Here is a 57,671-nt window from a genome sequence, read left to right as displayed (position 1 = left end):
CTTCTTTGCTGTGCAGGGCTAGCTCATTCTGCATCATCAGACCGGAAAGTGACAGGCCGGTTTCCTGACAGTGTCGTTGCAAATCGGCTGCAGATTTATACGGATACGGTACGTTTACCGGATTGTTATTCGGCAAACCAAAGTGTTCTTCATCAACGATAAATCCACCGCCGATGGAATAATACGTCTGGCTGTAAATGGCTTTTTCGCCTGCCAGCGCGGTAATACGCATCCCGTTCTCGTGCAGTGACAGATTATCTGTATGGAAATTCATGCACTTATCAACCGGGAATTCGACCTCATGTTGACCGTCTGCCAGCAGCAAACGTCCATGGGTATTCACATCCTGGATAAAGGCCGGGATAGCATCAATGTCTACGGTATCCGGCAGATTACCTGCCAGGCCCATAATAATCGCGATGTCGGTATGGTGTCCTTTCCCGGTCAGGGACAGAGAGCCATAGACATCAACCACTACGCGGGTTACGTCAGTCAATATTCCGCGTGCAATCAGGTCGTCCGTGAATTGTTTGCCTGCTTTCATTGGTCCCACAGTGTGGGAGCTGGAAGGGCCAATGCCGATTTTGAAGATATCGAATACGCTAATCATTAGGCGTCCATTGTGTAACGAGGTGCGCCGCCGGAAGGCGGCGCAGGGGATTAACTAAACAGCGAGTAGAAAATAGCGGAGATGGCAATCAGACCCATAATCACAACGAACACGTTGCTGATGTGGCCACTGTATTTACGCATTGCCGGTACTTTCTGAATCGCATACATCGGCATCAGGAACAGAATCATCGCGATGATTGGGCCACCCAGGGTCTCAATCATACCGAGGATGCTCGGGTTCAGCGTTGCCACAATCCAGGTGGTTACCAGCATGAACAGCGCAGTGATTTTGTTCAGTTTGTTGATTTCGATGGACTTGCCTTTGCTACGCAGAGACTTAATTACCATACCGTTGAAACCTTCACGCGCGCCCAGGTAGTGGCCGAGGAAGGATTTGGTGATAGCGATAATCGCGATGATCGGTGCCATCCAGGCAATGATCGGTGCGTTAAAGTGGTTCGCCAGATAAGACAGGATAGAGATGTTCTGCTCTTTTGCCGCAGCCAGATCCGCCGGAGTCAGGCTGAATACGCAGCTGAAGACGAAGAACATAACGGTCAGCACCATCATGATGTGAGCGAATGCCAGAATCTTGGAACATTTCTTCTCAGCTTCATCACCGTACTCTTCACGTTTCGCCACGGCGAAGGAGGAGATGATCGGTGAGTGGTTGAAGGAGAACACCATAACCGGGATGGCCAGCCACAGGGTCAACAACAGGCCGTTACCGGTGGTTGCTGCAGAGTCAAAAGACAGCGTTTCCAGAACTGCACCGCTCCACTGTGGGATCAGGTATAGCGCCAGCAGCATCAGTGCCGCAACAAACGGGAATACCAGGATGCTCATCGCTTTTACGATCATCTGCTCACCGAAGCGCACGATGGTCATCATGCCGACAATCAGAATCAGAGAGAGGATTGCACGCGGCGGCGGAGTAATCGCCAACTGGTGAGTCAGGAAGCTTTCAACGGTGTTGGTGATTGCCACGCTGTAAACCAGCAGAATTGGGTAGATAGCGAAGAAGTAGAGCAGAGTAATCAGTTTACCTGCGCCAACGCCAAAGTGCTCTTCTACAACTTCAGTGATGTCTTCACCCGGATTTTTACCGGACAACACGAAGCGGGTCAGACCACGGTGAGCAAAGAAGGTCATTGGGAAGGCAAGAATGGCCATGATGATCAGCGGGATCATACCGCCAACGCCTGCGTTAATTGGCAGGAATAATACGCCCGCGCCAATCGCCGTGCCGTAAAGGCCCAGCATCCACATGGTGTCTGTCTTGCGCCATGCGCTGCGGGTCTGGCCCGTAACGATAGTGCTGGTTTGCGTGTTTTCCATCTGTTTCTCCTGGAGGAAGCTTAAAAAGTCGGGTTTGGGTTCAATCCAATGAAAAAATACCCGACTGTAAAACGAAATTCGTTTAGCGATTTTTATATAATTTTTCGCCGTAATAATTTTCGGGCGGAAAGATACATTTAAGTAATGAATGTATCAGTGATCGCGATCTCAAATGCAATAATCCACCTTTTATGTGGATAAATTTGGACCATTAATCTGTTAAAAAATAGTCAAAGCGAATTTACGGGCGTGAAGGCTAACATTAACGACATATGGCATGAAAGGCAGGGTGCGAAGATACGAGGGTTGCGCTATAAAAACTGTTGTTTTTAGTGAATTCTGGCGACTAATTATAATTTGCGGCGATAAATCACGGTTTTCTTTGAAAGGTAATCGTTTGCTTTTTGGGTCTCTTCAGGCGAAAGATAATCGATATTTATGTTATGGCGTGAGCTATGTGACTGGTATCACTAAAAAAGCCGGGAGGCTGATGCGCCAAACCCGGCTTTGATATGGACAAAACTGTCACCGAGGTAGCATCAGCTACCTGGTTTTGAAGGTTATGCGCAGATCTCGTAACAAGGGATATACGCAGTGCCCGGCAACTTCATACGATGTTGTGCAACAAAGCCCTGCAGGAGATCGTCCATGCGGCGCATCATCTCAGGGTCCCCGTGGATTTTGTACGGGCCAAACTCTTCAATGGCGCGAATGCCGACTTCTTTCACGTTCCCCGCGACAATACCGGAGAACGCGCGACGCAGGTCTGCCGCCAGCACTTCAACAGGCTGGTCTGGATACAGTTTCAGATTCGCCATGTTTTCGTGGGACGGTTCGAACGGCATCTGCAAATCAGGCGCGATGCGAATTGACCAGTTAAAGCTGTAGGCATCACCGGTGTCCCGGCGGTTCTCTTTCACCAGCGGCATCGCTTTTTTCATCAGACGAGCGACTTCCGCTGCATCGTCAATGATAATGCGATAGTGACGGCGCGCCTCTTCTCCCAGCGTGTGCACGATAAACTCGTCCAGTACGCGGAAGTAATCTGCGCTCTCTTTTGGCCCGGTCAGGATCAATGGCAGAACCTGATCTTTGTTCGCCGGATTCATCAGTATACCCAGCAGGTACAGCAGCTCTTCTGCAGTTCCAACGCCGCCGGGGAAGATGATAATGCCGTGAGCGATACGGACGAACGCTTCCAGACGTTTTTCAATGTCCGGCATGATGATGAGCTCGTTAACCAGCGGGTTTGGTGGTTCTGCAGCGATAATTGACGGCTCGGTCATACCGATAAAGCGGCTGTCTTTGTAGCGCTGCTGAGCGTGGCCGACTGCGGCCCCTTTCATTGGCGCTTCCATCGCGCCCGGACCACACCCGGTGCAGATGTTCAGTTCACGCAGGCCTAACTGAGTGCCCACGCGACGCGCATATAGGTACTCGTTCTCGTTGATTGAGTGACCGCCCCAGCAGACGACCATGTTCGGCGCTTCACCGACGTGAAGTGCCCGGGCGTTACGCAGAATGGAGAAGACCAGGTTGGTGATGTGAACCGAGCTTTCGAGATCCAGATGCTGAAAACGACCTGCGTTATGGATCTGACCATTGACGAATAAAATGTCGCGCAGTACGGCAAACAGGTTGGCCTGCAGCGCGCGAATGATGCGCCCATCGACAAACGCGTCTTCAGGTGGGTTGATCAGTTCCAGCTTCACACCGCGTTCACGGCGCAGCACGTTAATGTCGAAACTTTCAAAACGAGACAGCAGCTCTTTGCTGTTGTCTGTCAAACTGCCGGAGTTCAGAACGGCAAGCGAACAGTTACGAAACAGTTGATACAGGTCGCTGCTGGCCGTGCGTTTAAGCATATCGACTTCCAGCTGCGACAACATGTCCATTGAGCCAAGCGGGCTAATATGTGTAATCAAGTAAACTCCTTACGGGACGAGAGATATCATCCTCTGTTGATTACAATAGCCCTGGCGTATGACCTTTCACAACCTTGCGTGCGGAATCCGACACGCAAAATTGAGAAAAAAGATTACTGACGCACCAGTCTGCCTGTTGCGGGGGTGAAATCTGTGTTGGTGCGCCATGGGTTGATATCGAGGCCGCCGCGTCGCGTGTAGCGTGCGTATACGCTCAGTTTCTCCGGCTGACAGAAACGCAGGAGGTCATTGAAAATGCGTTCCACACACTGCTCGTGAAATTCATTGTGGTGGCGGAAGGAGACCAGATAGCGCAGCAACTTTTCCCTGTCGATTTTGCGTCCACGATACTGAATTTGTATGGAACCCCAGTCAGGCTGGTGGGTGATCAGGCAGTTGGATTTCAGCAGATGACTGACTAGCGTCTCTTCTACTGCTTTGTCGCCGCTCACGGCGTTTTCCAGATAGTCGGTGCTGAACTGGTAGTTATCAATGACGATATCCTGATTGTCGATACAGGTGCCATTGAAGTGGGCTATCGGCTGCCCTTCCTGTTCATCAAGACGATAGAGCGCCACACTGACATCACCCTGCGCGCAGGCGCGTAGATCGTGCTCCAGTGTCTGACGGACGTGTTCCCATGAGTCAAAACGCGTCTGATTAAAACTGTTCAGATACAGCTTAAAGCTTTTTGATTCAATCAGATTAACGCTGGTGTAATCCAGCTCCACATGGCCGACCGCAACCTGCGGTAAGCCGTTGGCATTCAGCCATGACAGTTCATACAGCGTCCAGATATCCGCGCCGTGAAAAGGCAGATTATCGGCCTTTAGATCCAGCGGGTCGCGGTTCAGGCTGCGCGGAACACCCTGCAGCAGGCTGGCGTCGTAAATATCTCGGTAATCCGTTGATTTTCCGAGAGTCAGGCCGTCAAGCGCCCGATGATTTTCATAAGAAGACATGTTTCACCGTCATAAACCAGATACACTATGCGACAAGTGTATCCTGGCTTTTGTGAAGAGAGAAATCAGTGGACGAATTGACAGCACAGGCGTTGACAGCCTTTACGGCGCGTTATTGCGATGCATGGCATGAAAAAAACAGCAGCTGGCCGCTGAGTGACGAGTTGTATGGCGTACCGTCCCCGTGCATCATCTCCTCCACGAACGATGCGGTGTACTGGCAACCGCAGCCTTTTGTGGGCGAGCAGAATGTAAACGCGGTTGAACGCGCCTTTGATATTGTGGTACAACCCGCTGTTCATGCGTTTTATACCACCCAATTTGCCGGGGACATGCACGCACAATTTGCGGATGAGAAACTGACTCTTCTGCAAACCTGGTCTGAAGATGACTTCAGACGCGTACAGGAAAACCTGATTGGTCACCTGGTTACGCAAAAACGCCTTAAGCTCTCTCCTACGCTTTTTATTGCCACACTGGACAATGAACTTGATGTTATTTCAGTGTGCAACTTGTCTGGGGAAGTCTGTAAGGAAACGCTGGGAACCCGTAAACGAACGGTTCTGGCGGCTTCACTTGCGGAATTTCTTACTCAACTTAAGCCTGTTCTGTAATCCAGTTTGCCCCAGGGCGTGTGAGAGATCTCTTACAAACCCTGTAGGAGATTGCCAGGTGAACAGTAAAGACTTCATCGACCGATATAATATTAAATATTTATAATTCAACTAGTTAATGTTTTATTGTTAACTTTCATACGAAAATAATCATTAGGGTATGTCTGTAAGTGTCTTGTAAGACAATGCGAAACAGGCGATTCTATCTCTGTCGACAAGGAGTCGCGTAACGAAGTGAACATCAGGATGATGACACTTCGGCAGGACACACCAGGACGGTGCTGCAAGGACAGGTTTCAGGATGAAGCAAAGAGGAAAACGCGGGAAGCGTTAAAGGACACCTCCAGGATGGAGAACGAGAGCCGGTCAGGATGTTCGGCGGGTCAGGATGGCCAGGGACACTTCAGGATGAAGTTTTCACATCGGGGGCGGTGTGAGCAGGATGCAAATGTTCAGGATGAACGAGGTCGCAAGACCACAGGAAAAGTTGTCACGGATGAGCAGGGAGCACAAAAAGTAGCTGGAATGCTGCGAAACGAACCGGGAGCACTGTTTTTACAGTGCTCCCTTTTTTTTATTTCCCTTCGACTAGTGCTATTCTTCGCGCCAGATTTTTCATCATTGAGGTTAATTTCATGACGACTCATGACCGTGTGCGTGAGCAGTTGCATGCGCTTGAAGCACTGTTGCGTGAACATAATCACTGGCGGATGGATGCGCCAGAAGCGCATCTGTTTTCCAGCACGCAGCCTTTTTGTATGGATACCATGGAACCGGTTGAATGGCTGCAGTGGGTGTTGATTCCCCGCATGCATGCGCTGCTTGATAATGCGCAGCCACTTCCGGAAGCGTTCGCTATTGCGCCATATTATGAAATGGCGCTGGCAGCCGATCATCCGCAGCGCGATGTGATCCTGATCGCATTGCAGGATCTGGATGCGCTATTTACCCGTGATGACACCTGATGCTGGAAATTCTCTATCAAGACCAATGGCTGGTTGCAGTCAACAAACCTTCGGGCTGGCTGGTTCATCGTAGCTGGCTCGACCGCGATGAGAAAGTGGTGGTAATGCAAACAGTGCGTGACCAGATTGGTCAGCACGTTTTTACAGCCCACCGACTCGACAGACCGACATCCGGTGTGCTGTTGATGGGGCTGTCCAGCGAGGCCGGACGACGGCTGGCACAGCAGTTTGAGCAGCATCAAATCCAAAAACGCTACCATGCCATTGTGCGCGGCTGGCTGATGGACGACGCCATTCTGGATTATCCGTTGGTGGAAGAGCTGGACAAGATTGCCGATAAATTTGCCCGTGACGACAAAGGCCCACAGCCTGCGGTCACCCACTATCGCGGGCTGGCTACGGTAGAGATGCCCGTGGCAACCGGTCGCTATCCAACCACCCGTTACGGGCTGGTGGAGCTGGATCCTAAAACCGGCCGTAAACATCAGCTCAGACGTCACCTGGCGCATTTGCGTCATCCGATTATTGGCGATAGTAAGCACGGTGATTTGCGACAAAACCGCAGCGCCGCAGAGCATTTTGGCTGCCAGCGCCTGATGTTGCATGCCAGCCAGCTTGAACTTACGCACCCCTTCACCGGTGAACCACTGGTTATTCGTGCCGGGTTGGATAACGTCTGGATGCAGGCGCTATCACAGTTTGGCTGGCTCGGGCTTCTCCCTGAGAATGAAAGGGTTGAGTTCAGCGGGTTGTCAGGTCAGGATGAGCAGACAGATTATTAAGTCCCTGGAGATAAAGGTTATGGCGGAAATTGGTATTTTTGTCGGCACAATGTATGGAAACGCGCTGCTGGTTGCCGAAGAGGCCGAAGCTATCCTCGCAAATCAGGGGCATAAAGCCACGGTTTATGAAGATCCGGAACTGGCGGATTGGGAAAAGTACAAAGATAAGTACATCCTGGTCGTAACGTCGACGACGGGACAAGGCGATCTGCCGGACAGCATCGTGCCGCTGTTTCAGGGAATTAAAGACCAACTGGGTTATCAGCCCGACATCCACTACGGAATTATTGCACTCGGTGACAGTTCATATGCCAATTTCTGCGGCGGCGGTAAGCAGTTTGATGCGCTTTTGCAAGAACAGAGCGCCCAGCGTGTGGGTGAGATGTTGCTGATTGATGCCGGTGAACATCCGGAACCGGAAAGCGAATCCAATCCCTGGGTAGAACACTGGGCGACGCTCCTCAAATAGAATATTACCCAACAATCCGCACGGTTCGAATGATAAGCCGGGGAAGGCGTCGCCGCCGCCCGGCAATAAAACCCCTGCAAACGCCAATTTCGTGAAGCATCTTCCATTCCCTTAGGCTTATGCCATAAACAACCTCATTCACCTCCTGCAATGTTGTGTTTTTGCACGGTGAGGGACAGAGGCACTCCTTCATATACTTTTCCCGTCAGTTCCCGGAAAGGCAGCGAGTCAGAATAAAACGGCCCCGAGCTGTACCAAAACTGCCACACACTAACCTCTCATTCTGATCACCCTACAGGTGCTGTACAGAATGAACTGGCGAAAGCCAAGATTCAGGAGTGCAACAATGAGTTCATTAAGTCAGGCGGCGAGCAGCGCGGAAAAACGCACTAACGCTCGCTACTGGATAGTGGTGATGTTGTTTATCGTCACATCCTTCAACTACGGCGACCGCGCCACTTTATCCATTGCCGGTTCAGAAATGGCCAAAGACATTGGTCTGGATGCGGTCGGGATGGGATATGTATTTTCCGCTTTTTCATGGGCCTATGTTATCGGCCAGATCCCCGGCGGCTGGCTGCTTGACCGCTTTGGTTCAAAGCGCGTTTATTTCTGGTCCATCTTTATCTGGTCCATGTTTACCTTGCTGCAAGGCTTCGTCGATATCTTTAGCGGCTTCGGCATTATCGTTGCGCTGTTTACCCTGCGCTTCCTCGTGGGGCTAGCTGAAGCACCCTCGTTCCCTGGCAACAGTCGCATTGTGGCGGCGTGGTTTCCGGCGCAGGAAAGGGGCACGGCGGTCGCTATCTTTAACTCTGCGCAATACTTTGCCACCGTTATCTTCGCGCCAATTATGGGCTGGCTGACCCACGAAGTGGGCTGGTCGCACGTGTTCTTCTTTATGGGGGGACTCGGGATCATCATCAGCTTTGTCTGGCTGAAAGTGATTCACGAACCGAACCAGCATCCGGGTGTAAACCAAAAAGAGCTGGAGTACATTGCCGAAGGTGGGGCGCTGATCAACATGGATCAGGCGGCAGCTAAAGCTAAAGTTCCGTTCAGCGTGAAATGGGGGCAAATCAAACAGTTGTTGGGTTCCCGCATGATGATCGGTATCTACATCGGCCAGTACTGTATTAACGCGCTGACCTACTTCTTTATCACCTGGTTCCCGGTCTATCTGGTACAGGCGCGCGGTATGTCGATTCTGAAAGCGGGATTTGTCGCGTCGGTCCCGGCTATTTGCGGATTCGCAGGCGGTGTGCTCGGCGGCATTATTTCCGACTGGCTGATGCGTCGTACCGGTTCGCTGAATATCGCCCGTAAAACGCCAATCGTGTTGGGTATGTTGCTGTCAATGGTGATGGTGTTCTGTAACTACGTCAACGTTGAATGGATGATTATCGGCTTTATGGCGCTGGCCTTCTTCGGTAAAGGTATCGGTGCACTGGGCTGGGCGGTAATGGCAGACACGGCCCCCAAAGAGATTAGCGGCCTGAGCGGCGGTCTGTTCAACATGTTCGGTAATATCTCCGGCATCGTGACACCGATTGCTATCGGCTACATTGTGGGCACGACGGGGTCGTTTAATGGTGCCTTGATTTACGTTGGAGTGCATGCGCTGATTGCCGTAGTGAGCTATCTGGTGCTGGTTGGCGATATTAAACGTATCGAACTGAAACCTGTCGCAGGACAATGATGATGACAACACAATCGAGTCCCGTTATTACCGACATGAAGGTCATCCCGGTGGCTGGTCATGACAGCATGCTGCTCAATATTGGTGGCGCGCATAACGCCTGGTTTACCCGCAATCTCGTGGTCCTTACTGATAACGCCGGGCACACCGGTGTGGGGGAAGCGCCAGGCGGTGAAGTGATCTATCAAACGCTGGTGGACGCTATTCCGCAGGTGTTAGGCCAGGAAGTGGCCCGCCTGAATAAGGTGGTCCAGCAGGTGCATAAAGGCAATCAGGCTGCTGACTTTGATACCTTCGGCAATGGAGCCTGGACATTTGAGCTGCGCGTCAATGCTGTGGCGGCGCTGGAAGCCGCGCTGCTGGATCTGCTGGGCAAAACGCTGAATGTACCGGTCTGCGAGCTATTAGGTCCGGGTAAGCAGCGTGATGCAGTGACCGTGCTCGGTTATCTGTTCTATGTAGGTGATCGCACCAAAACCGATCTGCCGTATCTGGAAAGTACGCCGGGTAAACATGAGTGGTATCACTTACGTCACCAGCAAGCGATGACCAGCGACTCGGTGGTGCGTCTGGCGCAGGCGTCACAGGATCGTTATGGTTTTAAAGATTTCAAACTGAAGGGCGGTGTGCTGCCTGGTGAGCAAGAAATTGAAACCGCCCGTGCGCTGAAATCTTGCTTCCCGGATGCGCGTATTACGGTGGACCCTAACGGTGCCTGGTTGCTGGATGAAGCGATCTCCTTGTGCAAAGGGCTAAATGATGTACTGACTTACGCAGAAGATCCGTGTGGTGCTGAACAGGGATTTTCCGGGCGTGAAGTGATGGCCGAGTTCCGCCGCGCAACGGGATTACCGGTGGCGACCAACATGATTGCTACCAACTGGCGCGAAATGGGCCACGCGGTAATGCTGAATGCAGTCGATATTCCGCTGGCCGATCCGCACTTCTGGACGCTTTCTGGTGCAGTGCGCGTGGCACAGTTGTGCGATGACTGGGGCCTGACCTGGGGATGCCATTCCAATAACCACTTTGATATTTCGCTGGCAATGTTTACTCACGTCGGTGCCGCAGCGCCGGGTAATCCGACAGCCATCGACACGCACTGGATTTGGCAGGAGGGCGATTGCCGTCTGACGAAGAATCCGCTGGAAATAAAGAACGGAAAAATTGCGGTTCCAGATGCACCTGGTCTGGGTGTGGAACTGGACTGGGATCAGGTGCAGAAAGCGCATGAAGCCTATAAGGCATTGCCCGGCGGTGCGCGTAATGACGCAGGACCGATGCAGTATCTGATCCCCGGATGGACTTTTGACCGTAAACGTCCTGTTTTCGGCCGTCACTGATTTTGAATAAGGACACGATGATGAGCGTACAATTTTCTACCCCAGTAGTGACCTCTATGCAGGTGATCCCAGTTGCGGGCCACGACAGCATGCTGATGAACCTGAGCGGCGCACATGCTCCGTTCTTTACACGTAATATTGTGATTATCAAAGATAATTCTGGTAATGCCGGGGTGGGCGAAATTCCCGGCGGCGAGAAAATTCGTAAGACTCTGGAAGATGCGATTCCGCTGGTGGTGGGCAAAACGTTAGGTGAATACAAAAACGTACTGAATACGGTACGCAATACCTTTGCCGATCGGGATGCCGGTGGGCGCGGTTTGCAGACCTTCGATTTACGTACCACTATTCATGTGGTTACCGGGATCGAAGCGGCAATGTTGGATCTGTTAGGCCAGCACCTGGGGGTGAATGTCGCGTCTCTGCTGGGTGATGGTCAGCAGCGTAGTGAAGTGGAGATGTTGGGGTATCTGTTCTTCGTCGGCAACCGTAAAGCGACGCCGTTGCCGTATCAGAGTCAGCCGGATGAGAAGTGCGATTGGTATCGTCTGCGCCATGAAGAGGCCATGACCCCGGATGCGGTAGTGCGTCTGGCTGAAGCTGCGTATGAGAAATATGGTTTTAACGACTTTAAACTCAAAGGCGGCGTGCTGGCAGGGGAAGAGGAAGCGGAATCTATCGTCGCGTTGGCGAAGCGTTTCCCGCAGGCCCGCGTAACGCTCGATCCTAACGGCGCCTGGTCGTTGAATGAAGCGATCAAGATCGGTAAGTATCTGAAAGGATCACTGGCTTATGCTGAAGATCCATGTGGCGCGGAGCAGGGGTTCTCTGGGCGTGAAGTGATGGCGGAATTCCGCCGCGCGACTGGCCTGCCGACGGCGACCAATATGATCGCTACCGACTGGCGTCAGATGGGGCACACGCTGTCGTTGCAGTCTGTGGATATTCCGCTGGCTGACCCGCATTTCTGGACTATGCAGGGGTCTGTTCGCGTGGCGCAGATGTGTCATGAGTTTGGCCTCACCTGGGGTTCACACTCAAACAATCACTTTGATATTTCGCTGGCGATGTTCACTCATGTCGCGGCAGCAGCGCCGGGTAAAATTACGGCCATTGATACCCACTGGATCTGGCAGGAAGGTAACCAACGCCTGACCAAAGAACCGTTCGAAATTAAAGGCGGCATGGTACAGGTACCAGCGAAGCCGGGTCTGGGTGTAGAACTGGATATGGACCAGGTGATGAAAGCGCACGAGCTGTACCAGCAACATGGCCTGGGAGCGCGTGATGACGCGATGGGAATGCAGTACCTGATCCCGAACTGGACCTTTGATAATAAACGCCCATGCATGGTGCGCTAAACGTTATGCCGGTTCTGACAGGAACCGGCACATCTCCAGGTGTATGATTAACAGAATCAACATGCGTAAGGACGGCTTATGAAAATAGTAATTGCACCGGATTCTTATAAAGAGAGTTTGAGTGCGCTTGAGGTGGCAACGGCCATTGAGCAGGGTTTTCGTGAGATCTGGCCTGATGCGGATTATGTAAAGATACCGGTCGCTGATGGTGGTGAAGGAACGGTTGAGGCGATGGTTGCTGCTACGTCGGGCCACCTTGTGCATGTTGATGTTACTGGTCCATTGGGAAGTAAGGTACGGGCATTTTATGGGGTATCGGGAGATGAGCGCTCAGCGTTTATCGAGATGGCGGCCGCCAGTGGGTTAGAGCGAGTTCCGGCAGGTTTACGCGATCCGCTGAAAACCACCTCATGGGGAACCGGAGAGTTGATTCGCCATGCGCTGGATGCGGGGGTGGAGCATATCATCATCGGGATTGGCGGTAGCGCGACTAATGATGGTGGCGCCGGTATGGTGCAGGCTCTGGGCGCCAAATTGCTGGACGCGCAGAATAACCAGATTGCGCAAGGCGGAATCGGTCTGGAAGCGCTCACCAGGATAGATATTTCAGCGTTAGATAAGCGCCTTGTTACCTGTCGTATTGAAGTGGCCTGCGATGTAACGAATCCGCTGACCGGTAAAGAGGGCGCTTCTGCAGTATTTGGTCCGCAAAAAGGGGCAACGCCAGAGATGATTACCCGTCTGGATAATGCGCTCACGCACTATGCGCAACTGATTGCCCGCGATCTGGACGTTAACGTGTTGGATCTGGCCGGTGGTGGCGCTGCCGGCGGCATGGGGGCTGCACTGTATGCGTTTTGTGGTGCGCAGCTACGCCGTGGTATCGAGATCGTGACGGATGCGTTACACCTTGATGATTGCGTTGCGGATGCAGATTTAGTGGTGACCGGGGAAGGGCGTATTGACAGTCAGACGATCCATGGCAAAGTCCCGGTTGGCGTAGCGAACGTTGCAAAGCGATTTAATAAGCCCGTCATTGGTATTGCAGGCAGCCTGACGCCAGATGTTGGCGTGGTGCATGAGCATGGAATTGATGCCGTTTTTAGCGTGATTTATACCATTTGCACGCTGGATGAGGCGCTGGATAATGCGAGTGAAAATGTGCGGATGACGGCACGAAACGTGGCCGCAACGCTTAAAGCAGGGCAGCAATTACGTTAAATGAGAGTGGCTATAGGCCGGATAAGAGGCGTGAGCGTCCTTATCCGGCAATCAGACCTTTACCCCAACAGCTTCTTCGCTTCACGTGCCACGTTGTCCATCTCATCAAGAAGCTCTAAAAACTCTGGTTCCAGCTCTTCTTCTTTGGTCCCGCTACGTAACTGCTGCTCAATGAGCTGGCACAGGTTTTTCATGCGGGGAACCCCGCTGTAACCGCAGCTGCCGTGTAGTTTATGAATCAAATCCACCAACCCTTCAGGGTTTTCACCCACCAGTTGCTCTTCAATTCTGTTACGGACTTCAGGCAAGAAATCGATCAGCATTTGCAGCATATCCCGCGCCAGATCGTTTTTACCGGCAGCCTGTCTCAACGCCAGTTGCCAGTCGAGGGTCGTATTCGGGTTGACCACGGGTTCAGGGGGGGCCGCCACGATAGTCCGGGCTGATGTGCCGGCACCGGGCTTATAGCGCAACAGCAAGCTGTGCAATTTATCTTCTTCAATCGGCTTAGCCAGGTAGTCATTCATTCCGGCGCTGAGTAACTTCTCTTTTTGTCCCGCCATGGCATGCGCCGTTACCGCAATAACCGGTGTCTGCTGCTGGTGTGGAAGCTGATGGATCAGTTCGCAGGCACGAATACCGTCCATGTCCGGCATCTGAATATCCATCAGGATCAGATCAAATTGCATTTGTTTGGCTCTGTCCACCGCCTGATGCCCGCTGTCGCACAGCTCGACGTGCTGCACCTTATCTTCAAGCAATGCGCCGATAAGCTTCAGGTTCGCCGGGTTGTCGTCCACCGCCATCACGGTCATCGCAATCTTGCTTTCATCTGGCAACGGGAGTTCTGATCCTTGGTTCAGGTGGCAATACTCGGTTAACACAGGCAGCAATCGGGTTGAGGTGAGCGGTTTTAACAGACATGCCGCCGCGCCGCCTTGCTTTAATTTTTCAGCGTTAATCTGCGCATGACAAGGCAACGCCAGTAACAGGAAATCGGTCATCGCGGCTGCGCTTGCCAGCCGTTCATGCTGCATGGTGAGCGGCTCGCGGAAAGTGACGGGTACACCGAGTAGCAGGATATCGTAGTGTTCTGCCGGTAATGCAGAGAATGAAGGGCTGTAAATCACCTCCAGTGGCGTTTCACTCAAGATATCCAACGTGCATTGCGCGGCGGTAGCATTTGGTTCAACGTAAGCCAGTCGTTTACCTGCCAGACAGCGGGTGGTTGAACGTTCGCTGAGAACATTAGGATTGAGATCAAGACTGATATGGAACCAGAAGGTAGAACCGCGATTTGGTTGGCTATGAAACGAGATATCCCCCCCCATTTCATTGACCAGTTTTTGCGTGATCACAAGGCCAAGTCCGGTACCACCGTGACGGCGCGAAATGCTGGCATCAGCCTGACGGAAAGCCTGGAACAGACGTGACTGATCGCGCTCTGGAATACCAATACCGGTATCGCGGATTTGAACTTCAATCTGGACTTTGGTGTTACTGAGCGCGCGTTTTTCAACCAGAATGTCGATATTGCCGCTCTCAGTAAATTTGATGGCATTGCCGACCAGGTTGGTGATGACCTGTTGCAAACGCAGCGGGTCGCCAATCACATTGTCCGGAACATCATTTTTAATATTCAGTGTTAGCTCCAGCCCTTTGTCATGGGAGGAGTGCGCTAACAGCGTTACGACGTCATCCAGTGTGCTGCGCAGCGGAAACGGTATGCTTTCCAGAATCAGTTTACCCGCTTCCAGTTTAGAGAAGTCGAGCACATCATTGATGATAGCGAGCAGGTTGTTGGCAGAGCGTTCAATCGTATTCAGGTGATCACGCTGGGTGGTATTTAACTCGGTTTTTAGTGTCAGGCGTGTAAAGCCAATGACACCGTTTAGCGGTGTACGTAGCTCGTGAGACATGTTCGCCAGGAACTCTGATTTAATACGTGCAGCTTCCTGAGCGCGTTTCTTTGCCAGGTCCAGCTCAATGTTTTGGATCTCCATCTGCTCCAGCGTTTCGCGCAGATCTGACGTCGCCTGATCGATATTGTGCTGCATCTCTTCATGGTAGGCGGCGAGAGACATCGCCATCGAGTTGATGCCATTCTTCAGCATATCCAGTTCGCCCAACATGAAACCTTCCACGCGGCTATCGAGCTGACCTCTACGTATCCGGTCTACGGTATTCACCATGTTGCGAATTGGGCCGGTCACGTCACGCATCAGACGCCAGCCGAAAATTAACGCAATACCAATACAAAACAGCATCATGACGCTGGAGATAAAGATCTCTTTGTACTGCTGTAATCGCACGGACTTGAGGTCCAGCTCAAGCGCCACATATCCCAGCATATTTTTGGTGTTTTTCGCATCGCTAACGGCAGATTCATCCGGTGAATAGCTTTCCGATATAATAGGGGTACGCAGGATCATAATATCCCCGAGCCGGGTTACGCTCAGCTTTCGCGGAAACGGCGATCCGGTAGCCAATTGCATCTCTGACGGATCAAGATGAAAGTTGGAGGTGACGAACAGTCGGTTATTTTCGTCATAGACGGAAATTGCCCGCACAATATCGGAATGGCGACGATGCAACACGCTGATAAGCTGGCCGATGGATTCCCTGTTTTGCAAGTTCATGCCGTATTCGCTGGATACCGCGAGTGGTTCAATGATGCTGGCACCAGCATCTTCCAGTTGACGCTGCAAGTCGTTATAGCGATGCACAACAAAAAAGATACTGAGCAGCAAACCTATCAGGACGGTCGGGGCCAGGATCAGAATCATCATGCGTGCGCGCAGGCTGTAGTTGGTCATGGAGTTCCGTTATGGGACAATTAGGGTCACACTGTTAAATAGAGAAATATCTCGTCGATGGCGCAATTCTACTCTGCAAAACGACGCGTGACGACGCGTCAGATCATAACCGTTACCGTCAATGACCTTGATTCTTTTGGTCAGGGCGTTGCTCGTCATAACGGGAAAGCCCTGTTTATACCGGAATTGCTGCCCCAGGAAAGCGCAGACGTGGTGATTACTGAAGATAAAAAACAGTTTGCCCGTGCGCAAGTCAAACGTCGTTTAAACGACAGTTCGGAACGTGAAGTGCCACGTTGCCCACATTTTGGGGTCTGTGGTGGCTGTCAACAGCAGCATGCCAGCATCCCTTTGCAGCAGCGTAGCAAAAGTGCGGCGTTGTCGCGTTTAATGAAATGTGAGGTGACGGAAGTTATCGCCGATACCCCGTGGGGTTATCGGCGCCGCGCGCGTTTAAGTCTGAACTATCGCGCGAAAGAGCAGCAATTGCAGATGGGATTTCGCAAGTCCGGCTCCAGCGACATTATCGATGTGAAGCAATGCCCTATTTTGGTGCCCCAACTTGAGGCGCTGTTGCCTGAAATTCGGGCATGCCTGCAGAGTCTGCAGGGGTTGCGTCACTTGGGACATGTCGAATTGGTGCAGGCTGGAAGTGGAACCCTGATGATTTTGCGCCACACTGCGCCACTGAATACCGCGGATAAAGAAAAACTGGAATGTTTTTCGCATTCTCAGGGACTGTCTTTGTTTCTGGCTCCGCAAAGCGAGATACTGGAATCAAATTCAGAAGAATCGCCCTGGTATGATTCAAATGGACTACGTTTAACCTTTAGCCCGCGTGATTTTATCCAGGTCAATGAAGGGGTAAACCAAAAAATGGTTTCCTGTGCGCTGGAATGGCTGGATGTGCAGCCAGAGGATCGCGTGCTTGATTTGTTCTGTGGTATGGGGAATTTTACGTTGCCGTTGGCCGTGCGGGCAGCGAGCGTTGTGGGTGTTGAAGGTGTCCCTGCGCTGGTGGAAAAAGGCCGGGAAAATGCGCGGAATAACGGACTACACAATGTGACATTCTTTCATGAAAACCTTGAAGAAGATGTCACCGAACAACCATGGGCAAAAAACGGATTTGACAAAGTCTTGCTCGATCCTGCGCGTGCGGGGGCTGCCGGCGTGATGCAACATATTATAAAATTAAACCCTGTCCGCGTTGTTTATGTATCCTGTAATCCTGCTACGCTGGCTCGTGACAGCGAAGCGTTACTCAATGCAGGATATACCGTTCGGCGACTGGCGATGCTCGATATGTTCCCGCACACTGGACATCTGGAATCGATGGTCCTGTTTGAGCGTTTGTAATGAATTTTATACCCATTGGATTTCGGGTTGTAATGCAGCGTGAAAGAAAATGGGTACGGCTTGTCGACTTCGACAGGCCAGGCCCCTTAAGGAGAGGACGATGGTTGCGGTAAGAAGTGCACATATAAATAAAGCTGGTGAGTTTGATCCTAAGAAATGGATCGCGAGTCTGGGGATCTCCAGCCAGCAGTCGTGTGAACGCTTAGCCGAAACCTGGGCGTATTGCCTGCAGCAGACACAGGGGCATCCGGATGCGGATCTGCTGCTGTGGCGTGGCGTCGAAATGGTGGAAATACTCTCCATGTTGAGTATGGATATCGACACGCTGCGAGCGGCGATGCTGTTCCCTCTGGCGGATGCCAATGTGGTGAGTGAAGACATCCTGCGCGAGAGCGTAGGCACGTCAATCGTTAATCTTATCCATGGTGTGCGTGATATGGCGGCAATACGCCAGCTAAAAGCCACGCATACCGACTCCGTCTCTTCCGAGCAGGTTGATAACGTTCGTCGCATGCTGCTGGCAATGGTCGACGACTTCCGCTGTGTGGTCATCAAGCTGGCGGAACGGATTGCCCATCTGCGAGAAGTGAAAGACGCGCCGGAAGATGAACGCGTGCTGGCGGCAAAAGAGTGCACCAATATTTATGCTCCGCTGGCTAACCGATTAGGTATCGGGCAATTAAAATGGGAGCTGGAAGATTACTGCTTCCGCTACCTGCACCCAGCCGAATACAAACGCATTGCTAAACTACTGCATGAACGTCGTATCGACAGAGAACACTATATCGACGAGTTTGTTGGGCATCTGCGTTCAGAGATGAAAACCGAAGGTGTAAAAGCCGAGGTGTACGGGCGTCCTAAGCATATTTACAGTATCTGGCGCAAAATGCAGAAAAAGCAGTTGGCTTTTGACGAACTGTTCGATGTGCGCGCGGTGCGTATCGTGGCAGAGCGTTTACAGGATTGCTATGCCGCGCTGGGGATCGTGCACACTCACTATCGCCATCTGCCTGATGAGTTCGATGACTACGTCGCCAATCCAAAGCCTAACGGTTACCAGTCAATCCATACGGTTGTGCTGGGACCCGGCGGTAAAACCATTGAAATCCAGATCCGTACCAAACAGATGCACGAAGATGCCGAGCTGGGCGTTGCCGCGCACTGGAAGTACAAAGAAGGTACCGCTTCAGGCGCTGCGCGTTCTGGTCATGAAGATCGCATTGCGTGGCTGCGTAAACTGATAGCCTGGCAGGAAGAGATGGCTGATTCCGGTGAAATGCTGGATGAAGTGCGTAGCCAGGTCTTTGACGACAGAGTTTACGTCTTTACGCCAAAAGGCGATGTCGTGGACTTACCGGCGGGCTCGACGCCGCTCGATTTTGCTTATCACATCCACAGTGATGTGGGGCATCGTTGCATTGGCGCGAAAATTGGCGGTCGCATCGTACCGTTTACCTATCAGCTGCAGATGGGCGATCAAATTGAAATCATCACCCAGAAACAGCCAAACCCTAGCCGCGACTGGCTAAACCCTAACCTGGGCTACGTGACGACCAGCAGGGGGCGCTCTAAGATCCATGCCTGGTTCCGTAAACAGGACCGGGACAAGAATATTCTGGCTGGTCGTCAGATCCTCGATGATGAACTGGCGCACCTGGGTATTAGCCTGAAAGAGGCTGAAAAACACCTGCTTCCGCGTTACAGCTTTAATGAGCTGGAAGAGCTGCTGGCGGCGATCGGTGGCGGTGACATTCGCCTCAACCAGATGGTCAACTTCCTGCAAGCGCAGTTTAATAAACCAAGCGCTGCTGAACAGGATGCTGCTGCACTGAAACAACTTCAGCAGAAAACGCAGGCCCCGCAGACTCGCCGTAAAGACGATGGCCGTGTGGTGGTCGAAGGGGTTGGAAACCTGATGCACCATATCGCGCGCTGTTGCCAGCCTATCCCTGGCGATGAGATTGTCGGGTTTATCACCCAGGGACGTGGTATTTCCGTGCACCGGGCTGATTGTGAACAACTGACAGAGCTGCGCTCACATGCCCCGGAACGTATCGTTGATGCGGTTTGGGGTGAAAGCTACTCGGCAGGGTACTCGCTGGTCGTCCGTGTGCAGGCAAACGATCGGAGCGGCTTATTACGTGATATCACGACGATTCTTGCTAACGAGAAAGTAAACGTGCTGGGGGTCGCCAGCCGTAGTGATACCAAACAACAGTTGGCCACCATTGATATGACCATCGAAATCTACAACCTGCAGGTGCTCGGACGCGTGCTCGGCAAACTGAACCAGGTGCCGGATGTGATCGACGCGCGTCGCTTGCACGGTAATTAATTATTTTGTAGGCCGGATGATCTTGCAGGCCTGATAAAACGCGTTAGCGTTGCATCAGGCATTGCTATGTTGCCGGATGTCGGCTGTCGCCTTATCCGGCCTACCGTATTGAAATTTCAGGATTTTTACATGAATCAAATCGACCGACTGCTCGGTATTATGCAGCGCCTGCGCGACCCGGAAAACGGCTGTCCGTGGGATAAAGAGCAGACTTTCACTACTATTGCCCCTTACACCCTCGAAGAAACCTATGAAGTACTTGATGCAATTGCGCGCGAAGACTTCGACGATCTGCGTGGTGAACTGGGCGATCTGTTGTTCCAGGTGGTGTTTTACGCACAAATGGCGCAGGAAGAAGGGCGCTTCGATTTTAATGATATTTGCGCTGCAATTAGCGATAAGCTCGAACGTCGGCATCCGCATGTATTTGCCGATGCTTCCGCCAGCAACAGCACCGAGGTGTTAACCCGCTGGGAACAAATCAAAACCGAAGAACGTGCCGAGAAAGCACAGCATTCCGCGCTGGACGATATTCCCCGCAGTTTACCGGCGCTCATGCGCGCCCAGAAAATCCAGAAACGCTGCTCCAATGTTGGCTTTGACTGGAAGACATTAGGACCGGTGGTCGACAAAGTTTATGAAGAGATTGACGAAGTCATGTTCGAGGCGAAGCAGGCTGTCGTTGACCAGGCTAAACTGGAGGAGGAAATGGGCGACCTGCTGTTTGCCACGGTCAATATGGCCCGTCATTTAGGGACAAAAGCAGAGACGGCATTGCAGAAAGCGAATAAAAAATTCGAGCGCCGTTTTCGTGAGGTTGAGCGAATTGTAGCAGCCCGCGGTCTGGAAATGACGGGTGTTGATCTGGAAACAATGGAAGACGTCTGGCAACAGGTAAAACGGCAGGAAATTGATCTCTAAGGGATTTCGTCGGTCAAGGGCGATTTGTGTGATTTTTTAAATAACAAGCGATTGATTTACGTCAAAAACATTTACCCCAAAGGGGCTATTTTCTCACTCCCGATGTTAATGTGAGCCTGGTGAAGAGGAGGAATAATGAAAGTTTGTGGCGCTCGTCATGTTCGGGTATACTACTTTCCCGTCTTGGTAATTCCATCGTTTCACCCTAACTTCTCAGGTCCAGCATGACAACGAACTATATTTTTGTGACCGGCGGGGTCGTATCCTCTCTGGGAAAAGGCATTGCCGCAGCCTCCCTCGCAGCCATTCTTGAAGCCCGTGGCCTCAATGTGACCATGATGAAACTGGATCCGTACATCAACGTCGATCCAGGTACTATGAGCCCTATCCAACACGGGGAAGTGTTCGTTACCGAAGACGGCGCTGAAACCGACCTGGACCTGGGTCACTATGAGCGTTTCATCCGCACCAAAATGAGCCGCCGTAACAACTTCACCACCGGTCGTATCTACTCCGACGTTCTGCGTAAAGAGCGCCGTGGCGACTATCTGGGCGCTACTGTTCAGGTAATTCCGCACATCACGAATGCCATTAAAGAGCGCGTTCTGGAAGGCGGTGAAGGTCATGATGTTGTTCTGGTCGAAATCGGCGGAACCGTTGGGGATATCGAATCTCTGCCGTTCCTTGAAGCGATTCGCCAGATGGCTGTAGAAATTGGCCGTGAGCACACGCTGTTTATGCATCTGACGCTGGTTCCGTATATGGCGGCGGCAGGTGAAGTCAAAACCAAACCGACTCAGCATTCTGTAAAAGAGCTGCTTTCTATCGGCATTCAGCCAGATATCCTGATTTGCCGCTCCGATCGCGCAGTTCCGGCTAATGAACGTGCAAAAATTGCATTGTTCTGTAACGTTCCGGAAAAAGCGGTGATTTCTCTGAAAGATGTCGATTCCATCTATAAAATTCCGGGCCTGTTGAAATCTCAGGGCCTTGACGATTATATTTGTAAACGATTCAGCTTGAACTGTCCGGAAGCAAATCTGTCAGAATGGGAACAGGTTATCTACGAAGAAGCGAATCCGGCAGGCGAAGTGACTATTGGTATGGTCGGCAAGTACATTGAACTGCCGGATGCCTATAAGTCAGTTATCGAAGCGCTGAAGCACGGTGGCTTGAAGAATCGTGTCACCGTCAACATCAAGCTGATTGATTCGCAGGATGTTGAAACGCGTGGCGTTGAGATCCTGAAAGGTCTTGATGCCATCCTAATCCCAGGCGGCTTCGGCTACCGTGGTGTTGAAGGGAAAATCGCGACAGCGCGCTTTGCGCGTGAAAACAATATTCCTTATCTGGGCATTTGCCTGGGTATGCAGGTTGCGTTGATTGAGTTTGCTCGTAACGTCGTGGGAATGGACAACGCCAACTCCACAGAATTTGTGCCAGACTGTAAGTACCCAGTGGTGGCCCTGATTACTGAATGGCGTGATGAAGACGGCAACGTTGAAGTCCGTACCGAGAAGAGCGATCTGGGTGGCACAATGCGTCTTGGTGCGCAACAGTGTCAGCTGAGCGATGAGAGTCTGGTTCGTCAACTGTACGGTACGCCGACAATTGTTGAACGTCATCGCCACCGCTACGAAGTCAACAATATGCTGTTGAAACAGATTGAAGCTGCGGGTCTGCGTGTTGCAGGCCGTTCCGGTGATGATCAGTTGGTCGAGATCATTGAGGTACCGAATCATCCGTGGTTCGTGGCCTGTCAGTTCCACCCGGAATTTACTTCCACGCCACGTGATGGGCACCCACTGTTCGCCGGCTTTGTGAAAGCCGCCAGTGAACATCAGAAGCGTCAGGCGAAGTAAGAAGTAAAAAGTTAGAACGGCAATGCACCCATCAGGGTGCATTGTTTGTCTGGAGTTTTAGTTTAACTTGTACTGAGGAAAACCTAATGTCCAAAATCGTTAAAATCATCGGTCGTGAAATCATCGACTCCCGTGGTAACCCGACTGTTGAAGCCGAAGTACACCTGGAAGGTGGTTTCGTTGGTATGGCAGCAGCTCCGTCAGGTGCTTCTACTGGTTCCCGCGAAGCACTGGAACTGCGCGATGGCGACAAATCCCGTTTCATGGGTAAAGGCGTACTGAAAGCTGTTGCAGCTGTAAACGGCCCGATTGCTCAGGCTCTGCTGGGTAAAGATGCTAAAGATCAGGCTGGCATCGACAAGATCATGATCGATCTGGACGGTACTGAAAACAAATCCAACTTCGGTGCAAACGCCATCCTGGCTGTGTCCCTGGCGAACGCCAAAGCAGCAGCTGCTGCTAAAGGCCTGCCGCTGTATGCACATATCGCTGAACTGAACGGTACTCCGGGCAAATACTCTATGCCGGTTCCGATGATGAACATCATCAACGGTGGTGAGCACGCTGACAACAACGTCGACATCCAGGAATTCATGATTCAGCCTGTTGGCGCTAAAACCCTGAAAGAAGCTGTACGTATGGGTTCTGAAGTGTTCCACAACCTGGCTAAAGTTCTGAAAGCCAAAGGTATGAACACTGCTGTTGGTGACGAAGGTGGCTATGCGCCGAACCTGGGTTCCAACGCTGAAGCTCTGGCTGTAATCGCTGAAGCGGTTAAAGCAGCAGGCTACGAGCTGGGCAAAGACATCACTCTGGCGATGGACTGTGCAGCGTCTGAATTCTACAAAGACGGTAAATACGTTCTGGCTGGCGAAGGCAACAAAGCGTTCACCTCCGAAGAATTCACTCACTTCCTGGAAGAACTGACCAAACAGTACCCGATCGTCTCCATCGAAGATGGTCTGGACGAGTCTGACTGGGACGGTTTTGCATACCAGACAAAAGTACTGGGCGACAAAATCCAGCTGGTTGGTGACGATCTGTTCGTAACCAACACCAAGATCCTGAAAGAAGGCATCGAAAAAGGCATCGTTAACTCCATCCTGATCAAATTCAACCAGATCGGTTCTCTGACCGAAACTCTGGCTGCGATCAAAATGGCGAAAGATGCTGGCTACACTGCTGTCATCTCTCACCGTTCTGGCGAAACTGAAGATGCTACCATCGCTGACCTGGCTGTTGGTACCGCTGCAGGCCAGATCAAAACAGGTTCTATGAGCCGTTCTGACCGTGTTGCTAAGTACAACCAGCTGATTCGTATCGAAGAAGCTCTGGGTGAACACGCTCCGTACAACGGTCGTAAAGAGATCAAAGGTCAGGCTTAATCCTGTTCTTTCTCTGATTTAAAAATGCCAGCCTTCGGGCTGGCATTTTTTTGCCTATTTGAAATCAACGGCCATCTGTTCGGGAATAGTCAGCCCACGTGTCGTCTGCACACAGCGCTCAATGTAATCGGTAAAACGCGGCGGCTTCGGCATCCCCATGCTGAGCAGCTTATCATTGCTGAATCGCACGTTCAGCGTGGCAAACGCACCGTACAGACGCATGGCTTTAAGCATCAGTCGTTCGTTGCAGGGGCCAAAAATATTCTTCAGTTCACGGCGCATCTGGACCAGCGTTTCATAGCTGACCTGTGCATATTTATTGCCGACGGGAGCTTGTTCCAGCGCAGATGCCATCGCGCTATCAATATCTGCAAACCTCACGCTATTTTCTTCTCCTGCTGAGATGTGCACCACTTCACCGCGAGCGAGCGGACTGCTCAGCAACATCAGCAATGCATCGGCGCAGTAATCAACCGGGATCACGTCAATACGGTCTTCCATCGAACACATAAATTTTTGCAGCATCAGACCCATGCTGAATACCCAGAAAATACTGCTGGAGGGTTGGCAGCCATGATGAGTGTGGCCAACAACGATAGAAGGCCGCGCGATAACCAGTGGTAATGTTGGGCATTCCTGTTGCATCAGACGCTCTATTGTGGATTTAGAGTGCGTATATTCAACCAGGTGCTCAGCACGTTCGCGAAATTCTGCACTTTCTGCCACCAGTGAATCGGGTTCTGGGGAACATGACATCGCTGTACCAACATGAAGAAAACGCTGAAGACTGCCGACACAGGCCATTCTCCGGGCGAACTTCAGCGTTCCTTCGACATTTACTTTCCAGATAAGCGGATTGTTGCCAAATGAGGCGACGGCGGCGCAGTTGATGACATGAGTAACCTGGTCCAGACGCGGGTCGTTAAGAAACGCTTCGGGTTCTACCAAATCACCCAACAGAATATTCCGCGGGCTAAGTGCGGCCAGTTTTTTTTCTGCAATATTGAATTTTCGCAGATTTTCCTTTATCCGTTCCAGCGCAGATACATCATTATCGGCACGAACTAAAAGCAGCAGATTAAATCCATTTGTCTGATTCAGAATGTTTTCTAAAACGGCTCCGCCCAAAAAACCGGTTGCGCCAGTAATTAATAGTGTATTCATGAATGTAGTCTCATTAGGGAGGTGACTGGATTCTAGGCGCGGATAATTAAACGGAGATTAAATGGAAAATTAGCGTAACTTTAAGTTTCTTAAGCCTATTTTAATATAAAAAGATACCGCGGATCAAATTTGACTATACGTGATGATAATAAATTCATAATTTTATGTATCCGTTTGTACATGCTTGAAATATTTTACTTTTAAAATATTTATACTATTTTTATAAGGTTGTTATAAAAAATGTTTTGTTACATCAAAACGCTGCCTGAACAGCGATGAAATTAAATCACAGCTATTAGAACATTGCAGGCGTAAATACGAGATAATGTTTCATGATTTTTTAACTCAGGGGACAGCGCAGTCGGGGGCAAGACCTGAGCGTGCAAATCTGCAATAATACGCGTTCATAACCCTAAACAGAGATGACTATGCAGTACCCGATTAACGAGATGTTCCAGACCCTGCAAGGTGAGGGTTACTTTACCGGCGTCCCCGCCATTTTTATTCGTTTACAGGGATGCCCGGTTGGCTGTGCCTGGTGCGATACCAAACACACATGGGATAAGCTTGAGGATCGGGAAGTCTCCTTATATAGCATCCTGGCTAAGACCAAAGAGAGTGATAAATGGGGCGCGGCGAGCAGTGAAGATCTGCTGGCTGTTATTCAGCGTCAGGGCTATACCGCCCGACACGTGGTGATCACCGGCGGTGAACCCTGCATTCATGACCTGATGCCGCTGACCGATTTGCTCGAAAAGAACGGCTTTAGCTGCCAGATTGAGACCAGCGGGACACACGAAGTTCGCTGTACGCCGAATACCTGGGTGACGGTATCGCCGAAGGTGAATATGCGTGGCGGGTATGACGTACTGTCACAGGCGCTGGAGCGCGCCAATGAAATCAAGCATCCGGTGGGTCGCGTTCGCGATATTGAAGCGCTGGATGAACTGCTGGCCACGTTAACCGATGATAAACCACGAATTATTGCGCTGCAGCCAATCAGTCAGAAAGAAGATGCTACGCGTTTGTGTATTGATACCTGTATTGCGCGTAACTGGCGTTTGTCGATGCAAACGCATAAATACCTGAATATTGCCTGATATTTTGCCGGGTGGACATTTTCCGCCCGGCATGCACGCTATGCGTTCGACCAGCTTTGAATGGATTCGACGCTATCCAGATTGCCATGCAGCACTTCATACGATTTTTTCAAAATCACATCGGTGTGTTGAGTTAAATCCCGGAAAATCCCTCTATTCAATGCTTCATAGCGTCTGGCATTACTCTCAATCGGCATAAACACATCTTTCACCCGTACCATTTTTTCAATTGCGGTCTCATAGTCCGGATACAAGCCAAGCCCGACAGCCGTGTTGATTGCCGCGCCCAGGCTTGCACAACCGTTAATGGCATTACGTTTTGCCGGAAGGTTGAATACGTCAGCGAAGATTTGCATAAACAGATCGCTGTTTGAACCACCGCCGGTGATGATCACCTGTTTAGCAAAGTGGTTCATTTCAGTGCACATATTGTCGTAGTTGTTTTTCAGCGTCAGCGCAACGCTCTCCAGAATAGAACGGTAAATCCAGGCATAGTCCATGCTGGAATCAAAGCCTATCATGAGCCCTCGTTTAAACGGTTCCCAGGGATTTGTCAGCCAGTCGAGTACGGTCATCAGGCCATTACAACCTGGAGGGACATTGGCCGCTTTCTTGTTCAGCAAATCCTCTGGCGATAAATCCTGCGCTTTCGCATCCTGGAGCAGCGACTCCCCCAACATATCCCGCAGCCAACTAACCGTCCACATGCCCTTGCGAATGCCATAGCCTTCATAAAGCAGGGTTTCTGGAATAGAGGACATAATCGGCCAGTAAGCGAGTGGATCTTTGGGCAACGCTTTGCCGTTCATCATCAGGGCGATATAGGTTCCTAATGAGATCACTGCAGTTTCGTTATCCAGTAATCCTGCGCCCAGGGCTTCTACCGGCTTGTCGCTGGTGGTGCAAACGACCGGCAATCCCACCGGGAAGTGTGTTGCCTTTGCGGCTTCCTGGGTGAGGTGTCCGAGAACTGTTCCTGGCATCTGGATATCAAACAGCATCTTGCGCGGAATATTGAATTTCTTCATCACCTCAGCATCATCGCTCCATGCCCAGGTTTTGTAATCCACTGGCCACTGACCAAAGTAGTTAGCAATATTGTCTTTAAATTCGCCGGTTAAGCGATGTGACAGATAACCCGAAAACGAGGTGACGTAAGCTACATCAGCGTGGGTGTGTTCATAGGGACGAGTAACGCGTGCATCCTGCCAGCTAATCAGCGGGGCGGCGGGCGTACCGTCGGCTTTGAGCAATGCGCGACAACAGCGAATTGAACCTAGCCCAATGCCGACGATGTCTTTTTTGTCTCCGCTGAACTGGCTCATTAGGTCTTTGCCTGCAAAGCATAATGAGGTCCACAAATCATCATCAGGATGCTCTGCCGTATCGGCGTCCGGGGTGAGCATCGGTTGCAGGAGTCCTTTTCCTTCACAAACGACGTTACCATCCAGATCGTACATCACGACCTTAGTGCTCTGACTTCCACCATCAATTCCAATGATGTATTTTTTCGACATTGTGATTCTCCTTTAATTATCCATCTTCACTCGCCGGAGGTTTCTGCGGCCAGTGGTGTTATCTTTTCCGGTGTGGCGTTGGTGGTACGGATTTTGCGAGACAGTAGAAAGGTAAACAGGACAACCATGCATAGCGCCGCCAGTCCCATTAGCCACATGTTGCGGTAAGCTTCCGCTGGCGGAAGCGTGTCCTGCCAGTGACCGACGATTGGGTAGACAAAAACGTCGGGCAAAAAACCAATAACCGAACAGATCCCCACGGTGGTACCCATAATGTAAGACGGCGTTCTGGCTTCGCCTGGGCATGCCCAATACAACCCGCGTGAGGCGTAGCAGGTGAAGCCTAGTAGCAGAATCAAGCCAATTCCCATAACGACAGATTGCGGATTTGTGTTGGTTATTAGCAACGCAACCAGCGTTATGACTCCAACAATTGAGAGCAACTGAACCACGCGAGTTGGCGATTTGATTTTGCTGTAGGTCGTGATGATGCCGCCCAAAGGGCCGCAGATGGCGCGGAAAATTTTGTTAATCACAATGCCCATGTAGCTCGCGGCCACCAGAGACATACCGTACATTTCGGTCAGATAGTTAGTGGAGTAACTCAGGATGGCGTAGATCGTAAAGACGCCGAAAATGACCATGCTGCAATACCAGGTGGTACTGATACGCAGTACCGCGAGAACATCGCTGAGCTGGAAGGATTGCTTTTCTTCTTTCGCACTGTTGCTATGAACGTTACCGTCGCTCACGAAGAACCAGCACAAAATTCCCAGCAGGATGTAGATCACGCTGTAAATCAGAATTACGGCTTTCAGGCTATTGCTGTCGTCCGGTGCGAAGCGAGAAAAGACCCACATGGTAAAGACCGCCAGCGACATAACGCCGACGCCGCGCAGTCCTTCCATCCAGCCCATGATTTTCCCTTGTTCGCTGTGGTCACCAAGCAGCGATGCGGCTTTAATTGAAACCGACCACAGCATCAGAATCGTCGTAATAGCGAACGCGACTTGAATACAAAGCATGACCCATAATGGAGGATAGGTCATCATCAGTAGACCAAGCAGCCCGGTAATAATCATTGCTGAAGTAATCATTTTACGATGGGAAAATTTATCGGCAATAACTCCGCTGGGTGCATAAAGAACAATAGCGGCAATACCGAAAGTACTCATTATTAGTCCTATTTCGGTATTGCTAAATCCCATGAATTTTGCCATGGGGATTTGATAGATATAGCGTAAATAGGCAAGGTCAAAACTTACGCCACCGCTAAAACTAATAATAGCGAGAGTAATCCAACGGCGATATGATTGGTGTTGCATATCTAATTCCCATTTGTATAGACGAAAAAAAGAGAAAAGTAAGCCGCCTTTTCAGGAGGATTACTTTTCTCTGGTCTCTAGTAATTACAATTAGGAATATCATGGAAGCGGTATTTAGAGTGTGAGAATAATCACGCTTCTTGTTTTTCTTCACTATTAATAAATGAGTAAAGTATCTGTGATATTGATCACGTTAGATAATTTACTGCTGTGATAAAAATTTATTCCAGTTACCAGAGATAATGAGAAAGGTGACTTCCCTCTTGCAGGGGAAGTCACCTTTCTTTTTTTTTTGCCTAAAGGAATTTGGAGCTAACTATGTCGATTGAATCTCTCAACGCATTCTCAATGAATTTTTTCTCCCTGAAAGGGAAAACGGCAATTGTGACGGGGGGCAACAGTGGCCTGGGGCAGGCTTTCGCGATGGCGTTGGCAAAAGCCGGTGCTAACCTGTTTATCCCAAGCTTTGTAAAAGACAATGGTGAAACAAAGGAAATCATTGAGAAACAGGGTGTTGAAGTTGAGTTTATGCAGGTGGATATCACCGAGAAAGGTGCGCCGCAGAAGATTATCGCTGCCTGTTGTGAGCGCTTTGGCACTGTAGATATTCTGGTTAACAACGCCGGAATTTGTAAGCTGAATAAGGTTCTTGACTTCGGTCGTGCGGACTGGGATCCGATGATTGATGTCAACCTGACGGCGGCGTTTGAACTGAGTTACGAAGCGGCAAAAATTATGATTCCGCAAAATAGCGGTAAAATTATTAATATTTGTTCCCTGTTTTCTTATCTTGGTGGACAGTGGTCTCCGGCTTACTCAGCAACCAAACATGCGCTGGCTGGTTTTACTAAAGCATATTGTGATGAGCTTGGACAATATAATATTCAGGTTAACGGTATTGCGCCGGGGTATTATGCAACCGATATTACGCTGGCCACGCGCAGCAACCCAGAAACAAACCAGCGGGTACTGGACCACATTCCGGCCAATCGTTGGGGTGATACCCAGGACTTAATGGGCGCTGCAATATTCCTTGCCAGCCAGGCATCTAATTATGTTAACGGTCATTTACTGGTCGTCGATGGTGGTTATTTAGTTCGTTAGTATTTGTCTGGTGGTTTTTAACTTCATTATTCTGTTAATTATCAGGAAGGAATAGCTATGCCTTTATCTCGAGAAGCGATTATTGACCAGTTAAAAGAGATTATTGGGTCTGAGCGCGTAATTACCGATGAAACCGTATTAAAGAAAAATAGTATTGACCGTTTTCGTAAATATGCGGATATTCACGGCGTTTACACGCTGCCCATCCCGGCGGCCGTGGTTAAACTCGGTTCGACAGAACAGGTTTCCCGCGTTCTGGCATTCATGAATCAGCATAAAATCAATGGCGTACCGCGGACCGGCGCATCTGCGACGGAGGGCGGTCTGGAAACCGTTGTCAAAGACTCCGTGGTACTGGACGGTGCCGGGATGAACCAGATCCTGAGTATTGATATTGAGAATATGCAGGCGACGGCACAGTGTGGCGTTCCGCTAGAGATTCTGGAAAATGCGCTGCGTGAAAAGGGCTATACCACCGGACATTCGCCGCAGTCTAAGCCGTTGGCGCAGATGGGCGGTTTGGTTGCAACGCGTAGTATCGGACAGTTCTCCACGCTGTATGGCGCAATTGAAGATATGGTTGTTGGTCTGGAGGCTGTATTGCCAGACGGTACGGTGACTCGCATTAAGAACGTACCGCGCCGGGCTGCCGGGCCGGATATTCGCCACATCGCTATCGGCAACGAAGGCGCACTATGCTATATCACTGAAGTCACAGTGAAAATATTTAAGTTTACGCCGGAGAATAACCTTTTTTACGGCTACATTCTGGATGACATGAAAATCGGTTTCGACATCCTGCGAGAAGTGATGGTGGAAGGCTACCGTCCCTCCATTGCGCGTCTGTACGATGCGGAGGATGGCACCCAGCATTTCACCCATTTTGCCGACGGTAAATGTGTGTTGATCTTTATGGCTGAAGGCAATCCACGGCTGGCATATGCGACTGGCGAAGGTATTGCGGAGATCGTGGCGCGTTATCCACAATGTAAGCGTGTGGACAGCAAGCTTATCGAGAACTGGTTTAACCATCTGAACTGGGGCCCGGAAAAAGTGGCTGCCGAACGTGTGCAGATCCTGAAAACCGGCAATATGGGCTTTACGACGGAGGTCTCCGGTTGCTGGAGCTGCATCCATCAAATCTACGAAAACGTGATCAACCGTATCCGCGCCGAGTTCCCGCATGCGAATGACATTACCATGCTGGGTGGTCACTCATCCCACAGTTATATCAACGGTACCAACATGTACTTTGTGTATGACTACAACGTTATGGACTGCAGGCCGGAAGAGGAGATTGATAAGTACCACAACCCGCTCAACAAGATCATTTGCGAAGAGACGATCCGTCTTGGCGGCTCTATGGTGCATCACCACGGTATTGGTAAGCACCGCGTTCACTGGAGCAAACTGGAACACGGTAGCGCATGGCCGCTGCTGGAAGGTCTCAAACGCCAATTTGATCCAAACGGTATCATGAACGCGGGGACGATCTACCCGATTGAGAAATAAAGAATCAAGCGGCTTCTCGGCTGGGAAGTCGCTTCTTTACCGGACAATGAAGGGGTAGACATGAACACTTCACCGGTGCGAATGGACGATTTACCGCTAAACAGTTTCCACTGTCGTATTGCTGCATTGACCTTTGGTGCGCATCTGACTGATGGCTATGTTCTTGGCGTGATTGGCTACGCCATTATCCCGTTAACGCCGGCCATGCAGTTAACGCCCTTTATGGTGGGGATGATTGGTGGCTCAGCGTTGCTGGGGCTTTTTCTCGGTAGCCTGGTGTTAGGATGGGTGTCCGATCATATCGGTCGGCAGAAAATTTTCACTTTCAGCTTTGTATTGATAACCGCCGCCTCTTTTTTACAGTTTTTTGTGACAACACCAGAACAACTAATTGGTTTACGCATCCTGGTTGGTATTGGGCTGGGGGGCGATTATGCCGTGGGTCACACGTTGCTGGCCGAGTTCTCGCCGCGCCGTCATCGGGGGATTTTACTGGGGGCATTTAGCGTGGTATGGACCATCGGCTATGTACTGGCAAGCCTGGCGGGACACTATTTTATTCTGGAGAACCCAGATGCCTGGCGCTGGCTGCTGGCCTCGGCGGCGCTTCCCGCACTGCTGATTACGTTGTTACGCTGGGGGACGCCGGAGTCACCACGCTGGCTGATGCGTCAGGGACGCTTTGCTGAAGCCCACGCCGTGGTGCATCGCTATTTTGGCCCGGACGTTTTGCTTGGCGATGAGGTGGCTGTGGCCTCCCATAAACATATAAAAACGCTCTTTTCCACTCACTATTGGCGAAGAACCGTGTTTAACAGCGTGTTCTTTGTTTGTCTGGTGATCCCATGGTTTGTGATCTACACCTGGCTGCCGACTATTGCGCAGACTATTGGTCTGGAAGACGCGCTCACCACCAGTCTACTCCTGAATGCGCTGCTAATTGTTGGTGCATTATTGGGCCTGGTATTGACACATCTGCTGACGCATCGCCGGTTTCTGCTCGGCAGTTTTTTGCTGCTTGCTGTAACGCTTTTTGTGATGGCTTTTTTACCGCCCGGCAATCCTCTGACGCTGCTGTTTTTTGTCCTGTTCAGTACCACGATTTCTGCCGTCAGTAATTTAGTTGGGATCTTGCCTGCCGAAAGTTTCCCGACGGATATCCGCTCGCTGGGCGTTGGGTTTGCGACGGCGATGAGCCGACTTGGCGCGGCAATCAGCACGGGTCTGCTGCCATGGACGCTGGCGCAATGGGGAATGCAGGTCACGTTGCTGCTGTTGACGGGCGTATTACTGATTGGATTAGTGGTGACCTGGCTATGGGCACCGGAGACGAAGGCATTGCCGCTGGTGGCTGCCGGGAGCGTGGACAAAAAACAGGGAGGTGTAAATGAACATTCTGTTAGCGTTTAAAGCAGAACCGGATCCCGGCATGCTGGCCGAAAAAGACTGGCAGGCCGCAACGCAAGATTCCTGCGGCCCTGATACCGCGATGCTGCGCTGCTCTCCTGGTGCAGATGAACAGGCGGCTGCCGCATTGCTACTGGCTCAACGCGGTGGCGGCTGTGATATGACATTGACGGCTTTAAGCATTAGCGACGAGCGAGCGCTTCACTGGTTGCGCTATTTTGCTGCGCTGGGTTTTGATAAGTCGGTGTTGCTACAAACGACAGCGGATCTGCGTTTCGCTTCGGCGTTCATCGCCCGTCAGATTGCTGACTGGCAGCGCAATCACGACGCGGATTTGATTGTCACTGGTTGTCAGAGTAGTGAAGGGCAGAACGGGCAGACGCCGTTTCTGCTGGCTGAAATGCTGAGCTGGCCCTGTTTAACCCAAGTGGAGCGCTTTACGCTTGAGCCGCCTTTTATCGTTGTTGAACAGCGAACGGTAACCGGGCTTCGTCGCAGCCGGGTAAGGCTTCCGGCGGTGATTGCAGTCAGACAATGCGGGGAGGTTGCGCTTCCGGTTCCTGGGATGCGCCAGCGTCTGGCGGCGGCAAAAGCGGAGATTGTGCGCCAGTCAGTGTCCCGTGATGAAATCCCGAACGTTCAATGTCAGAAGCTGGCGCGGCCTGAGCAGCGGCGCAGCGCCACAATTATTGACGGTTCCTCGGCGCAGGTTAAAGCCCGGATATTGTGGAATGACTATTTGCGCCAGAGGATGCAGCCATGAAGATAGCGATTATCACAGAATCTCGCGAGTGTAATGCTATATCAGGCTGGCTTGCACAGAATGATCTGAATATGGCTGAGCTGGAGCGCTGGGTTATCGACCCCGTCCCAGATGTCGCGGAGCAGGTGCTGGATGTACTGGCAACGCAGTGGTCGCTGACGCCTGCTGATATCCTGATTTTTCCGGCTGGGCCACTTGGCGATGAGCTTGCCACGCGACTCGCATGGCGTCTGCAAGGCGGTTGCGTATGCCAGGTACAGACTCTGGATGCACAACAGGGTCTGGTGACGAAATCTCATTGGGGGAATGCGTTGACGGCAACGTTACACATCGCTGCGCATCCGTTGTGCCTGTCATTGGCGAGGCAACCTGAAGTTAGCGCAGTGGGCAAGACATTGCCCATGATGAGAGAGCATCAGATTGTGCCGATAGCCTCTCCGGACTGGCTGGATTGTGTAGAAAGCGCAAGCAGCGTCAGTACGCATCCTCTGTTGCAGGCCAGTCACGTGCTGGTGGTCGGGCAGGGGGGAAGCGATGTCGATGCCGATAAAATTACCGCGCTTGGTCAGGCGCTTGACGTCGAAGTGGGATACAGTCGTGCACGGGTGATGAACGGCGGCTTTGACGCTGAACGCGTGATGGGTATCTCCGGTCATTTAGTTTCGCCGGATGTCTGCATTGTTGCGGGGGCCTCTGGTGCAGCGGCGTTAATGGCCGGGGTTCGCCAGAGCCGGTTTGTCGTGGCGATAAATAATGACGCCAGTGCGCCTGTTTTCTCGCAGGCAGATGTTGGGATTGTGGATGACTGGCTGCCGGTGCTGGAGGCATTGGCAGCCTGGGCGGAAACTTAATTCAGCTTTTTGGCTAGCGTCCAGACGTCGGTGTTGGTGGTAGACAGTGCAGCCACACCGGCTTTCATCGCATTGCGGGCATCCTCTTCATCACACACCAGGCCTCCGGCAATCAGTGGCTGGTGTATTTTTTCCGTCACCCATCCCAGCACTTTCGGCATACAGCCAGGCAGGATCTCAATGCAGTCCGGGTTTGACTGAGCCACCTGTTTATCAATGTTGTGGAAAGAGATGGAGTCGACGATAAACAAGCGATGGATACAGAAAAAGCCTTCTGCTCGTGCCGCTTTCAGCATTGACGCTTTGGTACTGATGATGCCGTCCGCCTCAGTGACCAGCTTCAGAAATTGAATCACCACCTCTTTATTGGACGCGCCTTCCAGCAGATCTACGTGGATAAACGCGTATTTTCCTGCATTTTTTATTTTCTTCACGATGTTGCTGATGGTGCAGATATTGCCGTACAAAACAGAGATGAACTGGCATTCAGAGTCGATGGCTAATTGCAGACTGGCGTTATCTTTTACGGCGGCAATTACCGGATTCTGGCGGAGCAGGTGTAACAGGGGCATAAATTATCCTTATAAATTAGCCAAATCGATAGGTGATGCCAAATCCCGATGCTGGATAGCGCCACTGTTGCAGCGTTTTTTCATCACATAGCAGTCGGCAGGTGCCACACTCCAGGCAGCCGTGAAAGTCGATCTGCAATTCGCCTTGCTGTGTGCGGGAAAATAGCCCGGCAGGACAAGCTTTGATCAACAGTTCTGCCATTTTGCTGTCAACAACGGCAGCAGGAACGATATGTGAAATGTCGGCGGGACGCCAGAGGTTGCGGGCTACAGACATCGTAAGCTCCTGATAATATCACCTGCCCGATGGCGCAGGCCGTGACGACGAAACTGACGCCAGACGACCTGACGCAACGGCGCTACCGGATGACCACCCTGATGCCAGATCTCGCGGGAAATATCCTCCATCAGCGCGGGCCACTGATGATACCATCCGGGACGCTGGAGCAGCGCCGGAACATGCTGGTAGCGTTGCAGAACCTCCCACAGCAGGCTGCACTGAATGTCCTGATGGTAAGTCGGAAACAGGTTTTGCGGTTCGCTTTTCCGGCAGGCGTTAATCAATGTCTGGGCCGCAGCCTGAGCGCCAATAAGCGCCATATCCATGCCGCGTATGGAGAAACCGGTATTAACACAGCTACGTAACGCATCGCCCACCAGCAGCCAACCTTCTCCGGCGTATTGCACGGGCAGACTGTGCAAACCGCCTTCGGGGACCAGATGTGCGCCATACTCCAGCGTTTCGCAGCCCCTGAGCAGCGGGTGTAGCGCCGGATGCGTCTTGAGCCGTTCCAGTAAAATGCCTGCCGGAAGGTCGCTTTGCGCAACAGAAGAAAGCGGGCAAACGATACCTAAAGAGAGCGTTTCCTGGTTAGTATAAAGAAATGCTCCACCGGGCAGTTTGCCGCAAATCTCTCCGCTGAACAGCATTGCGGCACCTTCGTCTTTGGATAAGCGGAAACGCTCTTCAAGCAGTGATTTATCCAGCGCCAGTGTTTCTTTAATTCCCAACGCCATGGCATTTGCTGAAGGGCGAGGCAGAAAACCATAACGTTCTGCCAGCACGCTGTTCGCCCCCTCAGCCAGCACCACATAGCGGGCGCGTAGCGTCTCGTTATCGGCAATGACGCCGCATATTCTTCCCTCTTCAATATGGAGAGCTTCAACCGTAACACCGCAGATAAACTGTACGCCTTCGGCTTCAGCCTGCGCGACAAACCACGGATCGAAGCGGGCGCGCAGCAGGCTCCATGAGTCTCCATCCGGCCGCAGGCTGGAGTATGTGGTGGCACCATCATGGGTTAATAGCGTGAGGTTTTCCTGGGTAATGCGGCGTTCAAGTGGCGCAGATTGTTGGAAGCGGGGAAGGAGTTCACCGAGTGCGTGGCAGTACAGACGCCCGCCGGAAAGATTTTTACTGCCGGGAAGTTCACCGCGCTCAAGCAGCAGAACTGAAAGCCCGGCACGTGCGCAACGTAAAGCACAAGCGGTGCCTGCTATCCCTGCACCGATGATAATAATGTCGAAATCGTCAACCATGTTGTGCTCCAGATATCCAGAGCACATAACCCTAACAGAATGTTAGTTAAGGAATATTGACCGCTGACACAGACGATAAAATCACTCTCCGCGATACACGCAGCCTGCTGTGCAGGTCTCTTTAATCATCACCGCGCTCAGCAGCGGGACAACCGGTTTTACCTGATCCCAAATCCATTTTGCCAGCACTTCACTGGTAGGGTTCTCAAGGCCCGGAATATCATTCAGGTAGTAGTGATCAAGCCTGTCGTAAGTCGGCTTAAATGCGGCTTTCAGTTCGGCAAAGTCCATGATCCAGCCGGTATGGGGATCGACTTCACCGGTGATTTCAAGACGCACCATAAATGAGTGTCCGTGCAGGCGGCCACATTTATGTCCTTGCGGTACATGTGGAAGATGGTGTGCGGCTTCGAAGATGAAATCTTTAAACAGTGTGGTGGACATCATGAACTCTCAAGTAATGCGGAAAAAACCGCCGCATAGTACCGGAAAGCACATTTTTTATCATTAACTAAAACGGCCATTCCAGAGGTCAGTAGGGAAAGTGACCGGTGATGTGATTTTTATTCTTATATTTCAATTTGTTATGTAATCGTTTTTATCGTTAAGAACGACAACTAAAACAGGTTAGTCCATTTGGTTATTTATTATTTCCATCCCTTCTTTAATTGTTATTAGCCCCACCGTTAACCTTATCTTCAGTTTGGCTTTTCTTATTAAATTCAGCTTTGCTACTGGAATGTAATGACGCATGACAACACAGGCCTCACCTTCAAATTTGCTTCCGCTGAACCCGGAGCAACTGGCGCGCCTTACGGCGGCCACGACCGATCTTACTCCCACACAGCTTGCGTGGGTGTCTGGCTATTTCTGGGGCGTGCTAAATCAGCAGCCGGGAGCAAATGCTGCAGCGCCTGCGCCTGCTGCTGAAATGCCAGGGATTACACTCATCTCTGCTTCGCAAACCGGCAATGCACGTCGCGTGGCGGAAGCCTTACGCGACGATCTGATTGCTGCTCAGCTCAATGTCACCCTGATCAATGCTGGCGATTATAAATTTAAAAGCATTGCCAACGAGAAATTGCTGGTCGTGGTGGCCTCGACGCAGGGAGAAGGTGAACCGGCGGAAGAAGCGGTGGCGTTGCATAAATACTTGTTCTCTAAAAAAGCGCCAAAGCTTGAAAACACGGCCTTTGCTGTATTTGGCCTTGGCGATACGTCTTACGAATTTTTCTGCCAGTCAGGTAAAGACTTTGATGCGAAACTGGCAGAGTTGGGTGGCGAACGCCTGCTCGATCGCGTGGATGCGGATGTCGAATATCAGGCCGCAGCCGCCCAGTGGCGTGCCCGCCTGGTTGATGTACTGAAGGCGCGTGCGCCTGTTGCGCCGTCTGCACACGCGGCAGCGAGCGGTGCGGTTAACGAGGTGCACACCAGCCCTTACACCAAAGAAGCACCGCTGAGTGCAACACTTGCAGTGAACCAGAAAATTACCGGTCGCGACTCTGAAAAAGATGTACGCCATATCGAAATTGATTTGGGTGATTCTGGCCTGCGCTATCAGCCAGGCGACGCACTGGGTGTCTGGTATCAGAACGATCCGGCCCTGGTCAAAGAAATTGTGGAACTGCTGTGGCTGAAAGGCGATGAACCGGTCACGGTTGACGGGAAATTATTGCCGCTTACCGAAGCGCTACAGTGGCACTTCGAGCTGACGGTGAACACTGCCAATATCGTAGAGAATTACGCCACTTTAACGCGTAGTGAAACGTTACTGCCGCTGGTGGGGGATAAAGCGCAGTTGCAACACTATGCGACTACCACCCCTATTGTCGATATGCTGCGTTTCTCCCCGGCACAACTCGATGCCGACGCGTTAATTGGCTTGCTGCGTCCGCTGACCCCACGGTTGTACTCCATTGCCTCATCCCAGGCTGAAGTGGAAAGCGAAGTCCATATCACCGTTGGTGCCGTGCGTTTTGAGGTTGAAGGCCGTGCGCGTGCAGGCGGGGCCTCCGGCTTCCTTGCCGATCGCGTTGAGGAAGAGGGCGAAGTGCGTGTGTTCATTGAGCATAACGACAACTTCCGCCTGCCAGAAAATCCGCAAACACCGGTAATTATGATCGGGCCGGGAACGGGGATTGCGCCGTTCCGCGCCTTTATGCAGCAACGTGCGGCAGACGGTGCAGAAGGGAAAAACTGGCTGTTCTTTGGTAATCCGCACTTTACTGAAGATTTCCTGTATCAGGTGGAATGGCAGCGCTACGTCAAAGAAGGCGTACTCAGCCGTATCGACCTTGCCTGGTCCCGTGATCAAAAAGATAAAGTCTACGTACAAGATAAACTGCGCCAACAGGGCGCAGAACTGTGGCGCTGGATTAATGACGGTGCGCACATTTATGTCTGCGGCGACGCCAATCGCATGGCGAAAGACGTTGAGCAGGCTTTGCTGGAAGTGATTGCCGAATTCGGCGGTATGGACGTCGAAACGGCGGACGAATTTTTAAGTGAGCTGCGCGTAGAGCGCCGTTATCAGCGAGATGTCTACTAATGAGCGAAAAACATCCTGGCCCACTGGTGGTCGAAGGCAAACTGACGGACGCAGAGCGCATGAAGGTAGAGAGCAACTACCTGCGCGGTACCATTGCCGAAGATTTGAATGATGGCCTCACCGGCGGTTTTAAAGGTGATAACTTTCTGCTGATCCGTTTTCACGGTATGTACCAGCAGGACGACCGCGATATTCGCGCCGAACGTGCCGAACAGAAGCTGGAGCCGCGTCATGCGATGCTGCTGCGCTGCCGCCTGCCGGGGGGAGTCATCACCACCAAACAATGGCAGGCGATTGATAAATTCGCCCACGACAACACGATTTACGGCAGTATTCGTCTGACGAACCGCCAGACGTTTCAGTTTCACGGTATTCTGAAGAAGAACGTAAAACCGGTGCACCAGATGCTGCATTCAGTGGGGCTGGACGCGCTGGCAACCGCCAACGATATGAACCGTAACGTGTTGTGTACCTCCAATCCGTATGAGTCCGAATTGCACGCGGAAGCTTACGAGTGGGCGAAGAAGATCTCTGAACACCTTCTACCGCGCACCCGTGCGTATGCCGAGATTTGGCTGGATCAGGAAAAAGTCGCGACGACGGATGAAGAGCCGATCCTCGGCCAGACCTATCTGCCCCGTAAGTTTAAAACGACGGTGGTGATCCCGCCGCAGAACGACATCGATCTGCATGCCAACGACATGAACTTCGTAGCGATTGCCGAAAACGGCAAGCTGGTGGGCTTTAACTTGCTGGTGGGCGGTGGCTTGTCTATTGAACACGGTAACAAGAAAACCTACGCGCGCACCGCAAGTGAATTTGGTTATCTGCCGCTGGAACACACGCTGGCCGTTGCGGAAGCGGTGGTGACCACGCAGCGCGACTGGGGTAATCGTACTGACCGCAAAAACGCTAAAACCAAATACACGCTGGAGCGGGTTGGTGTCGAGACGTTTAAAGAGGAAGTTGAACGTCGTGCGGGGATCAAATTCGAGCCGATTCGTCCGTATGAGTTTACCGGTCGTGGCGACAGGATTGGTTGGGTGAAAGGGATTGACAATAAATGGCACCTGACGCTGTTTATTGAAAACGGTCGTATTCTGGATTATCCGGGGCGCCCGTTGAAAACAGGCTTGCTGGAGATCGCGAAGATCCACAAAGGCGAGTTCCGTATCACGGCCAACCAGAACCTGATCATTGCCGGTGTCCCGGAGAGTGATAAAGCGAAGATTGAGAAGATTGCGCAGAAAAGCGGCCTGATGAATGTGGTGACCCCGCAGCGTGAAAACTCAATGGCCTGTGTATCGTTCCCGACCTGTCCGTTGGCAATGGCCGAGGCAGAACGATTCCTGCCAACGTTTATCGACAACATTGATACGTTGATGGCGAAGCATGATTTGAGTGATGAAAACATTGTCATGCGGGTCACGGGCTGCCCGAACGGCTGTGGTCGTGCCATGCTGGCGGAAGTGGGGCTGGTGGGTAAAGCGCCTGGGCGCTATAACCTGCATCTGGGCGGAAACCGTATCGGGACGCGCATTCCACGGATGTTCAAAGAAAATATCACCGAGCCGGAAATTCTGGCTTCGCTGGATGAACTGATTGGGCGCTGGGCGAAAGAACGCGAAGCGGGTGAAGGCTTCGGTGACTTTACAGTGCGTGCGGGCATTATTCGCCCGGTGCTCGATCCCGCCCGGGATTTCTGGGAATAAACGAGGTAACTATGTCCGTACTCGATCTAAACGCACTGAACGCACTGCCAAAAGTTGAGCGTGTTATGGCACTGGCAGAAACCAACAGCCAACTGGAAAAGCTGAGTGCGGAAGAACGCGTGGCGTGGGCGCTGGAAAACCTGCCCGGCGAATATGTGCTTTCATCAAGCTTTGGTATTCAGGCGGCGGTCAGTCTGCATCTGGTGAGTCAGATCCGTCCGGATATTCCGGTGATCCTCACTGATACCGGTTATCTGTTCCCGGAAACCTACCAGTTTATTGACGAGTTAACGGACAAGCTCAAACTCAATCTGCAGGTCTACCGGGCAAAAGAGAGTGCCGCCTGGCAGGAAGCGCGCTACGGAAAATTGTGGGAGCAGGGCGTTGAAGGCATTGAAAAATACAATGACATCAACAAAGTCGAACCGATGAATCGGGCACTGCAAGAACTGAATGCACAAACCTGGTTTGCCGGTCTGCGCCGCGAGCAGTCCGGTAGCCGTGCACATTTACCGGTATTGGCTATTCAGCGCGGCGTCTTTAAAGTGCTGCCGATTATCGACTGGGACAACCGTACGGTTTACCAGTACCTGCAAAAACACGGTCTGAAGTATCATCCGTTGTGGGATCAAGGCTACCTGTCAGTTGGTGATACCCACACGACGCGTAAATGGGAGCCAGGCATGGCAGAAGAAGAGACGCGCTTCTTCGGGCTGAAGCGTGAGTGCGGATTGCACGAGGGGTAATGAGCGACAATGCCCAGCAAGCATCGGAATGCTACCGGGCATTGTACTTGAGTATTAACCTGCTTTCGCCAGCTCTTTGACCAGTGGCAGCATAATGCGTACGACATCGCGGCTGCGGTGTTCAATCCGCCCTGGAAGCGCTTTATCGATATGCTGCAGGTTGTCCAGACGCACGTCGTGCCAGCTGTTACCAGCGGGGAAAGAGGCAGTTTTGGCACGTTGCTGATAACCGTCTTTTTTACCCAGGTTCCAGTTGGTTGCTTCCACCGAAAGTACGGCGATTCCCGCTTTGTCGAAGACTTCGGCATCGTTACAACATCCGGTTCCTTTCGGATAGCCTTTATTCAGGCCAGGGTTGGTACTGGCGACGATACCGCGGCTGTGTGCAATTGCCAGCGCCCGGTCGCGCGTCAGTTTTCGTACGGCTTCCGGGGTTCTTTTCCCACTATTGAAGTAGAGCTTATCCCCGACGATCAGGTTATCGAGGTTGATAACCAGCAGCGTATTTTTCTTCTCTGCTGCACTCATGCGTTTAAGGATATTTTCTGCGCCAAGTTTGCCTTCTTCCTCGCCGCTGGTGGCGATAAACCGAATGCCGTACTGCGTCGGCACATTTTTCAGTTTTTCAGCCAGCTCCAGCATTACGCCCAGACCGGCGGCATTATCGTCGATACCCTGCAGCGTTAATCCGCCCAGATTGGCATCGGAATCGGCATCGCTCTGCGCGGCGTAAGTGTCGAGATGCGCCATGATGATAATCTGCTGCGGCGCTTTGCCTTCATGCGCTGCAATGACGGTGCTGCCTGTAACGTTATGCCAGTTCTTACGGTTGTCTTTGGCGGTATAAATATAACGGCTATTAAACGTCCGAATATCACTGCGATAGCCCATCTGCTGAAATTGCTGACGTAAATAATCGGCAGATAGCATTTCTGCCGGAGAGCCCGTCACGCGGCCAGGAAAAAATGTTGCGATATATCGGGCCTGAGTATTTGCCATATCTCCGGGCTTCGAAGAGGTTGCCTGTGCGGGAAGGATAAAGCACGCGCCGAACGCCATGGCTGCAAGAATGTGGCGCGATGCGAGAAACATAATGAGTCCTTAAATACCAAGCAGAAATTTTCAGCCGCTAGTATGAAACCGTGATCGAGGTAAAACAATTTCATTTGCTCCTAAATGCCCGAAATCCGGCGGCTTAAGCACTTTTTGATATTTGCTTTTCCAGATCGTTATTCCTTTGAGGAACTACTCATTCCAATTCGTAATTTCATTCGCTCTCTTGCCCTCCCTATAGTCAGGTTATCTGAACTTCGTTAGCAAAATAACGGCAATACATAGGAACGGTTATGGATCAAAAACGACTTACCCACCTGCGGCAACTGGAAGCGGAGAGCATCCATATCATTCGTGAGGTGGCCGCCGAGTTTTCGAATCCGGTGATGATGTATTCCATCGGCAAAGATTCCAGCGTAATGCTGCATCTGGCGCGCAAAGCGTTTTATCCTGGTTCACTGCCGTTTCCTCTGCTGCACGTTGATACCGGCTGGAAATTCAGCGAGATGTATGAGTTTCGTGACCGAACAGCAAAAGCCTACGGCTGCGAACTGCTGGTGCATAAAAACCCGGAAGGGGTGGCGATGGGCATAAACCCATTTGTCCATGGTAGCGCCAAGCACACCGATATTATGAAAACCGAAGGGTTGAAGCAGGCGCTGAACAAATACGGTTTTGACGCAGCATTCGGCGGCGCACGCCGTGATGAAGAGAAATCGCGCGCGAAAGAGCGTATCTATTCCTTCCGCGATCGTTTTCATCGTTGGGACCCGAAAAACCAGCGTCCGGAGCTGTGGCACAACTATAACGGCCAGATTAATAAAGGCGAAAGCATTCGCGTATTTCCGCTCTCTAACTGGACGGAACAGGATATCTGGCAGTACATCTGGCTGGAGAATATCGACATTGTTCCGCTGTACCTTGCCGCAGAGCGTCCGGTGCTTGAGCGCGACGGCATGTTGATGATGATTGATGACGACAGGATCGATCTGCAGCCTGGTGAAGTGATCAAAAAACGTATGGTGCGTTTCCGTACTCTCGGCTGCTGGCCACTCACTGGCGCGGTGGAGTCGGACGCGCAGACGCTACCGGAAATCATCGAAGAGATGCTGGTCTCAACCACCAGTGAACGTCAGGGGCGCGTGATTGACCGCGACCAGGCGGGCTCCATGGAGCTGAAGAAACGTCAGGGGTATTTCTAAGGAGCCGCCATGAACACGACACTTGCACAACAAATTGCTAATGAAGGCGGCGTTGAAGCCTGGATGATCGCCCAACAACACAAAAGCCTGCTGCGTTTTTTAACCTGCGGTAGCGTGGATGACGGGAAAAGCACCCTGATTGGGCGTCTGTTGCATGATACCCGGCAGATCTACGAAGATCAGCTCTCATCGCTGCACAATGATAGTAAACGTCATGGCACGCAGGGTGAGAAGCTCGATCTGGCGCTGTTGGTTGATGGCTTGCAGGCCGAGCGCGAACAGGGCATCACTATTGACGTGGCCTACCGTTATTTCTCCACCGAAAAACGCAAATTTATCATTGCGGATACTCCCGGTCATGAGCAGTACACACGCAATATGGCAACCGGTGCGTCGACCTGCGATCTGGCGATCCTGCTTATCGATGCACGTAAAGGCGTGTTGGATCAGACCCGCCGCCACAGCTTTATTTCTACGCTGTTGGGAATAAAACATCTGATTGTTGCGATTAACAAAATGGATCTGGTGGATTTTAGCGAAGAGACATTTAACCGGATTCGTGAAGATTATCTGACCTTTGCAGAGCAGTTGCCGGGCAACCTGGATATCCGTTTTGTACCGCTTTCAGCACTGGAAGGTGACAACGTGGCGTCACAAAGTTTCAGCATGCCGTGGTACAGCGGTCCGACGCTGCTGGAAGTGCTTGAAACCGTTGAAATCCAGCGTGTTGTCGATACTCAGCCGATGCGATTCCCGGTGCAGTATGTGAACCGCCCAAACCTTGATTTTCGTGGTTATGCCGGAACACTGGCCTCCGGTAGCGTGAAGGTGGGACAACGCGTCAAAGTGTTGCCGTCTGGCGTTGAGTCGACCGTTGCCCGGATTGTCACGTTTGATGGCGACTTGCAGGAAGCGCATGCCGGTGAAGCCATTACCCTTGTGCTAAAAGATGAGATCGATATCAGCCGTGGTGACCTGCTGCTTGATGCCCAGGAAACGCTGCCAGCGGTGCAAAGCGCTGCCGTTGATGTGGTGTGGATGGCGGAGCAGGCACTGTCGCCAGGGCAGAGCTATGACATCAAAGTCGCGGGCAAGAAGACGCGTGCGCGTGTTGATAGCGTAGCGTATCAGGTTGATATCAATAACCTGACCCAGCGTGAAGTCGAAGCCTTACCGCTGAACGGTATTGGCCTGGTTAATTTGACGTTTGATGAACCGCTGGTGCTGGATACCTATCAGCATAATCCGGTCACGGGCGGCCTGATTATCATTGACCGTCTGACGAATGTCACCGTCGGGGCTGGACTGGTACGCGAGCCGATCGTCCAGGAGCAGGCCACGGTATCCCAGTTCAGCGCGTTTGAACTGGAGCTCAATGCGCTGGTACGTCGTCACTTCCCACACTGGGGTGCACGCGATCTGCTGGGAGGAAAATAATGGCGCTGCATGACGAAAACGTCGTCTGGCATGCCCATCCTGTTACGCCGCAACAGCGGGAGCAACACCACGGCCATCGTGGTGTTGTGCTGTGGTTTACCGGACTCTCTGGTTCGGGTAAATCCACGGTAGCGGGAGCGCTGGAAGAAGCGCTGCACAAGCAGGGGGTGAGCACTTATCTGCTGGATGGCGATAACGTGCGCCACGGTCTGTGCAGCGATCTCGGATTTAGCGATGCCGATCGTAAGGAGAATATTCGCCGGGTTGGGGAAGTGGCTAACTTGATGGTGGATGCGGGGCTGGTGGTACTGACTGCTTTTATTTCCCCTCATCGTGCTGAACGACAGATGGTTCGCGAACGTGTGGGTCATGGGCGTTTTATAGAGGTGTTTGTCGATACGCCGCTGGCAACCTGTGAATCACGTGATCCAAAAGGGCTGTATAAAAAAGCGCGGGCGGGTGAGTTGCGTAATTTTACTGGAATTGACTCGGTATACGAAGCGCCTGAATCGCCAGAGATTCATCTGAATGGTGAACAATTAGTAACAAATTTGGTCTCTCAATTATTAGACCTGCTGAGGCAGGAAGATATTATCAGATCCTGAGACACCACCGGACTCCTCGCGGTTTTAAAACAGGTATGCCCGGTCAGTCATGGTCACAGGATTAGATATGCGCAACAGCCATAACATTACTATTACAGAGTCAGAGACTTTCGCCGCCGGCGACGAAACCACCTGGTCACTACCGGGTGCCGTTGTCGGTTTTGCTGCGTGGTTGCTGGCGCTGGGGTTCCCGTGCCTGATGTATGGTCCTAATACGCTGTTTTTCTTCCTCTATACCTGGCCTTTTTTCCTCGCGTTGCTGCCTGTCGCCATTGTGGCGGGTATTGCCCTGCATTCGCTTATGAAGGGACGGCTGCTGCTAAGCGTTACGTTTACCCTGCTGGTGGTTGGGACGATGTTTGGCGCATTGTTCCTGTGGCTGCTGGGCTAGCTTCGCTTCCCTTTTTTCATGGCGAGTGGTGCTGCATACCGGCAGCTCTAATTCAAACCGTAACCAACAATGAGATTATGTTCTCCTTACACGGGGTATACGTAACAACGGGCAAATGTGGTACATTTGCCCGCGTTGTCGCGGCATTCCCGCCCGCAGACGTAAAATCGTCGACGGAAGTTATGGGATGTTAATGCCGTTTTTCAGGGGGCAGGATGGGTAAACTAACGCTGCTGTTGCTGGCTTTATTGGTCTGGCTACAGTATTCGCTGTGGTTCGGTAAGAACGGCATACATGACTATAGTCGCGTCAACGATGATGTTGCTGCGCAGCAAGCTACAAACGCGAAACTTAAAGCGCGTAACGATCAGCTCTTTGCAGAAATTGACGATCTCAATGGCGGTCAGGAAGCTATCGAGGAACGCGCACGCAACGAACTCAGCATGACTAAGCCGGGCGAAACGTTTTATCGCCTGGTCCCTGACGCGTCTAAACGCGCACAGACCGCAGGGCAAAACAATCGATAAACCATCCAGGGATTTAACATGGCAGCCACTTTATTGGACGTTTGCGCCGTGGTGCCGGCTGCCGGATTTGGCCGCCGAATGCAGACGGAGTGTCCTAAGCAGTACCTCTCAATTGGCAATAAAACCATCCTTGAACACTCGGTTGATGCGCTACTGGCGCATCCCCGGGTGACGCGTGTCGTCATTGCTATCAGTCCCGGCGACAACCGCTTTGCCCAACTTCCACTTGCAGCGCATCCGCAAATTACCATGGTGGATGGCGGCGATGAGCGTGCCGATTCTGTCCTTGCTGGTTTGCAAGCTGCTGGGGACGCTCAGTGGGTACTGGTGCATGATGCCGCGCGGCCATGTCTGCATCAGGATGATTTAGCCCGCTTACTGGCAATAAGTGAAACCAGCCGTATCGGCGGTATCCTGGCGGCTCCCGTGCGCGACACCATGAAACGTGCGGAGCCTGGTAAGACCGAGATTGCTCATACGGTCGAACGCACCGATTTATGGCATGCGTTGACACCGCAGTATTTCCCACGCGAGCTGTTACACGATTGCCTGACTCGAGCGTTAAACGAAGGCGCAACCATTACGGATGAGGCTTCGGCACTGGAATATTGCGGTTTTCATCCGCTGCTGGTTGAAGGACGCGCTGACAACATTAAAGTCACCCGTCCGGAAGATCTGGCGCTGGCGGAATTTTATCTGACCCGAACAACCCCTACACAGCATCATTCATGATGTACCGAGGCGGCCAACATATAGGCGGCTTGAAGAATGATGTGTCTATCAGGAGAATGCATAATGCGAATTGGACACGGTTTTGACGTACATGCCTTTGGAGGCGTTGGCCCAATTATCATTGGTGGTGTGCGCATCCCGTATGAAAAAGGACTGCTGGCGCATTCTGATGGCGATGTGGCATTACATGCGCTAACCGATGCCCTGCTGGGTGCAGCGGCGTTGGGTGATATTGGAAAACTTTTCCCGGATACCGATGCAGCGTTCAAAGGTGCCGATAGCCGCGAGTTATTGCGTGAGGCCTGGCGGCGTATTCAGGCTAAAGGTTATACGCTTGGTAATGTGGATGTCACTATTATTGCTCAGGCGCCGAAGATGCTGCCGCACATTCCGCAAATGCGGGTGTTTATTGCCGAGGATCTCGGCTGCCATATGGATGATGTTAACGTGAAAGCGACCACCACGGAAAAACTCGGTTTTACCGGGCGTGGGGAAGGGATTGCCTGTGAAGCGGTGGCGTTACTCATTAAGGCAACGAAATGACTGCGTTTGAAAATCTGACCTATCTCCATGGTAAACCACTCGGCCACGGAGTTCTGAAAGCAAATCCGGAAGACTTTGTCGTCGTCGAAGATTTAGGCTTCGAACCGGATGGCGAAGGCGAGCACGTTCTGGTGCGTATTCTGAAGAACGGTTGTAACACCCGTTTTGTGGCTGACGCGCTGGCCAAATTCCTTAAAATCCACGCCCGCGAAGTCAGCTTTGCCGGACAGAAAGATAAGCATGCTGTCACCGAGCAGTGGCTGTGCGCGCGCGTGCCGGGCAATGCAATGCCCGATTTAAGCAAATTTGAGCTTGAAGGTTGTAAAGTGCTGGAGTACGCCCGCCACAAGCGTAAGCTGCGTTTAGGCGCCCTGAAAGGCAACGCTTTTACGCTGGTGTTGCGTGAAGTGAGCGAGCGTGATGATGTTGAAGCGCGTTTACAGGCGATTAGCAAGCGCGGCGTCCCGAACTATTTCGGTGCCCAACGTTTTGGTATCGGTGGCAGCAACCTGCAAGGTGCGCTGCGCTGGGCACAAAGCGATGCGCCGGTGCGCGATCGCAATAAACGCAGTTTTTGGTTGTCGGCAGCCCGTAGCGCGTTGTTTAATCAGATAGTCAATGAACGCTTGAAAAAAACAGACTTTAATCAAGTTGTTGACGGCGATGCGCTACAATTGTCGGGACGCGGAAGCTGGTTTGTCGCCACACAGGACGAACAGACCGAATTACAGCGTCGTGTTGATGAAAAAGAATTGATGGTAACAGCGGCACTACCGGGCTGCGGTGAGTGGGGAACTCAGCGCGATGCTCTGGCGTTTGAAGAGGCTGCTATTGCTGACGAAACCGCACTACAGTCTCTGTTAATGCGTGAGAGAGTTGAGGTATCGCGTCGCGCTATGTTGCTGTATCCACAACAATTAAGCTGGAACTGGTGGGATGACGTAACCGTTGAGTTGCGCTTCTGGCTACCGGCAGGTAGCTTCGCCACCAGTGTTGTAAGGGAACTTATTAACACAATGGGTGATTATGCGTATATTGCTGAGTAACGATGATGGGGTCCACGCACCCGGTATACAAACGCTGGCGAAAGCGCTGCGTGAGTTTGCTGACGTACAGGTGGTTGCCCCGGATCGTAACCGCAGTGGCGCGTCTAACTCGCTGACGCTGGAATCCTCGCTTCGCACTTTCACCTTTGATAATGGCGATATCGCCGTGCAAATGGGGACGCCCACCGATTGCGTCTACCTTGGTGTGAACGCATTAATGCGTCCGCGCCCGGACATTGTCGTTTCCGGGATTAATGCGGGTCCGAACCTGGGGGATGATGTCATTTACTCCGGTACCGTGGCGGCAGCAATGGAAGGTCGTCATCTCGGATTCCCTGCGCTGGCGGTCTCACTTGATGGTCATAAACACTACGATACCGCTGCGGCGATAACCTGCCGGATTTTACGCGCGTTAAGCCGCGAACCGCTGCGCACCGGACGCATTCTGAATATCAACGTACCGGACTTGCCACTGGATCAGATTAAAGGTATTCGGGTCACCCGCTGCGGCAGCCGTCATCCGGCGGATCAGGTGATCCCACAGCAGGACCCGCGTGGTAATACGCTGTACTGGATCGGGCCGCCGGGCGAAAAGTGCGATGCCGGTCCGGATACGGATTTTGCTGCCGTTGATGAAGGTTATGTTTCTGTCACGCCGCTGCATGTTGATTTAACCGCATACGGTGCGCATGAGGTTGTTTCTGACTGGTTAGACAGCGTGGGAGTCGACACGCAATGGTAAGCAGACGCGTACACACTCTCCTTGAACAATTACGTGCGCAGGGCATCAGAGATGAGCATGTCCTCGATGCGCTCGCCGCCGTGCCGCGTGAAAAGTTCGTTGATGAGGCGTTTGAACATAAGGCCTGGGATAATATCGCCCTGCCGATTGGCCAGGGGCAGACCATCTCACAGCCCTATATGGTAGCTCGCATGACCGAGCTGCTGGAGCTCACGCCGCAATCGCGGGTACTGGAAATTGGTACCGGCTCTGGCTACCAGACGGCGATCCTGGCACATCTGGTGCATCACGTGTGCTCTGTTGAGCGCATTAAAGGTTTGCAATGGCAGGCGCGTCGTCGCCTGAAACAGCTTGATTTACATAATGTTTCGACCCGTCATGGTGATGGATGGCAAGGCTGGCAGGCGCGAGCGCCGTTTGACGCTATCATTGTGACGGCAGCGCCGCCTGAGATCCCAACGGCATTGATGATGCAGTTGGATGAAGGCGGCATTCTCGTCTTGCCCGTGGGCGATGAGCACCAGTTTTTGAAACGGGTTCGTCGTCGGGGAGGCGAATTTATTATCGACACCGTGGAGGCCGTACGCTTTGTTCCCTTAGTCAAAGGGGAGTTAGCGTAGCTAACGCTGCTGAATACCTGGAGTTTTCCTGGATATTCCTGAAGTAGTAAGCGTATCGTGGTCACGTTTTCCAGTGTCCAGTCCGATGCCTTGCACGGTGATTACGTCACTGGGTATTAACCAAATTTTCCTGGGGGATAAATGAGCGCGGGAAGCCACAAATTTACCGTTCGCCGTATTGCGGCATTGTCACTGGTTTCGTTATGGCTGGCAGGTTGTTCAAACACCTCGAATCCACCAGCGCCGGTCAGCTCTGTTGGCGGCAATGCATCATCGAACACCAGCTCCGGCATGCTGATCACGCCTCCACCAAAAATGGGATCAACGGCGACAGTACAACAAACGCCACAGATCCAACCGGTGCAACGCCCGGCGACTCAGCCAACACAGGTTCAACCGGTTGCAGAACAGCCTGTCCAGATGGAAAACGGGCGGATTGTGTACAATCGTCAGTATGGGAATATTCCGAAAGGTAGCTATACGGGTGGCAGTACCTATACTGTTAAGAAAGGCGACACGCTTTTCTATATTGCCTGGATTACCGGGAACGATTTCCGTGACCTCGCACAACGCAATAACGTTCCGGCCCCGTATGGCCTGAATGTCGGACAAACTCTGCAAGTGGGCAACGCGTCGGGTGCGCCGATTACCGGTGGTAATGCCATCACCCAGGCGGATGCAGCACAGCAAGGAGTTGTGACCAACCCTGCACAAAATTCCACCGTTGCTGTTGCTTCGAAACCAACAATTACGTATTCTGAAGATTCAGGTGAACAAAGTGCTAACAAAATGTTGCCGAACAACAAGCCTGCTGGGACCGTCGTCACAGCGCCTGTAACGGCTCCGGCAGTTAGCGCAACCGAATCGACTGCAAGCTCCACGTCAACCAGTGCGCCAATCTCTACCTGGCGCTGGCCGACTGACGGCAAAGTGATCGAAAACTTCGCGGCTACCGAAGGTGGCAATAAAGGGATCGACATTGCAGGCAGCAAAGGACAGGCTATTGTCGCGACCGCAGATGGACGCGTCGTGTATGCCGGTAACGCGCTGCGTGGTTACGGTAATCTTATTATCATCAAACACAACGATGATTACCTGAGTGCCTACGCCCATAACGATACAATGCTGGTCCGGGAACAACAAGAAATCAAGGCGGGGCAGAAGATAGCTACCATGGGTAGCACCGGAACCAGTTCTACACGCTTGCATTTTGAAATTCGTTACAAGGGGAAATCCGTAAACCCGCTGCGCTATTTACCGCAGCGATAATTCGGCGGAACCAGGCTTTCACGTGCTAGTTCCGTTTAGGGATCACGGGTAGGAGCCACCTTATGAGTCAGAATACGCTGAAAGTTCATGATTTAAATGAAGATGCGGAATTTGATGAGAACGGAGTAGAGGCTTTTGATGAGAAAGCCTTGAGTGAAGAGGAACCCAGTGATAACGACCTGGCTGAAGAAGAGCTGTTATCGCAGGGGGCCACACAGCGTGTGTTGGACGCGACTCAGCTTTACCTTGGTGAGATTGGTTATTCGCCACTGTTAACAGCCGAAGAAGAGGTTTATTTTGCGCGTCGCGCACTGCGTGGAGATGTCGCTTCTCGCCGCCGCATGATTGAAAGTAACCTGCGTCTGGTGGTGAAAATTGCCCGTCGTTATGGCAATCGTGGTCTGGCGTTGCTGGATCTGATTGAAGAGGGCAATCTGGGGCTTATCCGTGCCGTCGAGAAGTTTGACCCGGAACGCGGGTTCCGCTTCTCAACATACGCAACCTGGTGGATCCGCCAGACGATCGAACGGGCGATTATGAACCAAACCCGTACGATCCGACTGCCGATCCACATTGTAAAAGAGCTGAACGTCTATCTGCGTACCGCGCGTGAGTTGTCGCATAAACTGGACCACGAACCGAGCGCAGAAGAGATTGCTGAACAACTGGATAAACCGGTTGATGACGTCAGCCGTATGCTCCGACTCAACGAGCGCATTACCTCGGTAGACACCCCGCTGGGTGGCGATTCCGAAAAAGCGTTGCTGGATATTCTGGCCGATGAAAAGGAAAATGGTCCGGAAGACACCACGCAAGACGATGATATGAAACAGAGCATCGTCAAATGGCTGTTCGAACTGAACGCCAAACAGCGTGAGGTGCTGGCACGTCGTTTTGGTCTGCTGGGATACGAAGCTGCGACACTGGAAGATGTGGGCCGTGAAATTGGCCTGACCCGTGAACGTGTTCGCCAGATTCAGGTTGAAGGCCTGCGTCGTCTGCGTGAAATCCTGCAGACGCAGGGGCTGAATATCGAAGCGCTGTTCCGCGAGTAAGCACAAGTTCTATCAAGAAAGGCCAGTCTTATTGGGACTGGCCTTTTTCTTTAGCGGATATGCAGGTCGGGTAAGGCGTAGCTGCCATCCGGCACAACGAGCATTACACCAGACTCTTCAACCGATAAATCCACTCCAGCGCCTGACGCGGCGTTAGTGAATCCGGGTCGAGGTTTTCCAACGCTTCAACGGCGGGAGAGGTTTCCTCCGGCGCAGAAAGTAACGACATCTGCGTACCATCAACCTGAGTTGCCGCTGCGTTTGGCGTAATGCTTTCCAGCTCGCGCAGTTTTTGCCGTGCGCGTTTGATAACCTCTTTCGGCACGCCAGCCAGTGCCGCGACCGCCAGACCATAGCTCTTACTCGCCGCGCCATCCTGTACGCTGTGCATAAAGGCGATGGTATCGCCGTGCTCTAACGCATCCAGATGTACGTTCGCTACGCCTTCCATTTTTTCCGGTAATTGAGTCAGCTCGAAGTAGTGGGTAGCAAACAGCGTGAGTGCTTTGATTCTATTCGCCAGATTTTCAGCGCAAGCCCAGGCCAGAGATAAACCGTCATAGGTAGAGGTTCCGCGTCCAATCTCATCCATTAGCACCAGGCTGTTCTCAGTGGCATTATGCAGAATATTGGCAGTCTCGGTCATTTCTACCATGAAGGTTGAACGACCGGATGCGAGGTCATCCGCTGCACCAACACGGGTAAAGATACGGTCGATTGGACCTATCTCTACCTTCTGTGCTGGAACATAGCTGCCGATGTAGGCCAGCAACGCAATCAGCGCAGTCTGGCGCATATAGGTGCTTTTACCGCCCATATTTGGCCCGGTGATAATCAGCATCCGCCGCTGCGGGGAAAGGCTCAGTGGGTTGGCGATAAACGGCTCACTCAGCACCTGTTCCACCACCGGATGGCGCCCCTCTGCAATACGGATACCGGGCTTGTCGCTGAATGTCGGGCAGGTATAGTTCAGGGTATAAGCGCGTTCGGCCAGGTTGACCAGCACGTCCAGTTCTGCCAGTGCGCTGGCGCTCTGCTGTAAATCTGCCAGATGCGGCAACAGCATGTCGAACAGCTCGTCATACAGCTGTTTTTCCAGTGCCAGCGCTTTACCTTTTGAGGTCAGAACTTTGTCTTCGTACTCTTTCAGCTCAGGGATAATGTAGCGCTCGGCATTTTTCAGCGTCTGACGGCGCACATAGTTAATCGGCGCCAGATGGCTCTGCCCACGGCTGATCTGAATGTAGTAACCGTGGACGGCGTTAAATCCAACTTTCAATGTGTCCAGGCCGGTGCGCTCACGCTCGCGGATCTCCAGTCTGTCCAGATAATCAGTTGCGCCATCAGCCAGCGCTCGCCATTCGTCCAGCTCTTCGTTATAGCCCGGTGCGATAACGCCACCATCGCGTACCAGCACTGGCGGAGCATCAACCACGGCACGCTCCAGCAGCTCACGCAGTTCCGTGAACTCGCCCATTTTTTCGCGCAGCATCTGTACGGGAGCGCTGTTTACGCTTTCCAGTTGAGCGCGCAGTTCCGGTAATTGCTGGAAGGCGTGACGCATACGCGCCAGATCGCGTGGACGCGCGGTACGCAGTGCCAGGCGCGCCAGAATACGTTCCAGATCGCCCACCTGACGTAACACCGGCTGTAACTCTCCGGTCGCATCCTGCAGTGCACCGATCGTCTGCTGGCGCTCGATCAGTATCTGCGTATCGCGGACTGGCATATGAAGCCAGCGTTTGAGCATACGGCTACCCATTGGCGTCACGGTGCAATCGAGCACCGATGCCAGCGTGTTTTCTACGCCACCGGCCAGGTTCTGGGTAATTTCCAGATTGCGACGCGTGGCGGCATCCATAATGATGCTGTCCTGCTGGCGTTCCATGGTGATGGAGCGAATATGTGGCAGTGAGGTGCGCTGGGTATCTTTTACATATTGCAGCAGGCAGCCGGCAGCGCATAATCCACGTGGCGCGTTTTCTACACCAAAGCCGATCAGATCCCGTGTGCCAAACTGCAGGTTTAACTGCTGGCGGGCGGTATCAATTTCAAACTCCCACAGCGGACGACGACGCAGGCCACGACGGCCCTCGATCAGCGATGTTTCTGCGAAATCCTCGGCATAGAGCAATTCGGCAGGGTTGGTGCGCTGCAATTCCGCAGCCATCGTCTCACGGTCTGCGGGTTCACTGACGCGAAAACGCCCGGAGCTGATATCCAGTGTGGCGTAGCCAAAGCCTTTACTGTCCTGCCAGACGGCGGCCAGCAGGTTGTCCTGACGTTCCTGTAAAAGTGCTTCATCGCTGATGGTGCCCGGCGTGACGATGCGTACCACTTTGCGTTCAACCGGACCTTTGCTGGTTGCCGGATCGCCAATCTGCTCACAAATCGCGACAGATTCCCCCTGATTGACCAGCTTAGCGAGGTAGTTTTCCACCGCATGGTGGGGAATGCCCGCCATCGGGATGGGTTCGCCTGCCGATGCGCCACGTTTGGTCAGCGAGATATCGAGCAGCTGCGACGCACGTTTTGCGTCGTCATAAAACAGTTCGTAAAAGTCGCCCATGCGGTAAAACAGCAGTATTTCCGGGTGCTGAGCCTTCAGCTTGAGATACTGCTGCATCATGGGTGTATGAGCGTCGAAATTTTCAGGTGTACTCATGGACTTATGATTTCCATTTCATTGAAAAACAATACTTTTTAAGAGATTTACAATTTTTTGTGGTGTCGCGTGTCTCATGAAAAATCACCAAATCTCAAAAAAAAGTGTAGGTCAAAGTGTAGGTTTTCAATGTAAGAGTCTGGTGATAACCTGAATTCGAAAACAACCTACACTTATAAGATTTACATCATTAATATCAATCAGTTATATGTGGTTTCTGTGCCTGAAAAACAACCTAATAAACCTCTAACCGCTCGCGGTATAGAGACCATGAAGCTCGGCATGACTCTGGCAGATACGGGCGAAAATAGAGGCCTTCGTGTTACGCGTGGAAAAATGGGAGTCTGCACATTTTTCTACCGCTATACCAGTCCAATAACAGGTAAAGATAAACAGGATAGGCCATTATCCTGTGACCACTCTGGCTGATGCCCGCGTAAGGTTACACGAACTGAAGATAATCAGAAAGCAGGGGCGATGTCCCAGAACTGAGCAGGATGAGGAAAAGAAGCTGCTGAAACTCGAAAAGCAGAAAGTTAAGCAGAAGCCTGTAACAGTCAAAGATGTAGTTGAGTTATATCTGACGGAGAGGATTGAGGACCGTAAAGACTCTGATGGTAAGTTGATCCGTGGCGCACGCAAAGTTAAAGGTGTAATGGCACACTGAATTTGGCCACCTGAACAGAGGTGATATGCTCACCTCAGAACAATACAGGTGCCCCAATGAAAAGAAGAAATTTCAGCGCTGAGTTTAAACGCGAATCCGCTCAACTGGTCCTTGACCAGAACTACACCGTTGCAGCTGCGGCCAGTGCTATGGATATTGGTCTTTCTACCATGACGCGATGGGTAAAGCAGTTGCGGGATGAACGACAGGGCAAAATGCCAAAAACCTCCCCCATAACCCCGGAACAGATCGAAATACGCGAGCTGAAGAAAAAGCTACAACGCATTGAAATGGAAAACGAAATATTAAAAAAGGCTACCGCGCTCTTGATGTCAGACTCCCTGAACAGTTCTCGTTAATCGGGAAACTCAGAGCGCATTATCCTGTGGTCACACTCTGCCACGTGTTCGGGATTCATCGCAGCAGTTACAAATACTGGAAAAACCGCCCTGAAAAGCCAGACGGCAGGCGGGCTGTATTACGCAGTCAGGTTATGGAGCTGCATAACATCAGCCATGGCTCTGCCGGCGCAAGAAGTATCGCGACTATGGCAACCCTGAGAGGCTTCAGAATGGGGCGCTGGCTTGCCGGCAGGCTCATGAAAGAGCTGGGGCTGGTGAGTTGTCAGCAGCCCACCCACCGGTATAAACGTGGTGGTCATGAACACATCGCTATCCCGAATCACCTTGAGCGACAGTTCGCAGTGACAAAGCCTAATCAGGTGTGGTGCGGCGACGTGACGTATATCTGGACAGGAAAGCGTTGGGCTTACCTCGCTGTTGTTCTCGACCTGTTCGCAAGGAAACCGGTGGGATGGGCAATGTCGTTCTCACCGGACAGCAGACTGACCATCAAAGCACTGGAAATGGCGTGGGAAACTCGCGGTAAACCAGCCGGGGTGATGTTCCATAGCGACCAGGGCAGCCATTACACAAGCAGGTCGTTCCGGCAGTTACTGTGGCGTTACCGGATTAAGCAGAGTATGAGCCGACGCGGAAACTATTGGGATAACAGCCCGATGGAACGCTTCTTCAGAAGCCTGAAAAACGAGTGGGTGCCGGTGACAGGTTATATAAACTTTAGCGAAGCAGCTCATGCGATCACAGGCTATATCGTCGGGTATTACAGCTCGCTCAGGCCACATGAATATAATGGTGGATTATCACCAAACGAATCGGAAAACCGATACTGGAAAAACTCTAAAACGGTGGCCAGTTTTAGTTGACCATATATGGACGCCCCGGGTGATGCAAGTACTGGTTCGATACGGTTTGCGACCATATATCCG

General features: G+C 52.0%; 49 protein-coding genes (1 of these 49 running past the window's edge). 35 read left to right on the top strand and 14 right to left on the bottom strand.

Annotated features, from left to right (window positions below):
• The 4 genes from ACLJXE_RS22435 to queF all read right to left on the bottom strand — a co-directional run.
• Window positions 1-610: the start of an L-serine ammonia-lyase gene (locus ACLJXE_RS22435; RefSeq protein ID WP_005130943.1), read on the bottom strand. 758 nt of this gene lie to the left of the window's left edge; 610 of the gene's 1,368 nt are visible here — the first part of the coding sequence; the start codon lies at window positions 608-610; its stop codon lies beyond the left edge, outside the window.
• 50 nt (window positions 611-660) lie between these two features.
• Window positions 661-1,950: an HAAAP family serine/threonine permease gene (locus tag ACLJXE_RS22430; protein WP_286629621.1), complete on the bottom strand. Its 1,290-nt coding sequence runs from the start codon at window positions 1,948-1,950 to the stop codon at window positions 661-663.
• A gap of 560 nt (window positions 1,951-2,510) precedes the next feature.
• Window positions 2,511-3,875, bottom strand: a complete 1,365-nt coding sequence (ppnN, locus tag ACLJXE_RS22425) for a nucleotide 5'-monophosphate nucleosidase PpnN (RefSeq protein ID WP_005130941.1) — start codon at window positions 3,873-3,875, stop codon at window positions 2,511-2,513.
• A 113-nt stretch (window positions 3,876-3,988) separates the two neighbouring features.
• Entirely contained in the window at window positions 3,989-4,837 is an 849-nt protein-coding gene (gene queF / locus ACLJXE_RS22420; RefSeq protein WP_271441048.1) for an NADPH-dependent 7-cyano-7-deazaguanine reductase QueF, read from the bottom strand.
• Window positions 4,838-4,905: 68 nt separating this feature from the next.
• Here queF and syd point away from each other — a divergent pair, with 68 nt between their 5' ends.
• From syd to ACLJXE_RS22380, 8 genes are all read left to right on the top strand, one after another.
• Window positions 4,906-5,451: a SecY-interacting protein gene (gene syd, locus ACLJXE_RS22415; protein WP_410752068.1), complete on the top strand. Its 546-nt coding sequence runs from the start codon at window positions 4,906-4,908 to the stop codon at window positions 5,449-5,451.
• Between the two features lie 635 nt (window positions 5,452-6,086).
• Window positions 6,087-6,416 (top strand): YqcC family protein, encoded by a 330-nt coding sequence (locus ACLJXE_RS22410; protein ID WP_410752067.1) that lies wholly within the window; start codon window positions 6,087-6,089, stop codon window positions 6,414-6,416.
• On the top strand, window positions 6,416-7,198 hold the full coding sequence (truC, locus tag ACLJXE_RS22405; RefSeq protein ID WP_286629625.1) for a tRNA pseudouridine(65) synthase TruC: 783 nt from the start codon (window positions 6,416-6,418) through the stop codon (window positions 7,196-7,198). The genes ACLJXE_RS22410 and truC overlap by 1 nt, the downstream gene beginning before the upstream one ends.
• A gap of 19 nt (window positions 7,199-7,217) precedes the next feature.
• Window positions 7,218-7,667 (top strand): flavodoxin, encoded by a 450-nt coding sequence (locus ACLJXE_RS22400; protein WP_286629626.1) that lies wholly within the window; start codon window positions 7,218-7,220, stop codon window positions 7,665-7,667.
• A gap of 346 nt (window positions 7,668-8,013) precedes the next feature.
• A complete protein-coding gene (gudP, locus tag ACLJXE_RS22395; RefSeq protein WP_137382735.1) occupies window positions 8,014-9,366 on the top strand; it encodes a galactarate/glucarate/glycerate transporter GudP in 1,353 nt (450 codons plus the stop codon).
• 2 nt (window positions 9,367-9,368) lie between these two features.
• Window positions 9,369-10,709, top strand: coding sequence for an enolase C-terminal domain-like protein (locus ACLJXE_RS22390; protein ID WP_410752066.1), 1,341 nt, complete (start codon window positions 9,369-9,371; stop codon window positions 10,707-10,709).
• Between the two features lie 20 nt (window positions 10,710-10,729).
• Window positions 10,730-12,070, top strand: coding sequence for a glucarate dehydratase (gene gudD, locus ACLJXE_RS22385; protein WP_410752082.1), 1,341 nt, complete (start codon window positions 10,730-10,732; stop codon window positions 12,068-12,070).
• Between the two features lie 78 nt (window positions 12,071-12,148).
• Window positions 12,149-13,291: a glycerate kinase gene (locus ACLJXE_RS22380; RefSeq protein WP_410752065.1), complete on the top strand. Its 1,143-nt coding sequence runs from the start codon at window positions 12,149-12,151 to the stop codon at window positions 13,289-13,291.
• Between the two features lie 59 nt (window positions 13,292-13,350).
• On the opposite strand, the gene barA is transcribed toward ACLJXE_RS22380, so the two are convergent.
• Window positions 13,351-16,107 carry a two-component sensor histidine kinase BarA gene (barA, locus tag ACLJXE_RS22375; RefSeq protein WP_410752064.1) on the bottom strand — a complete coding sequence of 919 codons (2,757 nt, stop codon included), beginning with the start codon at window positions 16,105-16,107 and terminating at the stop codon, window positions 13,351-13,353.
• Between the two features lie 57 nt (window positions 16,108-16,164).
• Between barA and rlmD the strand changes: the two genes are divergently transcribed.
• The 5 genes from rlmD to eno all read left to right on the top strand — a co-directional run bounded on the left by rlmD (window position 16,165) and on the right by eno (window position 23,966).
• Window positions 16,165-17,463, top strand: coding sequence for a 23S rRNA (uracil(1939)-C(5))-methyltransferase RlmD (rlmD, locus tag ACLJXE_RS22370; protein WP_410752063.1), 1,299 nt, complete (start codon window positions 16,165-16,167; stop codon window positions 17,461-17,463).
• Between the two features lie 100 nt (window positions 17,464-17,563).
• On the top strand, window positions 17,564-19,798 hold the full coding sequence (gene relA / locus ACLJXE_RS22365) for a GTP diphosphokinase (RefSeq protein WP_137382740.1): 2,235 nt from the start codon (window positions 17,564-17,566) through the stop codon (window positions 19,796-19,798).
• 129 nt (window positions 19,799-19,927) lie between these two features.
• A complete protein-coding gene (gene mazG / locus ACLJXE_RS22360; protein ID WP_410752062.1) occupies window positions 19,928-20,719 on the top strand; it encodes a nucleoside triphosphate pyrophosphohydrolase in 792 nt (263 codons plus the stop codon).
• Window positions 20,720-20,943: 224 nt separating this feature from the next.
• The gene (gene pyrG, locus ACLJXE_RS22355) at window positions 20,944-22,581 is read left to right on the top strand and encodes a glutamine hydrolyzing CTP synthase (protein WP_005130912.1); all 1,638 of its coding nucleotides are present in this window, start codon (window positions 20,944-20,946) and stop codon (window positions 22,579-22,581) included.
• An 86-nt stretch (window positions 22,582-22,667) separates the two neighbouring features.
• A complete protein-coding gene (gene eno / locus ACLJXE_RS22350) occupies window positions 22,668-23,966 on the top strand; it encodes a phosphopyruvate hydratase (RefSeq protein WP_286629632.1) in 1,299 nt (432 codons plus the stop codon).
• 54 nt (window positions 23,967-24,020) lie between these two features.
• On the opposite strand, the gene ACLJXE_RS22345 is transcribed toward eno, so the two are convergent.
• Window positions 24,021-25,130 carry an SDR family oxidoreductase gene (locus ACLJXE_RS22345; RefSeq protein WP_410752061.1) on the bottom strand — a complete coding sequence of 370 codons (1,110 nt, stop codon included), beginning with the start codon at window positions 25,128-25,130 and terminating at the stop codon, window positions 24,021-24,023.
• A 428-nt stretch (window positions 25,131-25,558) separates the two neighbouring features.
• Here ACLJXE_RS22345 and queE point away from each other — a divergent pair, with 428 nt between their 5' ends.
• The gene (gene queE, locus ACLJXE_RS22340; protein WP_410752060.1) at window positions 25,559-26,230 is read left to right on the top strand and encodes a 7-carboxy-7-deazaguanine synthase QueE; all 672 of its coding nucleotides are present in this window, start codon (window positions 25,559-25,561) and stop codon (window positions 26,228-26,230) included.
• Between the two features lie 38 nt (window positions 26,231-26,268).
• On the opposite strand, the gene ACLJXE_RS22335 is transcribed toward queE, so the two are convergent.
• Together ACLJXE_RS22335 and ACLJXE_RS22330 are read right to left on the bottom strand one after the other, a co-directional pair.
• On the bottom strand, window positions 26,269-27,747 hold the full coding sequence (locus tag ACLJXE_RS22335) for an FGGY-family carbohydrate kinase (RefSeq protein ID WP_410752059.1): 1,479 nt from the start codon (window positions 27,745-27,747) through the stop codon (window positions 26,269-26,271).
• 26 nt (window positions 27,748-27,773) lie between these two features.
• Entirely contained in the window at window positions 27,774-29,072 is a 1,299-nt protein-coding gene (locus ACLJXE_RS22330) for an MFS transporter (RefSeq protein ID WP_286629636.1), read from the bottom strand.
• 318 nt (window positions 29,073-29,390) lie between these two features.
• On the opposite strand from ACLJXE_RS22330, the gene ACLJXE_RS22325 reads away from it, so the two are divergent.
• From ACLJXE_RS22325 to ACLJXE_RS22305, 5 genes are read left to right on the top strand one after another with little or no spacing between them, the layout of a single operon-like run.
• Window positions 29,391-30,176, top strand: coding sequence for an SDR family oxidoreductase (locus ACLJXE_RS22325; RefSeq protein WP_016154226.1), 786 nt, complete (start codon window positions 29,391-29,393; stop codon window positions 30,174-30,176).
• Window positions 30,177-30,233: 57 nt separating this feature from the next.
• A complete protein-coding gene (locus ACLJXE_RS22320) occupies window positions 30,234-31,688 on the top strand; it encodes an FAD-binding oxidoreductase (RefSeq protein ID WP_410752058.1) in 1,455 nt (484 codons plus the stop codon).
• A gap of 3 nt (window positions 31,689-31,691) precedes the next feature.
• The gene (locus ACLJXE_RS22315; protein WP_410752081.1) at window positions 31,692-33,098 is read left to right on the top strand and encodes an MFS transporter; all 1,407 of its coding nucleotides are present in this window, start codon (window positions 31,692-31,694) and stop codon (window positions 33,096-33,098) included.
• Entirely contained in the window at window positions 33,076-33,858 is a 783-nt protein-coding gene (locus ACLJXE_RS22310; RefSeq protein WP_410752057.1) for an electron transfer flavoprotein subunit beta/FixA family protein, read from the top strand. The genes ACLJXE_RS22315 and ACLJXE_RS22310 overlap by 23 nt, the downstream gene beginning before the upstream one ends.
• Window positions 33,855-34,709 (top strand): FAD-binding protein, encoded by an 855-nt coding sequence (locus ACLJXE_RS22305; RefSeq protein ID WP_410752056.1) that lies wholly within the window; start codon window positions 33,855-33,857, stop codon window positions 34,707-34,709. Before ACLJXE_RS22310 ends, ACLJXE_RS22305 begins: the two co-directional genes overlap by 4 nt.
• Here ACLJXE_RS22305 and ACLJXE_RS22300 read toward each other — a convergent pair.
• The 4 genes from ACLJXE_RS22300 to queD all read right to left on the bottom strand — a co-directional run bounded on the left by ACLJXE_RS22300 (window position 34,706) and on the right by queD (window position 37,267).
• Complete coding sequence (locus tag ACLJXE_RS22300) at window positions 34,706-35,281, bottom strand: glycerol-3-phosphate responsive antiterminator (RefSeq protein ID WP_410752055.1); 576 nt, start codon at window positions 35,279-35,281, stop codon at window positions 34,706-34,708. The two genes, ACLJXE_RS22305 and ACLJXE_RS22300, sit on opposite strands and share 4 nt — an antisense overlap.
• A gap of 16 nt (window positions 35,282-35,297) precedes the next feature.
• Complete coding sequence (locus tag ACLJXE_RS22295; RefSeq protein WP_286629641.1) at window positions 35,298-35,558, bottom strand: 4Fe-4S dicluster domain-containing protein; 261 nt, start codon at window positions 35,556-35,558, stop codon at window positions 35,298-35,300.
• A complete protein-coding gene (locus ACLJXE_RS22290; RefSeq protein ID WP_410752054.1) occupies window positions 35,549-36,820 on the bottom strand; it encodes an FAD-dependent oxidoreductase in 1,272 nt (423 codons plus the stop codon). Before ACLJXE_RS22290 ends, ACLJXE_RS22295 begins: the two co-directional genes overlap by 10 nt.
• Window positions 36,821-36,901: 81 nt before the next feature.
• Window positions 36,902-37,267, bottom strand: coding sequence for a 6-carboxytetrahydropterin synthase QueD (gene queD / locus ACLJXE_RS22285; protein ID WP_410752053.1), 366 nt, complete (start codon window positions 37,265-37,267; stop codon window positions 36,902-36,904).
• 304 nt (window positions 37,268-37,571) lie between these two features.
• On the opposite strand from queD, the gene cysJ reads away from it, so the two are divergent.
• From cysJ to cysH, 3 genes are read left to right on the top strand one after another with little or no spacing between them, the layout of a single operon-like run.
• Entirely contained in the window at window positions 37,572-39,371 is a 1,800-nt protein-coding gene (gene cysJ / locus ACLJXE_RS22280; protein ID WP_410752052.1) for an NADPH-dependent assimilatory sulfite reductase flavoprotein subunit, read from the top strand.
• Window positions 39,371-41,083 carry an assimilatory sulfite reductase (NADPH) hemoprotein subunit gene (gene cysI, locus ACLJXE_RS22275; RefSeq protein ID WP_410752051.1) on the top strand — a complete coding sequence of 571 codons (1,713 nt, stop codon included), beginning with the start codon at window positions 39,371-39,373 and terminating at the stop codon, window positions 41,081-41,083. The genes cysJ and cysI overlap by 1 nt, the downstream gene beginning before the upstream one ends.
• An 11-nt stretch (window positions 41,084-41,094) precedes the next feature.
• Entirely contained in the window at window positions 41,095-41,829 is a 735-nt protein-coding gene (gene cysH / locus ACLJXE_RS22270; protein ID WP_410752050.1) for a phosphoadenosine phosphosulfate reductase, read from the top strand.
• Between the two features lie 54 nt (window positions 41,830-41,883).
• Here the strand turns inward: cysH and ACLJXE_RS22265 are convergent, their stop codons facing one another.
• Complete coding sequence (locus ACLJXE_RS22265) at window positions 41,884-42,921, bottom strand: aminopeptidase (RefSeq protein WP_410752049.1); 1,038 nt, start codon at window positions 42,919-42,921, stop codon at window positions 41,884-41,886.
• A gap of 254 nt (window positions 42,922-43,175) precedes the next feature.
• Between ACLJXE_RS22265 and cysD the strand changes: the two genes are divergently transcribed.
• The 12 genes from cysD to rpoS all read left to right on the top strand — a co-directional run bounded on the left by cysD (window position 43,176) and on the right by rpoS (window position 53,051).
• Window positions 43,176-44,084, top strand: a complete 909-nt coding sequence (gene cysD / locus ACLJXE_RS22260) for a sulfate adenylyltransferase subunit CysD (RefSeq protein ID WP_005130891.1) — start codon at window positions 43,176-43,178, stop codon at window positions 44,082-44,084.
• Window positions 44,085-44,093: 9 nt separating this feature from the next.
• Window positions 44,094-45,521: a sulfate adenylyltransferase subunit CysN gene (cysN, locus tag ACLJXE_RS22255; RefSeq protein WP_410752048.1), complete on the top strand. Its 1,428-nt coding sequence runs from the start codon at window positions 44,094-44,096 to the stop codon at window positions 45,519-45,521.
• A complete protein-coding gene (gene cysC, locus ACLJXE_RS22250) occupies window positions 45,521-46,126 on the top strand; it encodes an adenylyl-sulfate kinase (RefSeq protein ID WP_271442473.1) in 606 nt (201 codons plus the stop codon). The genes cysN and cysC overlap by 1 nt, the downstream gene beginning before the upstream one ends.
• A gap of 67 nt (window positions 46,127-46,193) precedes the next feature.
• A complete protein-coding gene (locus ACLJXE_RS22245) occupies window positions 46,194-46,517 on the top strand; it encodes a DUF3561 family protein (RefSeq protein ID WP_410752047.1) in 324 nt (107 codons plus the stop codon).
• A gap of 215 nt (window positions 46,518-46,732) precedes the next feature.
• Window positions 46,733-47,044, top strand: a complete 312-nt coding sequence (ftsB, locus tag ACLJXE_RS22240; RefSeq protein WP_003034163.1) for a cell division protein FtsB — start codon at window positions 46,733-46,735, stop codon at window positions 47,042-47,044.
• 18 nt (window positions 47,045-47,062) lie between these two features.
• Window positions 47,063-47,776, top strand: a complete 714-nt coding sequence (gene ispD, locus ACLJXE_RS22235; protein ID WP_410752046.1) for a 2-C-methyl-D-erythritol 4-phosphate cytidylyltransferase — start codon at window positions 47,063-47,065, stop codon at window positions 47,774-47,776.
• A 63-nt stretch (window positions 47,777-47,839) separates the two neighbouring features.
• Window positions 47,840-48,319 (top strand): 2-C-methyl-D-erythritol 2,4-cyclodiphosphate synthase, encoded by a 480-nt coding sequence (gene ispF / locus ACLJXE_RS22230; RefSeq protein WP_005130881.1) that lies wholly within the window; start codon window positions 47,840-47,842, stop codon window positions 48,317-48,319.
• Window positions 48,316-49,365, top strand: coding sequence for a tRNA pseudouridine(13) synthase TruD (gene truD, locus ACLJXE_RS22225; protein WP_410752045.1), 1,050 nt, complete (start codon window positions 48,316-48,318; stop codon window positions 49,363-49,365). Before ispF ends, truD begins: the two co-directional genes overlap by 4 nt.
• Window positions 49,346-50,107 (top strand): 5'/3'-nucleotidase SurE, encoded by a 762-nt coding sequence (surE, locus tag ACLJXE_RS22220; protein ID WP_410752044.1) that lies wholly within the window; start codon window positions 49,346-49,348, stop codon window positions 50,105-50,107. The genes truD and surE overlap by 20 nt, the downstream gene beginning before the upstream one ends.
• On the top strand, window positions 50,101-50,727 hold the full coding sequence (locus tag ACLJXE_RS22215) for a protein-L-isoaspartate(D-aspartate) O-methyltransferase (protein WP_061068474.1): 627 nt from the start codon (window positions 50,101-50,103) through the stop codon (window positions 50,725-50,727). Before surE ends, ACLJXE_RS22215 begins: the two co-directional genes overlap by 7 nt.
• A 186-nt stretch (window positions 50,728-50,913) precedes the next feature.
• On the top strand, window positions 50,914-51,996 hold the full coding sequence (nlpD, locus tag ACLJXE_RS22210) for a murein hydrolase activator NlpD (protein WP_410752043.1): 1,083 nt from the start codon (window positions 50,914-50,916) through the stop codon (window positions 51,994-51,996).
• Window positions 51,997-52,058: 62 nt separating this feature from the next.
• On the top strand, window positions 52,059-53,051 hold the full coding sequence (gene rpoS, locus ACLJXE_RS22205) for an RNA polymerase sigma factor RpoS (protein WP_000081498.1): 993 nt from the start codon (window positions 52,059-52,061) through the stop codon (window positions 53,049-53,051).
• Window positions 53,052-53,154: 103 nt separating this feature from the next.
• Here the strand turns inward: rpoS and mutS are convergent, their stop codons facing one another.
• On the bottom strand, window positions 53,155-55,716 hold the full coding sequence (mutS, locus tag ACLJXE_RS22200) for a DNA mismatch repair protein MutS (protein ID WP_410752042.1): 2,562 nt from the start codon (window positions 55,714-55,716) through the stop codon (window positions 53,155-53,157).
• A gap of 723 nt (window positions 55,717-56,439) precedes the next feature.
• Between mutS and ACLJXE_RS22195 the strand changes: the two genes are divergently transcribed.
• Window positions 56,440-57,608, top strand: a protein-coding gene (locus ACLJXE_RS22195) for an IS3 family transposase (RefSeq protein WP_410752041.1) whose coding sequence is annotated in 2 segments (ribosomal slippage) — window positions 56,440-56,689 and window positions 56,689-57,608 — 1,170 coding nt in all. Because the reading frame shifts where the segments join, the coding sequence is not laid out codon by codon here.
• Window positions 57,609-57,671 lie beyond the last annotated feature (63 nt).

It is taken from the genome of Citrobacter sp. U14242 (genome assembly GCF_046555775.1).
Classification (GTDB): Bacteria; Pseudomonadota; Gammaproteobacteria; order Enterobacterales; family Enterobacteriaceae; genus Citrobacter.
This window is presented reverse-complemented; position numbering and strand designations above follow the sequence as displayed.

Coding starts and splice junctions, on each gene's coding strand:
- ACLJXE_RS22290 (WP_410752054.1), bottom strand. CDS start 36,820: ATGGTTGACGATTTCGACATTATTATCATCGGTGCAGGGATAGCAGGC.
- relA (WP_137382740.1), top strand. CDS start 17,564: ATGGTTGCGGTAAGAAGTGCACATATAAATAAAGCTGGTGAGTTTGAT.
- truC (WP_286629625.1), top strand. CDS start 6,416: ATGCTGGAAATTCTCTATCAAGACCAATGGCTGGTTGCAGTCAACAAA.
- ACLJXE_RS22330 (WP_286629636.1), bottom strand. CDS start 29,072: ATGCAACACCAATCATATCGCCGTTGGATTACTCTCGCTATTATTAGT.
- ACLJXE_RS22380 (WP_410752065.1), top strand. CDS start 12,149: ATGAAAATAGTAATTGCACCGGATTCTTATAAAGAGAGTTTGAGTGCG.
- ACLJXE_RS22245 (WP_410752047.1), top strand. CDS start 46,194: ATGCGCAACAGCCATAACATTACTATTACAGAGTCAGAGACTTTCGCC.
- ispF (WP_005130881.1), top strand. CDS start 47,840: ATGCGAATTGGACACGGTTTTGACGTACATGCCTTTGGAGGCGTTGGC.
- cysH (WP_410752050.1), top strand. CDS start 41,095: ATGTCCGTACTCGATCTAAACGCACTGAACGCACTGCCAAAAGTTGAG.
- mazG (WP_410752062.1), top strand. CDS start 19,928: ATGAATCAAATCGACCGACTGCTCGGTATTATGCAGCGCCTGCGCGAC.
- ftsB (WP_003034163.1), top strand. CDS start 46,733: ATGGGTAAACTAACGCTGCTGTTGCTGGCTTTATTGGTCTGGCTACAG.
- ACLJXE_RS22410 (WP_410752067.1), top strand. CDS start 6,087: ATGACGACTCATGACCGTGTGCGTGAGCAGTTGCATGCGCTTGAAGCA.
- ACLJXE_RS22390 (WP_410752066.1), top strand. CDS start 9,369: ATGACAACACAATCGAGTCCCGTTATTACCGACATGAAGGTCATCCCG.
- queE (WP_410752060.1), top strand. CDS start 25,559: ATGCAGTACCCGATTAACGAGATGTTCCAGACCCTGCAAGGTGAGGGT.
- ACLJXE_RS22265 (WP_410752049.1), bottom strand. CDS start 42,921: ATGTTTCTCGCATCGCGCCACATTCTTGCAGCCATGGCGTTCGGCGCG.
- rpoS (WP_000081498.1), top strand. CDS start 52,059: ATGAGTCAGAATACGCTGAAAGTTCATGATTTAAATGAAGATGCGGAA.
- mutS (WP_410752042.1), bottom strand. CDS start 55,716: ATGAGTACACCTGAAAATTTCGACGCTCATACACCCATGATGCAGCAG.
- ACLJXE_RS22295 (WP_286629641.1), bottom strand. CDS start 35,558: ATGTCTGTAGCCCGCAACCTCTGGCGTCCCGCCGACATTTCACATATC.
- queD (WP_410752053.1), bottom strand. CDS start 37,267: ATGATGTCCACCACACTGTTTAAAGATTTCATCTTCGAAGCCGCACAC.
- ACLJXE_RS22300 (WP_410752055.1), bottom strand. CDS start 35,281: ATGCCCCTGTTACACCTGCTCCGCCAGAATCCGGTAATTGCCGCCGTA.
- ACLJXE_RS22345 (WP_410752061.1), bottom strand. CDS start 25,130: ATGAATACACTATTAATTACTGGCGCAACCGGTTTTTTGGGCGGAGCC.
- ispD (WP_410752046.1), top strand. CDS start 47,063: ATGGCAGCCACTTTATTGGACGTTTGCGCCGTGGTGCCGGCTGCCGGA.
- gudD (WP_410752082.1), top strand. CDS start 10,730: ATGAGCGTACAATTTTCTACCCCAGTAGTGACCTCTATGCAGGTGATC.
- cysJ (WP_410752052.1), top strand. CDS start 37,572: ATGACAACACAGGCCTCACCTTCAAATTTGCTTCCGCTGAACCCGGAG.
- eno (WP_286629632.1), top strand. CDS start 22,668: ATGTCCAAAATCGTTAAAATCATCGGTCGTGAAATCATCGACTCCCGT.
- gudP (WP_137382735.1), top strand. CDS start 8,014: ATGAGTTCATTAAGTCAGGCGGCGAGCAGCGCGGAAAAACGCACTAAC.
- ACLJXE_RS22320 (WP_410752058.1), top strand. CDS start 30,234: ATGCCTTTATCTCGAGAAGCGATTATTGACCAGTTAAAAGAGATTATT.
- ACLJXE_RS22325 (WP_016154226.1), top strand. CDS start 29,391: ATGTCGATTGAATCTCTCAACGCATTCTCAATGAATTTTTTCTCCCTG.
- surE (WP_410752044.1), top strand. CDS start 49,346: ATGCGTATATTGCTGAGTAACGATGATGGGGTCCACGCACCCGGTATA.
- barA (WP_410752064.1), bottom strand. CDS start 16,107: ATGACCAACTACAGCCTGCGCGCACGCATGATGATTCTGATCCTGGCC.
- ACLJXE_RS22310 (WP_410752057.1), top strand. CDS start 33,076: ATGAACATTCTGTTAGCGTTTAAAGCAGAACCGGATCCCGGCATGCTG.
- ACLJXE_RS22400 (WP_286629626.1), top strand. CDS start 7,218: ATGGCGGAAATTGGTATTTTTGTCGGCACAATGTATGGAAACGCGCTG.
- cysN (WP_410752048.1), top strand. CDS start 44,094: ATGAACACGACACTTGCACAACAAATTGCTAATGAAGGCGGCGTTGAA.
- cysC (WP_271442473.1), top strand. CDS start 45,521: ATGGCGCTGCATGACGAAAACGTCGTCTGGCATGCCCATCCTGTTACG.
- cysD (WP_005130891.1), top strand. CDS start 43,176: ATGGATCAAAAACGACTTACCCACCTGCGGCAACTGGAAGCGGAGAGC.
- ACLJXE_RS22215 (WP_061068474.1), top strand. CDS start 50,101: ATGGTAAGCAGACGCGTACACACTCTCCTTGAACAATTACGTGCGCAG.
- ACLJXE_RS22430 (WP_286629621.1), bottom strand. CDS start 1,950: ATGGAAAACACGCAAACCAGCACTATCGTTACGGGCCAGACCCGCAGC.
- ACLJXE_RS22305 (WP_410752056.1), top strand. CDS start 33,855: ATGAAGATAGCGATTATCACAGAATCTCGCGAGTGTAATGCTATATCA.
- rlmD (WP_410752063.1), top strand. CDS start 16,165: ATGGCGCAATTCTACTCTGCAAAACGACGCGTGACGACGCGTCAGATC.
- pyrG (WP_005130912.1), top strand. CDS start 20,944: ATGACAACGAACTATATTTTTGTGACCGGCGGGGTCGTATCCTCTCTG.
- cysI (WP_410752051.1), top strand. CDS start 39,371: ATGAGCGAAAAACATCCTGGCCCACTGGTGGTCGAAGGCAAACTGACG.
- ACLJXE_RS22335 (WP_410752059.1), bottom strand. CDS start 27,747: ATGTCGAAAAAATACATCATTGGAATTGATGGTGGAAGTCAGAGCACT.
- queF (WP_271441048.1), bottom strand. CDS start 4,837: ATGTCTTCTTATGAAAATCATCGGGCGCTTGACGGCCTGACTCTCGGA.
- truD (WP_410752045.1), top strand. CDS start 48,316: ATGACTGCGTTTGAAAATCTGACCTATCTCCATGGTAAACCACTCGGC.